The following is a 50993-nucleotide window of genomic DNA, read 5'->3' on the forward strand; positions in this document are numbered from 1 at the left end:
CTGGAGCAGCCTGTGCCAGCGGTTCTCCCCCGCCCGGTTTGAGTTCCGCTTTGCTCTGCGTCTGGCGGTGGTTATGACCATCAGCACCACCGTCAGCTTCCTGTGGGAGTTTGAGCACACCTACTGGTTCCCTCTCCATGCCTTCCTGCTCCTCCAGCCCAGCTATGAGGAGAGCGCCCACCGGATGGTCACCCGCCCCGTGGGCACAGCCATCGGCTGTGTCATTGTCCATCTGGTGTATCCCTGGCTGCCCGGCCTACCAGGTATCTTTGTGTTCTCCCTCATTATGATCTCCCTGATGTACTGCTGTACCCCAGGCACCTGGGTCCATCCCATTTTCTCCACCTCCTTTGCTCTCACCATGGCCACTTTAACGGTACAGGAGACCGAAGCCATCGGCCTGCGGCTCATGTATCTGGGTATGGCAGTGGCGCTGGTGCTGGTGGTCAACACCTTCCTGCTGCCCAACCGGAAGGAACCCCAGTTCCGCCGGAACTTCCAGGAGCTCTACCGGCTCCAGGCCTACTACTGGGAGGTCATCCGCCGCAGCCTCCGCCAACCGGTGGACCCCGCCCTGTTCAGCGAGCTGCTCTCCCAGTTCCATATGGTCTATCATGAAGCTGCCCAGTACACCGACCATCAGGCCCCCGAGGAGGCCGAATACCACCGGAAACGGCTGGTGATCCTGTGGAATATGTTCTCCGAGCTGGAGCAGACAGAAGGCCTCATCCAGTCAGGGGCCGTCACTCCGGAGGAGCAGACCGCCCTGGACAGCGTAGCCGCCGCCCTTGGAGCCCGGATCTGTCCCCTCACCGATCTGAACGGCGTCCCGGTGGAGACGCTGCCCCAAGGGGAACTGTGCTATGTGGTCCGCCGTTATATGGAAAACGCCCAGACCCTGGCAAACGCATAACAACAGCCGCGCCGCAGAAACAATTTGCGGCGCGGCTGATTTTTTCGCACCACGCAATGAAAAGGGCCCGCCAAATACTCTAATAGGCAGAAAGGGGGGCGCCACCCTTGACCGAACAGGAATTTGCGACCCGTACCGAGGCACTTAAGGCCAGACTGTACCGCACCGCCTATCTCTATCTGGGCAGCGAGGCCTATGCCCTGGACGCGGTAGACGAGGCCATCTATCTGGGGCTGCTGCATCATAAGCGGCTGCGCCAGCCGGAACACTTCAATACCTGGCTCACCCGCATTCTCATCAACGCCTGCAACGCCGAGCTCCGACGCCGCAAGCGGGAGCTGGCGGTGGAGGAGCTGCCCGAGACCGCAGCGGAGACCTATGACAATCTGCCGCTAAAGGAGGCCATCCGCCGCCTGCCCCGGGATCTGCGGGCAGTCATCATCCTGCGCTACTTCCAGGGTCTCACCCTGGCGGAGACAGCGGAGGCCCTGGAGATCCCAATCGGCACCGTCTCCACTCGGCAGCGCAAAGCCCTGTCCCTGCTGAAACTGGAATTAAGCGAGGAGGCTTGAACCATGGACCGTATGGAAGAATACCGCCTGCTCCTGGATGAGCTGGAGCAGACGCCCCCCAATCTGGAATCCGCCCTGCCCCGGGCCAGGGCCAGACGTCGGCGCCGTCGGCTGAGCCGATGGGTGGCCGCCCCCGCCGGCAGCGTGGCCGCCATGTTTGCCGTCTTTGTGCTGCTGGTCAACCTGGTGACTCCCTTCGCCCTGGCCTGCTCCAACATCCCCATCCTGAAGGAGCTTACCGCCGCCGTGGCCTTTTCTCCCAGCCTGAAGGCCGCCATTGAGCACGAATATGTCCAGCGGGTGGTGCAGAGCCAGACCGACGGCGACGTGACCATGAAGGTGGAATATCTCATTGTGGACCAAAAGCAGGTCAACGTCTTTTTCTCCCTGAGCAGTGACCGCTATTCCCAGCTGGACGGCTCCGGGGATATCCGAATGGCCGACGGCCAGCAAGCCCATGCCAGCCTCTCCTTCCCCCAGACCCCCAGCGATCCGAAGGAGCTGCGACGGATCTCCATCGACTTTCAGGAGGAGGACGTACCCGATACCCTGATCCTGGACTATAAGGTGTGGGCGGCGGACGACACCGAAGCCTCTGTTCCGTCGGAAGATTCCGGCCTGTGGAACGATCCGCCCGCTGATCCCGATGCGGTGGCCAACTTCTCCTTCACCCTACAGTTCGACCCCAACTTTACCAGCCAGGGCAGTCAGATCACCCTGGACCAACCCTTTACCCTGGACGGCCAGCAGCTGAAAGTAGTGGGGCTGGAGATCTACCCCACCCACGTCCGGGTGGACCTCCAGGAGGACGAGGCCAACACCGTTCAAATCAACAGCCTGACCTGCTGGCTGGAGGACGACAAGGGCGTGCGCTATGACCGGCCTCAGGGGCTGATCGCCCACGGCGATGGCGGCACCCCCCGGGTCACCTCCTACCGCTTTGAGAGCAGCTATTTTGAGGATGCCCAGCACCTGACCCTTCACATCGAAGGAGCCATCTGGCAGGACAAGGAGGAACACTGGGTCACGGTAGATCTGACCACTGGCCGGACTGATCCTCTGCCCGACGGCATCACTCTGGCTCGAATTGAGGAAACAGACGGCATTCCAACCCTCACCTTCCGGGCCCCCACCCTGGCAGACGGCATGGTGTTCCGCCAGGTGGTAGGCCCCATCTACCGCGCTCCCGACGGAAGCGAGCACCACTTCAGTATGGCATCCCACACCATCGTCATGGATGAGAACGGGAGGGAGCTGGAGGGAGTCTTTGAGGAGTCCGTTCCCCTGAAAGATTATCCCTTCGACCAGGTGGATCTGGAGATCCTGGATTACCACACCTCCACTTTGGACACTCCCATCACGCTCACTCTGAACTGAACCGCAAAAAGGGGCCCGGCCTGTTTGACAGGCCGGGCCCCTTTTTCACGCTTACTTCCGCTCCAGCTGCTCCTCCAGCAGTTCCACCGCCTCATACACCATCCGGTCGCAGTGGCACTTGCGCTCTTCGCCCCGCTCTGCAGCCAGCTGTAGCAGAGTAGTACAGTCCAGAGCCTGATTGTGCTCCCGGAACCGGCGCATCAGGTCCAGGGCGGCGTTGTTGTCGGCCCCCGCCATACCCAGGGCCATCAGGGCCCCGGTCACCGCGCCGCAGGTGGCGCCGTGCTTCATGCCCGCCCCGAAGTGGGCTCCCAGTTGGTAGGCTGCCTCCTTGCTCAGTCCGCACTGGTCGGCAAAGGGCACCAGCACCGACTGGCAGCAGTTGAAGTGGATATCGGTTCGGGCCCGCAGGCCCTCGGTCTCTTCCATACGGTCCATAGAATCTTTTCTGTCCTTTTCTTGTTAATTAAATACGTCCCCCTGCTCGGCAAAAAGACGTTTCACCCGTCCCAGCAGTCCGGTGTGCTCCGGCAGAGTCAGGCCGGGGTCGGAGCGGAGCAGCTCCTCGGCGGCAGTCTGTGCCTCCTTCAGCACCCGCATATCCCCCGCCAGATCGGCAATGCCCAACTGAGGCAGGCCGTGCTGCCGGGAGCCGAAAAAGTCGCCGGGGCCCCGAAGGCGCAGATCCTCCTCCGCGATTTTAAACCCATCGTTGGTTTTTGACAAGACCCGCAGCCGCTCCCGGCTGTCCTGGCTGCGGGTGGAGGTCACCAGCACGCAGTAGGACTGGTGCTTGCCACGGCCCACCCGGCCCCGCAGCTGATGAAGCTGGGAAAGGCCGAAGCGGTCGGCGTTCTCCACGATCATCAGGGCAGCGTTGGGCACGTCCACCCCCACCTCGATGACGGTGGTGGATACCAGCACATCCAGTTCCCCGGCGGCAAAGGCGGTCATGACCGCGTCCTTCTCCTTGCTCTTCATCTTGCCGTGGACCAGCCCCACCCGCAGGTTGGGAAAGACCTGGGTCTGGAGGGTCTGGGCATAGGTAACGGCGGCCTTCAGGTCAGCCGCCGGGCCGCCGGGACCCGGTTCCTCTCCGTCAGCCTCCCCCTCTTCCACAGCGGGACAGACCATATAGACCTGACGCCCCTCTCCCACCAGCTTGCGGACAAAATTGTACATCCGCTGCCGCTTATCTTCCCCCACCACATAGGTCTCCACCGGGGAGCGGCCAGGGGGCAGTTCATCCACCACCGACACATCCAGATCTCCGTAAATGATGAGGGCCAGGGTACGGGGAATAGGTGTGGCCGACATGACCAGCACGTGGGGTGTGCCGTTGGCCTTGGCCGCCAGGGCCGCCCGCTGGCCCACGCCAAAGCGGTGCTGCTCGTCGGTGACCACCAGCCCCAGCTTTGCAAAGGTCACTCCCTCACTCAAAAGGGCGTGGGTGCCGATAGCCAGATCCAGCTCGCCGCTCTCCAGGGCGGCATACACCGTCTTGCGGGCCTTGCCCTTCACCGCACCGGTGAGCAGCCCCACCCGCAGTCCCGCCTGCTCCAGCAGAGGGGCCAGGGAGCGATAGTGCTGCTCGGCCAACAGCTCGGTGGGGGCCATCAGGGCGCACTGGTACCCGTTTTTGGCCGCCAGCCAAGCCCCGTAGGCCGCCAGCATGGTCTTACCCGAGCCCACGTCGCCCTGGACCAGCCGGTTCATGGGAGCGCCGGAGGTGAGATCCGCAGTCATCTCCCCAATCACCCGCCGCTGTGCCCCGGTGAGAGAGAAGGGGAGCAGATTTAGAAAATCCTCCTCTGGGAACTGTTCAAAGGGCAGCCCTGCCGCCTTGTCCCGGCGGGTACGCAGCAGAGCCATGCCGCAGGTGAGATAGAACAGCTCCTCGAAAATGAGCCGCCGTCGGGCCACCGCCAGGGCATCCTCATCGGCAGGGAAGTGGACATTGCGGACGGCAAACTCGGCCTCGGCCAGCTGGTGGGCCTGCCGCAGATTGTGGGGCAGACTCTCCTCCACCTGGGCGGCACACTCCTCCACACACCGGAGGGTGAGCCCCGCCAGCAGGTTGTTGGACACCCCGTGGGTCAGGGAATATACCGGCAAAATGCGGCCGGTGAAGCGCACCCGATCCACCCGCTCGCACACCGGGTTGGTCATCTGCCGCCGGGCGCCCTCACCTTCCACCTTGCCGAAACAGACGTAAGTTTCCCCCGTCCGCAGGGCATCCTTCAAATAGGCCTGGTTAAAAAAGGTGGCAGTGAGGCTGCCGGTGTCGTCCACCAGGCGCACCTTCACCAGCTCCAGTCCCTTTCGGATACGGGAGAGCCGAGGCGGCTCGGCCACCATCAGAGTGAGGCATACCGGCACATCCGCCGGCGCCGAGGCAATGGAGGCGCTCTTCCGCCGGTCCTCATAGTCCCGGGGATAGTAGCCCAGCAAATCACCCACGGTAGTCAGCCCCAGACGGGCCAGAGCTTTGACCCGGGCTGGTCCCACCCCAGGCAGGGCCTCCACGCCGGTCTTTAATGTCAGCGACATGATCTCACCTCTTTTGCATTATTCTATACCATTTTTGCATAAAAAGTTTCCAGGCTTCCATTTTCGGAAGGAAAGATAGTGTGAAAGGAAACCATCAGGGTGTCCTTTCGCGTCCAGTCAAAACTTTTTAAAACTTCTCAGAAGTTTTAAAAAGGCACTCAGTTTGTCGAAACCGCTTTTCGACAAACTGAGTGTAGCATATTTCCTATTTCCCGGCAAGCGGCCGGGAAGATTCCTGTAGTTCCCGCCAAGATTTGCAATTTTAAAGAAAAATGATTGCAAATACTTTAGCGTATAAGATATAATGTCACTACTGGTATAATATCATAGGGAATATGCCCGGAAAGGACCGGGCCCTCAGCCCCGGGCACGAAGGAGTGACCGGGGATTGCTTGCACAGTAAGAGATTTTTGTTAGAAAGGACGGACAGCATGGCGGAATGTAAGTTCAACAAGGTCCTGGTGGCAAACCGGGGCGAAATCGCCATCCGGGTATTCCGGGCCTGCTACGATCTGGGCCTGCACACGGTGGCCATGTATTCCAACGAGGACACCTTCGCCCTCTTCCGCACCAAGGCGGACGAGGCCTATCTCATCGGCGAAAACAAGTCCCCCCTGGGGGCCTATCTGGACATCCCCTCCATCATTGACCTGGCCAAGCGCCGCAACGTGGACGCCATCCACCCCGGCTACGGCTTCCTGAGTGAGAATGCCGACTTTGCCAAGGCCTGCGAGGATGCCGGCATCACCTTCATCGGCCCCTCCTCCAAGATTCTGGCTCAGATGGGCGACAAGCTGACGGCCAAGGCCATCGCCAAGGCCTGCAACGTGCCCACCATCCCCGGCTCCTCTGAACCCCTGAAAAGCGGAGAAGAGGCCCTGGAGAAGGCCATCTCCTACGGTTTCCCCATCATTCTGAAGGCAGCCGGCGGCGGTGGCGGCCGCGGTATGCGCCGCTGCGACAAGCCGGAGGAGGTCATCCCTGCCTTCAATCTGGTGAAGAGCGAGGCCAAGAAGGCCTTCGGCAACGAGGACATTTTCATTGAGAAGTACCTGGTGGAGCCCAAGCACATCGAGGTACAGATCCTGGGCGACAAGCACGGCAATGTGGTACACCTGGGTGAGCGCGACTGCTCCCTCCAGCGCCGCTATCAGAAGGTGGTGGAGTTCGCCCCCGCCTTCAGCGTGCCCGAAGCTACCCGCCAGAAGCTGTATGAGGATGCCGTCAAGGTGGCCAAGCACGTGGGCTATGTCTCCGCCGGCACCGTGGAGTTCCTGGTGGATAAGGAGGGCAACCACTACTTCATTGAGATGAACCCCCGTATCCAGGTGGAGCACACCGTCACCGAGATGGTCACCGGCGTAGACCTGGTGCGGGCCCAGATCCTCATTGCCGAGGGTCACCCCCTGTCCACCCCGGAGATCGGCATCCCCTCTCAGGATGCCGTCCATATGAACGGCTATGCCCTTCAGTGCCGGGTGACCACCGAGGACCCGGCCAACAACTTCGCCCCCGACACCGGCAAGATCACCGCCTACCGCTCCGGCGGCGGCTTCGGCGTCCGTCTGGACGGCGGCAACGCCTACACCGGCGCTGAGATCTCTCCCTACTATGACTCTCTGCTGGTAAAGGTCACCTCCTGGGACAACACCTTCGAGGGCGTGTGCCGCAAGGCCATGCGTGCCATCAGCGAGGAGCACGTCCGCGGCGTCAAAACCAACATCCCCTTCGTCACCAACATTCTGGCCCACCCCACCTTCCAGGCCGGCCAGTGCCACACCAAGTTTATCGACGAGACCCCCGAGCTCTTCGACATCGACACCGGACGGGACCGCGCCACCAAGATCCTCAAATATATCGCCCAGATCCAGGTGGACTCCCCCTCTGCCGAGCGTCCTCAGCATGACATTCCCCGTTTCCCGCCCTACGAGAACACCCCGCCCAAGTGTACCGGCCTGAAGCAGCTGCTGGACAGCAAGGGCCCCGAGGCGGTGCGGGACTGGGTGCTGGACCAGAAGAAGCTGCTCATCACCGACACCACCATGCGGGACGCCCATCAGTCCCTGCTGTCCACCCGGGTGCGTACCCGGGATATGCTGAAGGCCTCCGAGGGCACCGCCGAAATCCTCAACGATTGCTTCTCCCTGGAGATGTGGGGCGGCGCCACCTTCGACGTGGCCTACCGGTTCCTTCACGAGTCTCCCTGGGAGCGTCTGCGGCTGCTGCGGGAGAAGATCCCCAACATCCCCTTCCAGATGCTGCTGCGGGGCGCCAACGCCGTTGGCTACACCAACTACCCCGATAACCTGATCCGCGCCTTTATCAAGGAGGCCTGCATCGGCGGTATCGATGTATTCCGTATCTTCGACTCCCTGAACTGGATCCCCGGCATGGAAGTGGCCATGGACGAGGTGCTCAAGCAGGGCAAGCTGTGCGAGGCCACCATCTGCTACACCGGCGACATCCTGGATCCCAAGCGGGATAAGTACACCCTGCAATACTATGTGAATATGGCCAAGGAGCTGGAGAAGCGTGGCGCTCACCTGCTGTGCATCAAGGATATGTCCGGCCTGCTGAAGCCCTACGCCGCCAAGAAGCTGGTGTCCACCCTGAAGCAGGAGATCGGCCTGCCCATCCACCTGCACACCCACGACACCTCGGGCAACCAGGTGGCCGCCTATCTGATGGCCGCCGAGGCCGGCGTGGACATTGTGGACTGCGCCATCGACTCCATGTCCTCCATGACCAGCCAGCCCTCCATGAACGCGGTGGTGGCCGCCCTCCACGGCCAGGAGCGGGACACCGGCCTGGACGGCGACAAGCTGCAGAAGCTGTCCGACTACTGGGCCGACGTGCGCCTGCGCTACAGCAAGTTTGAGGCGGGTATCAAGAACCCCTCCACCGACATCTACCGCTACGAGATGCCTGGCGGCCAGTACACCAACCTGAAGAGCCAGGTGGAGAGCATTGGTCTGGGCCACCAGTTCGAGGCGGTCAAGGAGATGTACAAGACCGTCAACCATATGCTGGGCGACATCGTGAAGGTGACCCCCTCCTCCAAGATGGTGGGCGACCTGGCCATCTTTATGGTGCAGAACGACCTGACTCCCGAGAATATCGTGGAGCGGGGCGAGGCCCTCACCTTCCCCGACTCCGTGGTCAGCTACTTCAAGGGCATGATGGGTCAGCCCGCCTGGGGCTTCCCCGAGGATCTGCAGAAGGTGGTCCTCAAGGGCGAGAAGCCCATCACCTGCCGCCCCGGCGAGCTGCTGGAGCCCATCGACTTTGAGAAGGCCCGGGAAGAGGTCCGCAAGTTCTATCCCGACGCTTCCGACCACAACGTCATCTCCTGGTGCCTCTATCCCAAGGTGGTGGAGGACTTCTACCGTCACCGTCAGGAGTACGGTTATATCATGCGCATGGGCAGCCATGTGTTCTTCAACGGCATGGCCCTGGGCGAGACCAACAAGATCAACATCGAGGACGGCAAGACCCTGGTCATCAAGTATATGGGACTGGGCGATCTGAACGAGGACGGCACCCGCAACGTTCAGTTCGAGCTCAATGGTATGCGCCGCGAGGTGGCCGTGCCCGACAAGAGCGCTACCGCGCAGGCCCGCAAGGTCAATCTGGCCGATCCCTCCGACAAGAGCCAGGTGGGCGCCTCTATCCCCGGCATGGTGTCCAAGGTAAACGTCAAGCCCGGCGACAAGGTGGAGGAGAACCAGGTCCTGGCCGTCATCGAGGCCATGAAGATGGAGACCTCCGTGGTGGCCCGCATGGCGGGTACCGTGGACGAGGTACTCATCAAGGAAGGCGGCTCTGTCAAGGCCGGCGAGCTGCTCATCACTATTAAATAATACAGCGGGGGCCGGTCGTGAGACCGGCCCCCCTTTTTACATCATCTATACCTGGAGGCTTCATCTATGGAAACCATTCTCCACCTGCTCCCCCTCACCCCGGAAGAGCAGGACCGCTTCCGTACCGCCGCTCCCAGCGAGGAGCACCTCTTTCTCCCCACCAGCGACCGCCGAGGTGCTGCCGCCATCCCCCAGGACTGGCGGGAACGCACCACCATCCTCATGGGTTTCGTTCCCCCGGCAGATCTCAAAACCTTCCCCCGGCTGAAATGGGTCCAGAGCTGGAACGCTGGTGTGGACCCCTATCTGGCCCCGGGTGTGCTGCCCGAAGGGGTGCTCCTCACCTGCGCCGCCGGAGCCTACGGCCCCGCCGTCTCCGAGCATCTGCTGGCCATGCTGCTGGCTATCTACAAGCGGCTGCCCGCCTACCGGGACCAGCAAAACGACCACATCTGGGCCGATTTAGGCCATGTCCGCTCCCCGCGGGGGCAGACCGTTCTGGTGGGGGGTACCGGCGACATCGGCCGCCACTTCGCCCACCTGTGCCGGGCGCTGGGGGCCAAAACCGTCATGGGCCTCCACCGCTCCGACGCTCCCGTGGAGGACTTCGACCAGACTTTCCCCCTGTCCGCCATCGACAGCCTGCTCCCCCAGGCCGATGTGGTGGCCCTGGTCCTCCCCCATAACAGGGATACCGCCGGACTCATGGACCGTCGCCGTCTGCTGCTGATGAAGTCCGATGCCGTGCTTCTCAACGCCGGCCGGGGCTCTGCCATCGACTGTGCCGCCCTGGCGGAAGTCCTGTCCCAGGGGCATCTGCTGGGAGCCGGGCTGGACGTCACCGCCCCGGAACCCCTCCCTCCGGATCACCCTCTCTGGAGCGCTCCCCGGGCCTTCATCACCCCCCACACCGCCGGAGGCTACAACCATATGCAGGTCACCCTGGATCAGCTTCAGGCCCTGTTTCTGGACAATCTGGACCGCTTTTTGTCTGGCCGGCCCCTTCGCAGCCGTATGAAATAAAACCACTGTTGACATACCTCGGGTTTCTAGGTATAATATACCTAGAAACCCGAGGTATTGTTTTTGATCTGAAAGGAGGTTTCCCATGAAAGCGGATAAATCCCTGCTGTCTGGCAGCACCACCCTGCTGGTGCTCTCTCTCCTGTCCGGAGAGGACAAGTACGGCTACCAGATGATCGCCGAGCTGGAGGCCAAGAGCGACCACACCTTCTCCATGAAGGAGGGCACCCTCTACCCCATTCTCCACACCCTGGAGAAGGATGGAGCGGTGCAGTCCTACGAGAAGGAGGCCCCCACCGGCCGCACCCGCAAGTATTACCACATTACAAAAAAGGGCTTTCGGCTGCTGGATGAGAAGAAGAAGGAGTGGACCACCTTCTCCCAGGCGGTGAACGCGGTGCTGGCCGGGTCCGCCCCGGCCATGGCCTGATGGACGCCCCCGGCGGTCCCCGGCTCACCATAGACCAATTCTGCGGTCAGGTATGTTCCTTCGTCCGGTTCTCTCCCGACCACGACGCCATTTCCGCAGAGCTGACCGGCCACATGGAGGAGCACCGGGACACCCTGCTGGAGGCCTATCCCAACATGACCCTGTGGGACGCCGAGTCCAGAGCCGTCCGGGCCATGGGAGACCCGGAAGAACTGGGCCGCTGGCTGGATCAGATCCATCATCCCCTGTTGGGCTGGTTTCAGATCTGGTTCCGCCGGGTGGTGTGGACTCTGGCCATCCTCATCCTGCTCTTCGCCCTACCCCAGGCAAAAGAGACGGTCACTAACCTGATCGCGCCCCCCAGTTACGACGGTGTGGGGATGGGCTATCTTCTGGAGCATTATGACGAGCACGACGTGGTGGCCGATTTCACCCCTGGGGCTGTTTGGCAGTATGAGGGCTACACCTTCTCCATCCAGCGGGCGGTTGTCACACACTCGGAGACCAGCGTATACCGTGACGAGGCCCTGCATCTGAGCTATCTGCTGAAGGTGACCCACTCCAACCCCTGGCAGCGGGGGCCGGAATTCCGGGAGTGGCTGTGGGCGGAGGACGATCTGGGCAACCGCTACCCCTCCAGAGGTGAGCAGGTGCTGTACCAGCTGCCCACCTCCGCCGGGGATTCCTCCGGCAATCCCACCGCCGTCTATCCCTTCGCCTCCTACTACGATCTGTGGGTAGGCGGTATCCATCCGGAGGCAACCTCCATCACCCTCCACTTTGACCGGTTCGGGGAGAACGCCATCTCTCTGACCCTGCCGCTGAAAGGAGGGGACTGACATGGCCAGATCCTTTGTCACCCCCGCCCAGCGGAAGCGCCGCATCCTCCGGGACGCACTGCTGCTGGCAGTAGTCCTGGTGGTGCTGATACTCCGGCTGGACTTTCCCATCCTCACCGCCGAACAGGCCCTGGAGGCCACCCAGGACCGCTATTTCTTTGGCCCCGGGGAGGTCATCACTACCCTGGACTATTCCCGGGAGGCCAACAAAGTCAAGATCGGCCAGTACGACCGCTATTACATTCTCCGCCACGGGGACTGGTACGCCTGGTGCGGCGTCAACCACTACGGCCTGTTCTGGCAGACCGGCGGCCTGGACGCTGTGGAGAACAATCCGGACCTGCCTCTGGTACCTCTGGTGGTCAGCGACTGGAACAGCGGAGCTGTGCTGGTGATCTCCAACGACCCAGAGATCACCCAGGTGGAGATCACGTTCCCCATTTCTGCTGAAACAAAACAGGGCTACACCCTGCTCTCCGCCAGCCAGACCGAGAGTACAGAGAACTGCTTCCTGATTCCCTATACGTCAGGCCCCGGCTTTGTCTTTCCGGAGGATCTCCAGGTCAAGGGCTACGACGCCGCCGGAGCCTTGCGCTACCAATCCCCTATACCGGAATCCTGGGCCACCCGTTATGAATTGAGGTGAGTGTATGGCCTCCAATCGCTGCGAGACATTTTGCAGGCAGGTGTGCGCCTTTGTCCGCTTCTCTCCCGACCACGACGCCATCACCGCCGAACTCACCGCCCACCTGGAGGACCACCGGGACGCCCTGCTGGAACTTCACCCCGACCTACTCCCGGAGGAGGCCGAAGAGGCAGCTGTTCTGGCTATGGGAGACCCGGAAGAACTGGGCCGGGCCCTGAATGAGAGCCACAGTCTCCTGCTGGGGTGGTTCCAGATCTGGTTTCAAGCGGTGGTGTGGTTCTTGTCAGCCATCATTATAATATTTTCCCTGTTCCACCTGCCCGGCACCTTGGAGAACCTGACCGGAAAGCCCGATTCTGTCAGCAGCGATCCCGCCCTCTACTTTGAGCGTCATGTCCACCCGGACAATCTGGTGGCTCAGTATGAGACCAATGCTGTCTATCAGGACCCGCCCTATACCTACACCATAAAACAGGTCGGCATTGAGAACTACTCCGGCGCCCGCTATGTGGACTGTATCCTCCAGGTAACGCAATCCAATCCCTGGCTGCGCTGTCCCGCCTTTGGCTATGACTTGTGGGCGGAGGACGATGTGGGCAACCGCTATCCCTCTCCCCGGGAGTGGCAGGCTCTGGACGAAACCGTCTTTTCCAGAGTGCAGGTCAGCACCCCCATGGGTGATTTCCCCTTTGCCACTCACTACTGCCTCACCGTCACCAATGTGGACCCGGCAGCCTCCCAGTTGACCTTCCGCTTCGACCGCTATGGAGAAGTCCGCCTCTCCCTCACCGTTCCGCTGAAGGGAGGCGAAGCAGATGGCTGAACGTTCCATCTCCCGGCGAGGCCGCAAATGGCGCATCCTGCGGGACGCCGTAGTCCTGCTGCTTACTCTGGTTTTCCTGGCCGTCACCCTGGATTTCCCCATGCTTACCGCTGAACAGGCCCTGCGGGCCACCCAGACCCGGTATTACTGGGAGGACGGCCAGGTGGTGGCGGATCTGGGGTCCGGCCCTCTCTATGACCGCCAGTACCTGCTGCGCATGGGAAACTGGTACGCCTGGTGTGGTCTGTCCCGGGAAGGGCTGCTCTGGGATTCCGGCACGCTTGTGTCCCTTTACCGGGACCCGGAACAACCGCTGAGTGCCGTCACACCCTACAGTTGGGGGGCTGTTCTGGTGCTGGCCGGTGACCCGGACATTGTCCAGGTGGAGGTGGAGTACCCGGTGTTGGTCTCTGAGTCGGACGCCGGCAGAGTCTATGGCCTGAATACCCTCCGCCAGGGCCCGGTGGCAGACGGCTGCTTCTGGTTTCAGCTCACCGGGAACCTGCTCCCCGCCTATTATATGGACCGTATCCGCCTCCGTGGCTACGATGCCGACGGAAGGCTGATCTACCAGTCCCCTGAACCGGAATCCTGGACGACTCGTTATGAACTGAGGTGAGTGTATGTCCTCCAAAACCTTTGATAGTTTCTGCGATCAGGTGTGTGCATCTATCCGCTGGCCCCCCGCCCAGCGTCTGGCCCGTGAGGAACTGACCGCCCACCTGGAGGACCACGCCGCCGCGCTGGAGGAGAAAGGGATCTCTGCTGAGGAGGCCGCAGTCCAGGCCGTGGAAGCCATGGGAGATCCGGAAGAGATCGGACGCCAGCTGGACCGCTGTCACAGTCCTCTGCTCCCCCGGCTGTCCAAAATCTTTGCCCTGTGCGCCTGCGCCCTCTTTCTCATCGGCTTCTGCGCCAGCGTTCTGCATCAGACTGGTTTCTTCCGCTATGAAACGGTGCTGCTGCCCGCCCCCACCCTGCCCGGCTGGGACGATGGAGACCTGCTCTGCGAGGGAGAAGCCCGGGGCAGCGGCCATGTGGGGGGCTATACCATCCAGGCCAAAGACGCCGCTCTGGTCCACCGCCCCAGCACCAAATTCCGCCCCTCCATGCTGGAAATCCAGGCCGCTGTCACCGTCTCCCACTGGCAGCCCTGGCTGGACCACCTGACCCCCTCCATCCCCGCCGTCTGGACCGACTCCGACGGCGCCTCCGGTACGGTCTCCTGTTGCCCCATGGCCTCCACCCTTCTGGCTCAAAACTGGTATCTGGTTCTGGAGGACCCCACCCCCGGCTGCAGCTGGTTCTCCGTCACTCTGGGCAGGCCCGGCGATCAATGCACCCTGGAAATCACTCTGGATGAGGAGGTGCCTCCGGCATGAAACACTTTCGCTATTACATCCTGCCCCGCCTCCTGCTGGTTCTGAGTATCATAGCCGCTCTGTTCTGTCTCTTCTTCCTGTGGCTTTCACTGGATGCCCCGCTCCCCTCCCCGGCCGCCATCTGCGCCCGGATAGATCGGGAAAACTACAGCTCCGGCGGCGAGATCGTGGCCTCCGGTCCCATCGATATGACGGAGGAAGGGATCATCATCAAAAGTGATTATACCGACCGGGACTGCTGGTGGTTCATACGCCGCAGCGGCGATCGCTTTCAGCTCCAGGTGCTGGAGCGGCTGGCCGGGTTCCTGTGGCGCCCATTGGACCGCGCTACCCGTGGCCGTTCCTATCAGCTCTCCCTCCAGGATCAGCCCATCGGATGTACCTTTGATGTCTTTCAGCTGACCTCCCTGGATGGCTTCTCTGGTATGGATGCCTCAAAGGTCATTCCCATCCTCCTCTGCGTGGACCCCGCCGTGGTGCGGGTGGAGGCCCAACTGGTTGCCCTGTCAGAGGAGGACTGGGCCAATCCCCAGGCCGCTATCGCCCAGCGCGGGGTCTCCCCCACCTTTACCAAGGCGGGAGACGGAGTATGGGTAGGTCCCTCCCCCTATGTCCTGATCCCCTGGGCATCTCCTGATGGCAGCGGCTATCTCGTGGCCTTCTGCCAGGGCTATGACGCCGACGGCAATCTGGTCTGCTCCTATGATCCCACCAAAGACAGGGAATGAGGTGAATCCGCCTTGTGCCAGCCATTTGAACAATTCTGCGACCAGGTGTGTTCTGTCATCCGACTGCCGCTGGCAAAACGTCTGGCCCGGGAAGAGCTGACCGCTCACCTGGAGGATCACGCCGCCGCACTGGAGGAACAGGGCATCGAACCTGAGGTAGCCGCCCGCCAGGCGGTGGAGGCCATGGGAGATCCCTATCAGATCGGCCATGAGCTGGACCGCTGCCACAGCCCCCTGTTTCCCGGCCTGACCGCCCTGTTCACCGTGCTGGGCATCATGCTCATTCTGGTCAGCACCGTGGCCAGCGGCCTGCATCAGACCGGTCTCTTTGCCCACAACTCTCTGCTTCCACCCTCCTGTACCCTTCCCTCCCAGCCGGACGAAACTCTGGTGGTCTCCGGCTCCGCCTCCGGCAGCGGAACGGTGGGAGGCTATACTGTCACCGCCCACGACGCCGCCCTGATCCGCACGCCGGATTACCCCGACCATCCTCAGCTGGAACTCCAGGTTTCCCTCTCGGTCTCCCACTGGCAGCTGTGGCTGGATAACCTGGAACTGTACCAGGTGCCCTGTACCTGGATCGACTCCACCGGTGCCACCGGGGAGGCCTATTGCTCCACCTGGTCCACCTCGCCCTTGGCCGCCAGCGGGTATCTCACCATCACCGATCCCACCCCCGGCGCCCAATGGTTCACCATCACCCTGGGCAAACCCGGCGACCAGATCATACTCCGCATTGAGCTGGAGGAGGAGGTGCTGTTTTCATGACCCATTTCCGCTATTACACCCTGCCCCGCATCCGCTGGGCCTTGAGCATCCTGCTGCTGTGTCTGGGACTGCTCGCCGTCTGGCTGGCACTGGATACCCCCCTCCCATCCTCCGCCGCCGTGTGTGAGCGCCTGAACCGGGAACACTATGTGACAGACAACACTATTTTGGCCTCCGGCCCCATCCAATACCAGGAGCTCCGGGGTGACTATGTACCAAAAAACACCTGGTGGTTTGTGGGCCGCCAGGGGGACACCGTGCAGTTTTACACCCTGGACCGGCTGGCCGTTTTCCTGTGGCGGCCTGCGGACACCCTTCCCTTTTGGCAGCTGGATCTCACCCAGCAGGAAGATCCCATTTACTGCAATCTGTTCGGCTCTCAACCCAATATTGGCCTTGCCTTTGAGGCCACCCCCGTGGTGATCTGCACCGATCCCAGGGTGGTGCGGGTAGAGGCCCAGCTGATTTCTCTGGGTGCCAGTGAACGGGCCGATCCCCAGGCCGCCATCGACAGCCACGGCGTCTCTCCCACCTTTACCCAGGTGGCTGACGGCGTGTGGGCCGCTCCCTCCACCCTGGCACCCGGCCCATCCGATGACAGCGTTGCCATCTGGCTGGCCTGGTGCCAGGGCTATGACGCCGACGGTAATTTGATCTGCCAGGATTCCCCTACTTCCTGACCTGCTGGCAACTCTTCCAATGATTTACTTGCAGCCCTGTTGATGCTAACATTGCCTTGGGTGACCGGACCCTCTGTCCGGCCACACCGGGCAATATGGAACAGGAGGTCGGTCATTGTGAAGAAAAGCCAGTGGATGGGCCACGGGATGGCCCTGGTCTGCGTTGTGGTCTGGGGCTCCACTTTTATGGTGAGTAAGGGCCTGATGACCTTCCTCCAGCCCGTCCAGCTGATGCTGCTCCGCTTCATTCTGGCCTACCTGCTGCTGTGGGTCCTCCATCCCAAGTGGTATTTCCGCTGGCGGGAGGAGTGGCGTTTCCTCCTGTTGGCCCTGTTTTCCAACACCCTCTACTGTCTGGCGGAAACCAACGCCATCACCCTGACCCAGACCTCCAATGTGAGTATCCTGGTCTCCACCTCCCCCATCATGATGGCCCTGCTCCTGGCGGTCATCCGGAAGGAGGAGCACCTGAAACGGGGGCAGATCACCGGCTATGCCGTGGCCTTTGTGGGGGTGGTGCTGGTGGTGCTCAACGGCATGACCGCCCTCCACCTGCGGCCTCTGGGGGACCTGCTGGCCCTGTCCGCCGCCGCCTCCTGGTCGGTCTACAGCCTGCTGCTGCGCCGGTGGTCCCCGCTGTATGACGGCCTGCTCATCACCAGAAAGCTGATGTTCTACGGCATCCTGACGGTGCTCCCTCTGGTCCTGCTGGACGGTCATCCCATCCCCTTTGAATCGGTGTTCACCTGGGAAAATGGGCTGAAGCTGATGTATCTGGGCTTTGTGGGCAGCGCTCTATGCTACCTGTTCTGGAATAAGGCCACTCAGAAGATCAGCGTGCTGAAAGCCAGCCTGTACATCTACATGGTCCCCCTGGTTACCCTGGTGGTCAGCGCCGTGGCCCTCCATGAAACCATCACCGTCACCGGCGTGATCGGCATTTTCCTGGTGATTGCCGGCATGGTCCTGGGCACGCTTTAAACTACATAACCAACAAGAAGCACAGACGGTCAAACAGGCCGGTCTGTGCTTCTTCTGTTTGTTCTCCCCACCGGCTGTTACTCCACCATCTTCTCCAGTTCCTCCCAGGTGGGTCCCATAGCCTCGATCTCGCCCCAAGTGGAAAACTTCTGTTCCATCAGTGCCCAGGTGATATACCAGTACACATATTCTACACCCAAATGGGCGGGCAGAATGCTCTCAATGATCTCCCGCAATTCTTCAAACCCATCGGGAATTCCGGGCACATCAGGGAAGTAAACCTCCACCGTCCCCGCCTTTCCGGTCTCTCTGGCCTGGGCATTGATGCCGCAACCTTTCAGATTGTCATTGATGGCCGCCAGAGTGAAGCTGTCTCCACCGATGCGGAGCAGGGCGGCCAAGGCCGCCCGCCGCATTTCCAGATCGGCGGTCACCGGCCGCCGGGTCAGCAGGCTCTCCACAGCCTCCAGCCCCCGGTCCTCCGCCGTGGAGAGCAGCATCTCCCGCTGGATCTCCTCCAGACCAGCTTCCACACCGTCCAGCGCCTGACCCTGGGCCTCCAGCTCCCCGCCGTTGGCAGTGCCCTCCAGTTCGTAGACCCGCATGGGCCGCAGCAGGTCCTTCAAATATTCCGCGTAGCCGCTCATGCCGTTCCCTCCGTCCGGGTAACCGAGACACTATTCAGCTGGGGCAGCACATCGTGCTCCACCGTCACATCGGCGGCTGGAGCGGTGAGGGTATAATTCTCCACCCCGTCCACCTCATAAATCAGCTGGCCCAGCTTAGCCCGCAGGATGTTCTGGCCCAGTCGCTGTCCATTAAACCAGCTCCGAATGGCCTGCTCCACATTCTGCCGCACCGTCTCCCCGTCCCGGTTGGCCGCTGTCTGGATCTGAGCGGTCACATCCACATTCTGTACTTCCGGGGCACGCACCTGCACATCCACGGCGATCTCCCGCCGCTCCTCAAAATAGGCCTGCAATTCCTCCAGCAGTTCCTCATCGGGCACTCCGGCGGAGGTAGCCACCACCACGTCCACCGAGCCCACCCCTCTGGGCCGGGACACCACCGCCGCAGCCGCCACCTGAGGAAAGGACATGGCGCTCTGCTCATAGTAGGCGGCGTTGGCGCCGTTGGGCATCCGCTGGAAGGTCTCCAGCACTCTGGCCCGCAGGGTCTCGTCGTCCTCCGCATCCAGGCCGCCGGAGAATCCCTCCGGATTGGTACACCGGCTGACCCCCACCGGGGCCACCGCCATGGCCCGGATGGCGCCTGCCGCCACATTGCCCGCCGTCCCCGTCTCCAGGGCTACCGCCGGGGCATCCACCTGGGTTTCACCGGCCTGGAGGATGACCTCCTGGGTGGTCTCAAAACGGATCAGCCCCGCCGTCATACACACCGTCCCCGCCGGGATGGTCAGATCAGCCTGGGCGGCACTGTCCGTCTGGAAACGAATTGTCCCCTCCGCCGCCACAGCCTCACGGCGTTCCAGGCCCCGCAGCTGGGCGTGCTTGTCCAGATATTCCCCCTCCGCACTCTGGGGAAAGCACTGGCGGTTTACCCAGTCGGCCTGAATGTACAGGGCGTAGATCTGGGCAGCCACGGCGTACAGCCGCACCGCCATATCTCCGTCTCCGGCCAGAGCAATCCCCGTCTCTTTCTCAAAGATGGCCGTCATCTCTCCATAGATCTCGTCAATGGATCTCACCAAATCCCTCCCGTCACAACCGTCAGCTTCAGCTCCTCCCCCTGCCACTCCAGCACCACCTCCATGGTGCCGTTCTCCTCCAGGCTCACGGCAGTCACCGTCAGGTCAGGCTCGTCCTCCAGGGCCTGGGCCACATACTGCTGGGCCAGATTCTGCCGCTGGGCGGGCTTACAGCGACCCAACTGGTAGAGCTGGCTGCCCAGGTTGGGCAGAAAGGGGAAGCTGCCCCGCGGGATGGACAGCTTCCACAGCACCCGCTGGAGCAGCTCCTGGCTGCCCTCCGCTCTCCGGTAGCCGCCCCCCTCGTCGGGCACATAGTCGCCGTCCCTTACCATCAGTTCCATCTGCTCACTCCCTTGTCATGACCTCCTTGCCGTTGACCAGCAGTTTGCCGGTCACGGACACCGTGCCGTCCATGCCCAGGCGAATGGAGGTGCCGCCGCTGTAGAGCAGCACCTCACCCTCCGCCACGCCGTACTCCTCGGCACACCGTGCCCCCGCTACGCAGGGGGCCTCACCGTCGGCGCCGGTCTTGAGGACCAGCACCTGGTCACCCCGGGCTGGCCGCCATACATAGCCGCCGGGGGCAAATACCGGCAGGTCACGCCGCTCGCCGTCCAGGCATACCCCTGCCGGGTCGCCCCCCAGGGTAACGGTGCCCACCTGAGAACCTCCATCTTTTCTTCTACGCCGCTGCTGCTGTGCCAGCCACATCTTGTCTCCCTCCTACTTCAATGCCGCCGGGTCCCCCAGCACCAGCCGGGTGTAGGTTCCCTTTTCGTCCATTCCGCTCACCATTTCCGCTACCCGCCAGGTGCCCCGGCCTACCGGCTTGTTCAGGTGGACTTCCACCAGCTCCCCCGGCCAGGCCACAAAGGCCCCGGGCAATTCCAGCTCCAGCTGCCGCAGTTCCTCCGCCGACCGCTCCAGCTGGTAGCTGCCGGAATAGCGCATGGTCTGATAGCTGCTCTTTCCCGGCATGGTGAGTACCCTCCGGCACCGGCCGCCCCGCCGGGCGAAGTCCTGGTTCTCCACTGTCTGCACCGCTCCGGTGGTTCTGTCCCGCACCAGGATCTGAGACAGCACACCGTACCGCTGATCCCGCAGGGTAAGTGCGGTCACCCCCGTGTCCTCGGACAGCACCAGCTTCTCCCCTGTCTCCCAAGGGGTGACCACCAGCCGCCCCAGCCGGTCAAACCGGGGGGTAATCCCGCCGTAATATCGGCAGAACTCATAGACCACCTGCCACTCGCTGCTTCCCACCGCCACGGAAAAGCCGGGCACGGCGGTGAGTTTGGCCCCCGGCGCCGCCTCCAGCCCGTAGGGCGTCACATGGTCCCGCAGGATGTCCTGCCAGGTGGCCACCTGGTAGTCCATACCCAGAGCCTCGTTGTCCAGCAGCCGGGCCGCCATACCTCGACCAGATATGGTCAAAAAACCGCCCTGTTCATCCCAACCCCGCTCGCACTCGTCCACCAGGCCGGTGAATACCCTCTGCCCCCCCTCGTCGGCGGTAAAGCTGACTGCCTCCGCCAGCAGATCCTCCTCCGGCTCCCACAGGCAGCGCACCTCGAAGCTGTCGCAGGGGGTGCCCAGCCCATACTGAAACTTCCATTCCGTTACCTGGGGCAGAGCAATCTGACTTCCGTCCCAGCAATGCAGTACGGCCTCCATCACGCCACCCGCACTTTCTGCCCCGGGTAGATCAGGTTGGGATTTTTGATCTGGGGATTGAGGGCAATCAGATTACTCAGATCTACCCCATACCGCCGGGCGATCCCCCACATGGTGTCCCCCCGTACCACGGTGTACCACTGCTCTCCGGTGGAACCAGTCTGGGCCGTCCCTCCCGTTGTTCCGCCAGAGGTGGTGGTCACTCGGGTACCTGTGCTGTGCCCACCAAACTCCTCCCAGAAGGTGAAGGTATACTTCACATAGTCGGCTCTGGGCTCCTGACTGAGGGAGAGCTCCACAAAGTAGGCGTTGGCCGTCTGCCATACCGGGTGGACCAGGATACCCGGCCCCTCGTTATAAAAGACGGTAGCCAGCTTTTTGAATTCGTCGTAGGCCCCCTCCCCCACAAACTCTCCTTCTCCTCGCATGATGCGGTAAGAGGGTCCCAGATCCTGCAGGGCATAGTGGCCGAAGGGCACCTCCCTGGCCCCCACCTTCCGCTTGAAGGAGATGGAATACACCCTGGGATTGTGGGGCCATACATAGTTTTTATAGCGCATTGCCGCCAGTCTCACAGCAGTTGAAACCCCCCGTCAAATCTTCGTGCGTCCCGCCGCACCAGCCGGTCCAGCCGCCGCAGCCCATCCTGACCGCCGTTCTGTTCTCTGCCCGGCGGCTCCAATGTCACCACTTGGGTCTGCCGCTCCGCCACCGGAAGGCCCGCCAGGCTGATCCGTACCGCCTGATCCAGCTCCCGGACAGCCTCCGTCCAGGCCCGGTCAGTCTCCGGCCCGCCATTCGTCCGGCGCTCCCCGGCCTGACCCAGTACGTCTAACCCCGCCGCCCACCGGCGGATATCTCCGCCGGTGACAGTTCCGGAACCGCCCGCCGTCAGAGCCAAACCGGCCCCGTCCCTGCCCTCCAGACTGGACAAGACAGCTTCTTCCGTGTTCTCTCCGCTCTGTCCGGCCTCTTCTTCTCCCACAGCAGGGAGGGGGACCCGCACCGGGCCGGTCTCCCAGGTCTCATCCCTTTCCTCCCGCTCCAGCTGCTGTTCCAGCAGCTGTCCAATATAGTCGATCATGCCCTCTCCCCCCGCATCAGCCGTTCAAACCGCTCCTGATCGAAGGAGGCGTTCTGTCCCCCCACGGTGGCCCCCGCCTGCTGTCCGCATACCGGGCAGCAGGACTCCTCCGCCTTCTGCCGGCAGGAGGGACACAGCTGCTCCAGCACTTCCTCCCGGTCCAGCATCAGGTTGAGGGCGCACCACAGGTAGTCTCTGGCCTTCATTTTTTGAGCCCGCTCCTCCGTGGGAAGGGCCCCAAACGTCTTGAGCACACGCCAGCGAAGGCGCTCATAAGGCGTATGCTCCAGGCTTTTTTTAGGGCCCGGGCCTCCTCCCCATCCTCGGGGGAGGGATTTTCCGCCCGGTCCAGCTTATCCCACAGTCGGGCCAACTGGGCTACCTCCCGGGCGCTGAGGTGCTCCAGCACCGCCCGACCTGAGGAGAACAGGGGCTTGCCGTTCTCCTCCAGGGCCCGGGCCAGCAGGCAGGCGTTGGCGCACAGGGCCCGCTCTCCTTCGCCCTGGGCCAGTTCCTCCCCCTCCCGGCGTGCCTCCAGCACCTCCAGGGCGGAGAGCAGCCGCAGCTGGGTGCCGTCCTCCAGGGTCAGCCTGTCCCTCCGGCTCAGCAGCGATTCCATCCCTGTTTCACTCCTCATACCGCCGTCTCGATCCGCTTGGCCGCCACCACCGTAATCTTTTCCACCACCATGGCCCCCAGGGCTCCGGTCTCGCCGATGGTACTCCACTGACAGCCGGAGTAAATGATCTTCCGGTCCGGCTTGCAGATCACCAGGCTGAAATCCTCCAGGTCGTGGAAGTTGATGCCGTCCCGGATGGCCTCATCGGTGGCGTACAGCCGGGTCAGCTCCAGCACATGGGTGCGCGGACCGGGAATGGTAGCCACCGGCTCTTCCTCGCCGAAGGCCTCCACGCTCTGGCTGGAGCGGGTGGTCTTAGCGGTGTAGCTCTGGACCACCGCCACCTTCTTCCCGTCGATCTCCAGATAGATGTCGCTGCTGGTGGGAAAACCTGAAATCTTCATGCTCTTCCCTCCTTATACCGTGATGTGGGCGGTGAGCCAGATCTGGTTGAGGCCGTGGGCCACCGTAAAGGTGAAGTCCACCAGACAGACGGTGGGATTTTCCGTGTCCGCCTCCACCGTCACCTGATCGTAGCCGGTGATGATCTCCCTGGCCAGCTTGTTCTCCAGTTCCAGCACCACCTGGGAGCGGATAGCCCCCCGTGTCTGCTCGGTGTTCTTGGTCCTGCGGAACTTGGCCCGCAGGGAGTTGCGGATGGTGGGAATCACGTCGTCCACAATGCGGATGGTAGTCAGTTCCCGCCAGGTGGCGTCCTCCGCCTCTCCAGTCTTGGTGCGGGTGGTGACACCCCGCACCACACTGACCACGCCGCTCACGTTCTCCAGTGGAGTGACGCCGCCCCGCACCAGGGTGTCGATCTCGGTGTCAGCGTACCGGGCCTCCATCCCCTCCAGGCCCTTCAATTCCGCGCCGCCCAGAGGGATGGCGGGGTCGCTCTCTCCGGCAATGGCCCCTGCCACGGCAGCGGCGGCCAGGCCGGTGTCATCGCCGGGGGCCGCCAGCACCACCCGCTCGCTGTTGAGCCCTTCCGCCCGCTGGACCAGGGCCTCCACATTCTCGCTCTGAGCGCCGCCCACCACGGCGATGCGCTCCCGTCTGGCCTGGGACGCGTCGCAGACGCTCTGCCGCAAAGCCTGCTGGACGGTCAGTTCCGTGCTGTCGCACACTACCACAGAGATATCCTCCTCTACCGCCAGCAGGTCGAAGGCTCCCTGATAGTTTTCCTGGCCGCTCACCGGGACCGCCACCACCTTGGCCGCGCCGTTGCGGAACAACACCTGCACCAGTTTGGTCAGGTTCTCCTCCTGACCAAACTGGGTGACCGCGTCCTCATAGCGGTTAAGGGTATACAACTTGCCGCTCTCCCCCTCGGTAACCAGTCCCACCAGGCCCACCGTACGGCCGCCGCCGCTGCCGCTGATCACAGTGGATGCGTCGTAGCTGGAGTATACTCCAGGCCGTTCATGGATCGTCATACTCAAATCCGGCTCTCTCCTCTCACAATAAAGTCCAGGAAGGTGCCGCCCTCCTGGGCCACCGCATACAGGTAGCCCCGGCATACCGCCTCCACCGTCCGGTGGTAGAGGCCGGCCCCCTGGTCAAATTCCGTCTCTCCGCAGGAGAGCTCCTGGATGGTAAGGCCGGGGGGCCCCTCCCGCTGCAAGGCCTCAGCCATCCGGTCAAAGGTCTCCTGAATACCCGCCGCGCCGCAGCCCTGGGGAGCGTACAGGTCCAGCCCGAAGGTGAGGACGATCTTCCTCCCGTATAGCTCCTGCCACTGGCCGCTCTCCTGGTCATACCGTTCTCCCAGGTAGTCCCGGAACCCCTCCGGTCCCCCCTGGCAGGCCCGGAGGGAGACGGCTGCCACCACTCCATCTCTCCGGGCTCGTCTCATCTCCGGGTAGGCGCATTGGGCCTCGATGCCCTGCCCCTGCAGATAGTCCGCCATCCGCTTCCGGATCGTTCCAAACTCCATCCTTCTCCCCCCGCTTCCCACAGTCTTTCCACCCGTCAAAACACTCCAGGTCACGCTCAATCTCTTACCGCCAGCAGTCCCCACCAGTACACCAATTCCTCCCCCAGGTATACCGGCTGGGCACTGCGTACCGTAAAAGTCTGGCCTCCCCAGGCAAGGTACCCGTCGCCCAGCTCATCCAGAGCCATGTCCGGGCCGCCCAGGCAGATCCATCGGTCCTGCCGTACCAGCCCCAGAGGGGTAGGCTGCCGCTGGAAGAAATCCGCCCCCTTCTCCTGAACGGGCTGGAGGAAGGCCCGGCACGCCGTGCCCTCCTCCTGCCCCTGCCGGTAGAGGGTGACGGTCTGACCATATCTGGATAAAATCTGTCTCCAGCGGTCGGTCATCCCTCCACCCCCCGAAACAGAAATCCCCGGTCCTTCAGATAGGGCCCCAGCACCGTCTCGCCCTGGAGCCGGAGGGCGGCGGAGCGCTCCCGATCCTGAACGCAGTCCGCCTCCCGGATGGTAACGCTTCCGGCAGTAAACTCGGTCCCGCCGCCGTACTGGCCTCCGGCCAGCCCTGCCAACGCCACCCAGGCGCACCCCAGCACGAAGGCCGGGCCGCAGTCCTCCGGACTCACCCCGTCCCGGAGCCGTCCGGTCATCTCAGTCTCCGCCGCCCGGCACAGGGCCTCCAGGGCCGCCTGCTGGCCGTCGTCTACATGACCCAGACTCTGGGCCATTGCCATGATCTCCTCAATCATTTCAGCTTCAGCACCTTGGCGGCATCGGTGAACAACTTGGCAAAGCCGGAGATGCTGGTGATAGCGGCCCGCTCCAGCTGGCGATCAATGAGCTTGTCATACTCCACCATCACGTCGGAGCCCTGTACCATCTCCAGAGCGTAGTTCTTGTCCAGGCCGATGAGCTTACCGCTCTCCAGAGCGGAGGTGCGCAGCAGGGTGGCCCCCAGGGGGGTGGACAGCTTGCCGGTACCCTGGAAGTTGAGGCCGGTAAGGGGATTCTGGAACTCGTCCATCTTAAGCAGCTGGCGCATCATGTCGCCGGACACCAGCAGGGTGTTCATCTCGTAGGGGTCAAACTGGGCCCAGAAGTCCACCAGATCGTCGTAGGTCAGGGTACCGGAGGAGCCGCCAATGGGGTCGGAGCCCACGGTATACTCCTTGGCGGGGTTCTCGTTGCCGTCGCCGTGGAGAAGCACATCAATGGCATCCTCCAGGTGCATCCGGTTGATGTGGGCGCCGATCTGCCGCAGGGTGACGGAGAACAGGTCCAGCTTCTGATAGCGGATGGCTTCGTAGGAGGCCACCAGCATCCGGCCCCGCTTGTGGAGCTTGACCAGGTTCTCCTGGGTCTTGACCTGGGTCTGGGGGATGGTGGCGCCCTCCTCCACATGGCGCAGGGCCTTCTGGTCATCCTCGGGCACAGAGGCAATGGAGCGGTAGTCCATGCCATCGAAGCGGGTGACGGCTGCGGTGATGTGGGGCAGCAGGTCGGCCTCCTCCATACCCTGGCGCACCGACCGGGCGATGTACTCGGGGAAGAGGACGGCGGACTGGCTGGTGGAGAAGAACTTTTCCACCACGTCACTGCCCGCGCCCTTCACCTTGATGTCAAAGCGCTTGAGCTGACGCTGATAGGCGTCCAGGCCTTCCAGAGGAGTGCCCTTGTACTGCTCCGAGGGATCCTCCCGCTCCAGCACCTGGGTAAAGGTGCGGCCCGCCTCGTTGTACATACCCTTTTCCAGTCTCAGATTGTCAAACCGATAGCTCATATTCCCATCCTCCCTTTCTTACAGACGCACCACAGCGCCGTCGGTCTCCACACGCACCACCAGGTACTCCACACCGGCGGAATCGTTCTTCTTTACCCCGCCGGCGCTGTCAGCGGACAGCTTGACCCAGCCCGCCTGGATATCCTCGCCGGTGGCGGCCACCTTTACCAGGCCGCCCAGCTGAACGGCGGCATAGCCGTCCTCCGCGGACAGGGCCACGCCGCAGAACTTCTCGCCGTCGGTACAGGGGCCCACCGTGCCGTCCTCCGTCACCTTGACCACCTGACCGGCGATCACACCCTCGCCGCAGGCAAAGGTAGCCACCACTTCGCCGATGCCCTCAAAGGAAATCTTGCTGCTCATGTTTCTACTCCTTTCTTTTTGTCGGGGCCAATCCCCGTCATTGCGCGCCAGTGCGCACACTGGCGCAGCAATCCGTTATCGTCGGTTTCAGATCAAAAATGCCCCGTCCCGTCCCTCCGCCGGGACCTGCCGCTCCCAGGCGGGCAGCTGGGTCTCCACGCCCCAGGCCTTGTCCACCTGGACCTCAAAGGCCTTCTTCAGCGCGTCCAGTTCCGGCTCCTCCAGCTTCCGGACAATGCTCTTCAGCGTCTCCTGCTCCAGAGCCAGCCCGGCCACGCCGCCCAGGCGCACCACCTCGTCCTTGAGCTGCTGGAGGTACTTGCGCCCCAGGGCGGCCTCCCGCTCCAGCTGTTCCATATCCTGTCTCATGCTCTTCATCACCCCCGCGTTTTTCTGGGCCGGCACCGCCACAAAGGACCACTCGTAGGCGTCGGTGGCGTGGACCAGATCGGCCCAGCACAGCTTGCCGCCGTACTCCCTGCCCTTCTCATGGGCGCACCGGCTTCGGTCATGGATGTTCTCTCCGCAGATGGAGCATCTGGCCTCCTCCACCGCGCAGCCCACGCTCACCTCCTTCTTGATGCCGCCCTCGATCTCAGCAATCAGGTCCTTGTTGCTCTCGGTCCGCAGCATATAGGCGTAGCCCTTCAGGTAACACAGAGCGTCCCCCGCCGCCGTGAGGACGCTCTCATCCCGCACCAGTTCGGTGCGGTAGATGCGGGCGGTCTGTCCGGCGGCGCTCCACTGGTGGTCGAAAATACCGCTCTTGCCCACAAAGAGGGGGGCCAGCTCCTCCAGAGTCTCCGCCGGGAACCGCTCCCCGTCCCGATCCACCTCGTTGTCGCACAGCCGTACGGCGAAGGTGTATACCTCCTCCTCCGTCAGTTTTTTGCGGCTGATGGCGTTGATCAGCCCCAGCTCGTTCTGATCCAGGGCGGTACCCTGATCCACCCCCGCCTGCTTGTTGATGTTCATACCGTCTCTCCCTTCTCTCTGGCCTCGTTGTCCATCTCCACCGTCCGGGCCTGCTGGCGGTAAAGCTCCGCCCGAGCCTCCTCCACCAGGTCCTGGAGGTTGATATCCTTCCACTCCACCGTCACCTTGGGATCATACCCGTGGAGCCTGAGCCACAACTCGCAGATCCGCTCCACCACCGGCTCCAGTCCCCGGCGGATGGCGGTGATCTCGCTGGTCATCATATCAGCCTGCTGGGTACTCATCCGCTCGGTGGAGGACCAGGACAATCCCAGCAGGAAGGGCGGGATGCCGGTGCGGGATACCAGCTGTTCCAGGATCTGCCGTACCGGCACCTCGCTGTCCAGCACCTGGTTGTCCGCGCCGATCACTTTGATGTCCACATCGCCTACCGCCACAAAGTCCCGGACATTGCCGTGCTTGCCCGCCTGCATGGCGGCGGACCACTCCCGGGCGATCTGGCGGCTGCGCTCCTGCACCATGCTATGATCCAGGGGATTGTCCCCCGGCTTGTACACCACCGCAAAACGGACATTGCCCATCCGCTCCCAGTTCATGCCCATGGCCTGATAAATTTTGAGCAAAATTTCAGTCAGGAAGGGCATGGACCGCAGCAGACTCACCCCATAGGGGCTGTCCGTCTCAGGCTGAAAGGGGGTGAAGAGGAGCAGCTCCTGCCGGGGCAGTTCCCGCATGGTACCGTCGGTCCCCCGGCCCCAGATGGCAAACTCCATCGGGGTGTCCCCTTCTTTAATCTCGATGTCGGCCACGTTTCCGCACAGCAGGGCGGCGATGTCCCGCCGTCTCCGGTCAGGGACGATCTCCCCCACCGCCCGGCCGCAGGTGAGCATAGAGTCCAGATAGCAGTCCAGGAAGGACTGGATGCCCCGCTGGCCCCGTCCGGTATCTACGTGCTGTAAAAACCACTCCAGCTCCTCCTGGGCCCGTTTGTCTCCGCACTGCACAATCACCCCGCCTGCCAGCCGGATCAGTTTCCAGATGGCGGCATCCACAATGGGCACCGCCTCCCGGATGCTGCGATAGAGGGCGATCTCCCCCTGCCGCAGGGGCACATAGCCGTCCAGCACACCGAAGGGATGCCTGCCTCCCTCCCGGATCTGGACCGCCAGTCCGCCGCTCTCCGGCCCACTTTTCTTATGGAACAGTCCCATAACCACACTCCTTTTTCTCAAAACCGCTCCCGCTCCACGCACAGCCCTCCGAAAAATCCGCCCTCGCCTCCCGCCGCCACCGTGGCGGCGAAATACCGGATGTCGTCCATGGCGTGGTCGTGTATCTTCTGTACCCGGTCCCCCACTGCCTTCTCATCCCAGCAATAGAGGGAAAATTCCCGGATGGCGTCGGCGCAGGGCGCGCAGATTACCAGCTTGCGCTGCCGTAACAGATCGGCGGTCACGCGGATACCGGCCAGCACGTCGTTATTGGCCTTTTCTACCCGCCAGCCCTGCCGCCGCAGCAGCTCGATAAAACTGGCGGCGGAGGGGTCGATCACCACCCGCCGGATGGTCCTTCCCCCTGCCAGCTGCTCCAGATCCCGGGCGTACTCTCCGTCGGTTTTCTGCCTGCCCTCCCGCCGGGAGTCGTAGTAAAACTCCTTGACCCGGTACCACACTCCATCCCGCAGACCCCACAGGCCGAAGGAAGAGGGATTCACCGTCCCGTAGTCGCAGGAGATGCACCACTGTTCCATCTCCCCCTGGGGCACAGGCTTCACATAGCTCTCATCAAAAAAGTCGTATACCCGCCCCTCTGCCGCCGCCCACTCTCCCAGCACGAACCGCCGGTAGAAGGTCCCGCTGAAGTTGCGAGTATACCGCCGGATGACTCTGGGGGAGAGGGCTGGGTTGTCCTGCATGGTAAAGTGGAGGTAGAGGGCATTGTGTTCCTCCTTCTTCTGGATCCACTCCTTGTAGAACCAGTGCTCCGGCCCCTCCGGGTTGCAGGAAAACCACATCCGGCTCCCCTCTACCGAGCACCGGGCGCAGGCTTGCTCCACAAAGGACCGGGGCATGAGGGCCACCTCGTCCAACAGCACCCCCGCCAGGGTGATGCCCTGGATGAGGGCGGCACTTCCCTCGTCCTTTCCGCCGAAGAGGTAGAAGGTATTCTCCCGCCCGCCGAAGCGGACGGTAATCAGATTTTTGGACACCTTCTCCTCCCACTGAAAGCCCAGCTCCCTGAGTACCGGTAGCAGCCCACCCAGCAGATTGCGCCGCAGACCAGTGACCGTCTTGCCGCACAGGCCGAAGGCCTGACCATGGAAGGTCCGCATGGCCCAACAGAAGAAGGACAGACCCATACACATGGTCTTGCCGCTGCGTACCGCCCCGTCGCAAATTAATGCTTCCCTGTCCCGCACTTCCGGGTCGCACCACCAGGTGAGCACCTGCTTCTGCTTGGGGGAAAACGTCCGAAATTTCATCTATCCTCCTCAGCCTTCCGTTCCCATGCCTGAAAGAACTCCGCCTGCTTGTCCTCCTGTCCGTCAGAAAGCTCCACCAGCAGTTTGAGTACCGTCAGCCGATCCACCAATTGAATTTCCACAGCTCCTTTGTCGGTACGTTTGAATCCAGTGAGCGCCGTCAAATCCAGGCTGTCGATTTCCTCCACTTCTCCTTCTTCCAAAAAGGCCAGCTTGACCGCATCGTTGGCCTTGCACTTGGCCAGTTTCTCCATCAGTTCCAACAGCCTGCCCCTCTCACTGTCCACCGCACTCACTCCTCACCCTTGGCGTCCCAGGGCCAAAAGTTGGATGTTTGCGTACACCGAAGGAGAAAAAAAGTCAAAAAAAATTTGGAACCGCTCCGGTCATCCCGGAGCAGCCCCAAATTTTGGTTTATTTACTTGTCTGTGTTACCGGATCAGTCGTCCCGGTCGGCATCCCAGTCGATGATTACACCGGTAACCGCGTTGATGTTGCAGTCGTACTCCATGTTGCCGTTGCGCATCTCCACTTCGTACACATACCGGCCGTCGTCCCGGTCCAGTTCGCACTTGACCACGGTGGTGCCGGCAGGAGCCTTGGCCAGGGCGATCTCCTTGGCCTTGGCCTCAGTGATGAGGTCGTCCTGGGTGGCGGTGCTGCTGCCGCTGCCCTTCAGGGAAAAGTCATCCCACTCCCGGTCATAGGAGAGCACCGCGCCGCTGGTGGCGTCGATATCGTAGTCGTACTCCGTGTTGCCGGCGTAGAACTCCACCTCATAGTGTACCCGACCGTCATCCCAATCCAGCCCGGCCTTCACAAAGATGGCGTCGCCGGCCTTCACGCCCGCATGATTGAGGGCCGCATTCTTGGCCTGTTCCACGGTAATATAGTTGGAGGCGCCGGGAGTGGATGCAATATACTGGTCCTGCGTGGTAAGCACAGCAGTATAGGTGGCGGAATCGTAATCCACCTTCAGACCGGCGGCCTCGCAGATGGCCCGAACGGGGGCGTAGGTAGTACCGTTATAGGAGAAGAGGGGTACCTCATTTCCATCGGCGTCCTTGGGCTGGAACCGTGCGCCGTTCAGGGTCACCTGAATATCGTCCTCAACCTTGATGGTTCTGGTAGCCGCCATGGCGGTAACTCCCAATCCCACTGCCAGAGACACAACCAACATACCGGACACAAAACCTTTTCCAAAACCTCTTTTCATCTGAAAAACTCCTTTACAATGAAATTTATGATTTACTTCATGGGCCTCACCGGCCCTTCTGCCTATACAATGGTGCAGCCCGCCCAAATATTGCACAGAATCTGAAAGTTTTTTATTTTTTATTTTCCCGCGAAAAAATCTTGACTTTTTCCAAATATCTTATATAATAATAGGGCTTGTTCGTGACAAGCCATCCTTGCTCCCGCAAAGGGCGGGGGCCATATGTCCATAAGGAGGTGCAAAGAAAATGGCAAAACTCAGCGGTAACTACGAGGTGGTCTACATCCTCAATCCCAACCTGGGTGAGGAGGCCACTGCTGCCATGGTGGAGAAGTTCAAGACTCTGGTGGAGCAGAACGGCACCCTGGCTGAGGTCGACGAGTGGGGCAAGCGCCACCTGGCCTATCCCATCAATGACCTGACTGAGGGCTACTACGTGCTGATGACTTTCGAGTCCAAGCCCGAGTTCCCCCGCGAGCTGGATCGTATCCTGCGGATCACTGACGGCGTGATGCGCTCCCTGATCGTCTGCAAGGACGAGTAAGAGAGGAGAGGCTTCATGCTGAACCGTATTATTCTCATGGGTCGTCTGACCCGTGACCCTGAACTCCGGCACACTCAGACCGGGACGGCTGTGGCCTCCTTCTCTCTGGCTGTGGACCGGGACTTTAAGGACAAGACCACCGGCGAAAAGGCCACCGATTTCATTGATATCGTGGCTTGGCGTCAGACGGCGGAATTTGTCTCCCGTTTTCTCACCAAGGGCCGTATGGCCGTGGTAGAGGGCCGGCTCCAGCTGCGTGACTGGACCGACCGGGACGGCAACAAGCGCCGCACTGCCGAGGTGGTGGCCGACAACGTGTATTTTGGCGACTCCAAGCGGGACGCCGAGGGCGGCGGATACAGCGCACCCTCCGGCGGCTACGGCACGCCCGGCGGCTATGCGCCCCCCGCGGCCCCTGTTGGCGGCGGCTATTCCGCCCCTGCCGGCGGCGACCAGTTTGCCGAACTCACTGAGGATGACGGCGAATTGCCCTTCTAAACCGAACACAGCGGCGGATGCCGCATCATAAAACAAGCCGGACTATAGGCCCGGAACAAGGGAGGTTTTCCAGTTATGGCTATGGATAGAGAGCGCCCCCGCGGCCGCAAGCGCCGCAAGGTCTGCACCTTCTGTGTGGACAAGGTGGAGCACATCGACTATAAGGACGCCGTGAAGCTGCGTCGGTTCCTGTCCGAGCGGAGCAAGATCCTGCCCCGCCGCACCACCGGCACCTGCGCCATGCATCAGCGTCAGCTCACTGAGGCCATCAAGCGTGCTCGTCAGATCGCGCTGCTGCCCTTCGTGACCGACTAATAGCGTCATTGAACAGCCGGGCCAATGGCCCGGCTGTTTCTTTTTGCTCTGACCATCCTCCAGTACCTCTGTAGGGGCCGATGCCCACATCGGCCCGTCTCTTCCCTCCCGAAACACCTTGACAGCCCGTCCCGGTTGTCATAGAATATTCCCGATGCAAACATCCCGGTGTTTTGTCAAAACCGGAGGTATTACATACAAATCAGACGAAGGAGAACAGACCTGTGATCGAACTGAAACACTTATCCAAGGTCTTTCCCACGGCGGACGGGGACTTTGAGGCCCTGTCGGATATCAACCTGACCATTGGGGACGGGGATATCTTTGGTATCGTCGGCATGAGCGGCGCGGGTAAATCCACCCTGGTGCGCTGCATCAACCTGCTGGAGCGACCCACCCAGGGAGAGGTCCTCATCGACGGAGAGAACCTGATGGAACTCTCCCCTGCCCGTCTGCGCCAGACCCGCCGGTCCATCAGCATGATCTTCCAGCAGTTTAACCTGCTGATGCAGCGGACCTGCCTGAAGAACATCTGCTTCCCCATGGAGATCGCCGGCGTCCCGGCGGCGGAGGCCAAAAAGCGGGCCCTGGAGTACCTGGACATCGTGGGCCTGCCCGACAAGGCCAATGCCTACCCCGCCCAGCTCTCCGGCGGCCAGAAGCAGCGCATTGCCATCGCCCGTGCTCTGGCTTCCAACCCCAAGATGCTGCTGTGCGATGAGGCCACCTCCGCTCTGGACCCCACCACCACCCGCTCCATCCTGAAGCTGATCCAGGACATCAATAAGCGCCTTGGCATCACTGTGGTGGTCATCACCCACGAAATGGCGGTGGTGGAGGAGATCTGCACCCATGTGGCCATTCTGGACCACGGCCATATGGTGGAGACCGGCACCGTGGAGGAGGTTTTCTCCAACCCCAAGACCGAGGCCGGCCGCAAGCTGGTGTTCCCCGAGGGCGCTCATATCGACCAGTTCCCCGTGGCCAGCGTGGTGCGGGTGGTGTTCAACGGCGGCTCCTCCTATGAGCCTCTCATCGCCTCTCTGGCCATCGACTGTGGGGTCAAGGTCAACATTCTGGGTGCCGATACCCGCAACGTGAACGGCAAGGCCTTCGGCTCCATGCTGCTTGGCCTGCCTGAGGACAAAACCGAGGCCGCTAAGGCCATGAACTATCTGCGCGCCCAGAAGGACGTGACTGTGGAGGAGGTGCCTGATTACCATGGCTGATCTGCTGCAAAATGAAGAGGTCCTCCGTCTGCTGGAGCTGAGCAAAAACGGCCTGCTCTTTGCCATCTGGGAGACCCTGTATGTAACGGTGATCTCCACCTTCTTTGCCTATGTCATCGGTCTGCCCCTGGGTGTCATCGCCGTGGTGGGTGAGCCCAATGGCGTACTGCCTCTGCCCCGTCCGGTGATGGCGGTGCTGAATTTTGTGATCAACATTCTGCGTTCGGTGCCCTTCCTCATCCTGATGGTGGTGGTTATTCCCCTGTCCCGGCTGATCCTGGGCACCTCTATCGGCACGGTGGCCACCATTGTACCTCTGATCGTGGCTGCCTTCCCCTTTGTGGCACGTCTGGTGGAGGCCTCTCTCCGTGAGGTGGACAGCGGCGTGGTGGAGGCCGCCCAGTCCATGGGCTGCTCTCCCTTCCAGATCATCACCAAGGTGATCCTGCCTGAGAGCCGCCCCTCCCTGATCTCCGGCTTCACCACCGCCTTCATCACCATCCTCAGCTACGGCGCCATGGCGGGCGCCATCGGCGGCGGCGGCCTGGGCTCCATGGCCCTCAATCTGGGCTATCAGCGCCGGATGAATATCATCCTGTGGGTGTCTGTGGTGGTGCTGGTTATCCTGGTCCAGATCTTCCAGTCCATCGGTACCCGGGCCTCGGTCCGTCTGGATAAGCGGATTCGCAGCACAGACCGGAAGAAGAAGCTCAAGACCAACCGGGCAGAAAAGTCCGGAATCCATTAATCATCTGTTTGGACGGGGTGCGCAAACTTTTTGGTATGCGCACCCCGTTCTTTTGTCTAAACTGTCTACTTGACGAATGAGTGAGGGAGGCATATACTAAATGCAACCCAAAGGGAACTGAATAACGCCCCTCAAACGCAATGAAGAGAAGAGTAACCAGAAAGATACGGCACAGAGAGCCCGGTATGGTGGGAACGGGTACGGAAGGTTTTGGTGAAGATGGTCTTGGAGCGGCGCACCGACTACCGTTTGGTATAGGCTGCGACGGGTGCGCCCGTCAGCGCGCAGGAGTATGACTGTACTCCATAAGGCCCCTGTCGTGAGGCAGAGGTGAAACAAGGTGGTACCACGAAGCGGAAAGCTCTCGTCCTTGAACTTTATTCAAGGGCGTTTTTTTGTACTCTGATTTGGGTAACACCTGTGAACATGAAAAGGAGAAATGTACCATGAAGAAGCTTGTCTCTCTGCTCCTGACCGGCGCTCTGTCTTTCGGCCTGCTGGCCGGCTGCGGCGGCGGTAACTCCGGCTCCGCCAACACCCCCGCCGGTAATTCCGAGACCCCCTCCGGCAACTCCGAGACCCCCGCTGTGGAGAACACCGCCTCTCTGGAGGGCACCACCATCAAGGTCGGCGCCACTCCCGCCCCCCACGCTGAGATTCTGGAGGTAGCCAAGGGCATCCTGGCTGAGCAGGGCATCACCCTGGAGATCGTGGAGTTCAACGACTACATCCAGCCCAACCTGGCAGTGGAGAGCGGTGAGCTGGACGCCAACTACTTCCAGCACATCACCTACATGAACGAGTTCAACGTCAGCGACGGCACCCACCTGGTCAGCGCCGCTGAGATTCACTACGAGCCCTTCGGCCTGTATGCCGGCAAGACCGCCAGCATCGACGAGCTGGCTGACGGCGCTCAGATCGCCGTGCCCAACGACACCACCAACGAGGCCCGCGCTCTGCTCCTGCTCCAGCAGGAGAACCTGATCACCCTGAAGGAGGGCGCCGGCATCACCGCCACCAAGGCCGATATCGCTGATAACCCCAGGAACCTGGACATCGTTGAGCTGGAAGCCAGCCAGCTGCCCGTCCGTCTGGGCGATGTGGACATGGCCGTTATCAACGGCAACTACGCCATCGACGCCGGCCTGAAGGTTTCTGACGCTCTGGCCGTTGAGTCCGCCGACGGCGAGGCCGCCCAGGCTTACGTCAACGTGCTGGCCGTTAAGGAGGGCCGCGAGAACGATCCCGCCATCCAGGCTCTGGTGGAGGCCCTCAAGAGCGACGAGGTCAAGACCTTTATGGATGAGACCTACGAGGGCGCCGTTGTCCCCATGTTCTAATCTTTCCAGCATCTAAGCAAGGCCCGCCGGATGGCGGGCCTTGTTTGTTGCCCAAAATTCCTATTGAATTTGTGGGATTTATGTGGTATGCTGATACCAACCTGAGAAACATACTGGGAGGCTGCACACTATGAAGATCGCCCATTCCATTCCCGAACTGATTGGCAACACCCCCCTGCTCCGCCTGGAGCGCTTTGCCCCCGGCGGCGGCATCCTGGGCAAACTGGAGAGCTTCAATCCCCTGTCCTCCGCCAAGGACCGTGCGGGACTGTATATGATCCGGGCCGCTGAGGAAGCCGGCCTGCTCAAGCCGGGCGCCACCATCGTGGAGCCCACCAGCGGCAATACCGGCGTGGCCCTGGCCTATATCGGCCGCCAGCGGGGCTATCGTGTGGTGCTTACCATGCCTGAGACCATGAGCCAGGAGCGTCGCTCCCTGCTGTCCGCTCTGGGGGCGGAGCTGGTACTCACGGAGGGTGCTAAGGGCATGAGCGGTGCCATTGCCAAGGCCAAGGAGCTGCTGGAGGCCGACCCCTCCGCCTGGATGCCCGACCAGTTTAACAACCCCGCCAACGCCAAGGCCCATTATGAGACCACCGGCCCTGAGATCTGGCGGGATACCGATGGCACGGTGGACGTGTTGGTGGCCGGCGTAGGTTCCGGCGGCACCATCACCGGCGCGGGCCGTTTCCTGAAGGAGCAGAATCCCAACATTAAGGTCGTGGCGGTGGAACCCGCCGAGTCCGCCGTTCTGTCCGGCGGCCAGCCCGGCCCCCACAAGATTCAGGGCATCGGCGCCGGCTTCGTCCCTGGTACCCTGGACATGGGGGTAGTGGACGAGGTCCTTACCGTCCCCGGCGCAGAGGCCATTGCCTCCGCCAAGGAACTTGCCCGGGCCGAGGGTATTCTGGTGGGCATCTCCTCCGGTGCTGCCGCCTGGGCGGCCCGGGAGCTGTCCAAGCGGCCCGACTTCCAGGGCAAGACCATCGTAGCCGTTCTGCCCGACACCGGCGAGCGCTACCTCTCCACCGGCATCTACGCATAAAAAAGAAAGGACGCTGCTCACGCAGCGTCCTTTTTTCTTTCCTCAGCGTTTTGGAACCCCCAGCAGCCACAGGGCTGCGCCAGGGATGGCGCATATCTGAGGGCGGAGCACAAGGAATACCAACTGGCGATTCATGAGCCATATATACGCCGGGATCTGAGGAACTTCTACCAGCGCATCATAGGGCACGCCCAATGCGGTCTGGATCACCTGGATCAGTCCCACCACCAGCGGCGGAAGCAGCAACACCACACATACCGCCAGCAGAAGCAACACACCCCGCCGGGCCCAGGCCATCCACGTCCGCTCTTCCGGCGGCCGGATCACCCGCAGCAGCCACAGCCCCTGAAGGGCGCACCAGCCCAATATCAGCCATAAGGCGGGCCTCAGCAAACCGTTGGTAAGGGCGGTCACCAGCACCGCCCCTACATTGCCACGCTTTAGCATCTCATTCAGCCACGGTGCAGGAAGCGTCAGCAGCAGAAAAATCGCCGCCAGGGTCAGACAGCCCACTGCCAGCCGCTTGGCCTCCCGCTGCTTGTCCTGCTCCACAGGCAGGCCGTACAGCACCTGATTTACATCAGTCTCCAGCGCCTGGGCGATCCTGACCAGCATCTCAATGTCCGGCCTGCTCCTGCCCGTCTCGTAGTTAGACACCGTCTGTCGGGTAACAAATAGAGCTTGCGCCAGTTCCTCCTGGGTCATGCCCTTTTTCTCCCGCAGCGTCCTGATGTTCTTTCCAATATCCCGCATATCCGCTCACCTCGTCTACAGGATAAGCCGGACCTTCGGATTTGTCACGCAAAGAACCTTTTACATAGGAACTCAGTCGGCGTTTTCGCAACTCTCCGGACACTTCTCCTGATGCCGGCGGACCAGATCGGCCAGGGTCACATGATCCACCACCCCGGACACCGCAGCCTGGATCTCCCTCCAAATCTCCACGGTAACGCACCTGTCTGCCCGTCCGCACCGGCACACATCGTCGGCATCGGCACAACTCACCGGAGCCAGATTACCCTCCAGCACCCGCAGGATCTCGCCTACCGTGTATTCCTCCGGCTCCCGGGTCAACAGGTAGCCGCCGCCGGCGCCCCGCACCGAGCGCACCAGACCAGCCCGAGAGAGCTGGGTCACAATCTGCTCCAAATATTTGTCGGAAATATCCTGCCGCTGGGCCACATCCCGCAGAGGTACCGCAGTACCGTGGCTATGGAGCGCCACGTCCAGCATCAGCCGCAGGGCATATCGTCCCTTGGTAGAAATTTTCATACGATCCCTCCTGACTTTTCAAATATAATACCATAATACTGGTAGGATTTCAAGCAAAATTTCCCCTTGACTTTCGCACCAAAAAGTGCTAAAGTCTCTTTCAAAGGAAGGAGCGTGCCCGTCATGCTGAAGCGTACCGGTTATGGATACGGCTATTACCGCTGCTATTTTGCCAGCGGTGTTTCTGCCTGCCCATAACCGGCTGACCGGGTTTCGTTCTGATAACGGACGGAAAAGATCCGCAGCTGCCTTTGGGCGGCTGCGGATCTTTTGTATTTGGAAAGGAGAACACATATGGTCGTTATTATGAAGCGGGGCTTTACCCCTGAGGAACTGGAAAAAGCCATCCTCACCATGGAGGAGGGCGGCGTCAAGGTCATGGTGTCCAAGGGCGCTGAGACCACCATTTTGGGTGCCGAAGGCAATGCCGACGGCATTGACCAGGAGAAGCTGTCCCTGCTGCCCGGCGTGGACCGGGTGATGCGGGTCACCGAGCCCTATAAGAAGGCCAACCGGAAGTACCATCCGGAGGATACGATCATCGACCTGGGGGGCGGCGCTCTGGTGGGCGGCGAGAAGCTGGCCGTCATTGCCGGTCCCTGCTCGGTGGAGAGTGAGGAGCAGATCGTGGGCGTGGCCCAGGCCGTCCAGGCCGCCGGAGCCGCCGCCCTGCGTGGAGGCGCCTTCAAGCCCCGTACCTCCCCCTACTCCTTCCAGGGCATGGGCAATGACGGCATCCGGCTGCTTCAGGAGGCCCGCGCAGTCACCGGCCTGCCCATTGTCACTGAGATCATGTCCACCGACAATGTGGAGATGTTCGAGATGTGTGTGGACGTGATCCAGGTGGGGGCCCGCAATATGCAGAACTTCGACCTTTTGAAGCAGCTGGGCAAGACCACCAAGCCCATCCTGCTCAAGCGGGGACTCAGCTCCACCATTGAGGAGTGGCTCATGTCCGCCGAATACATCATGGCCGGCGGCAACGAAAAGGTCATCCTGTGTGAGCGGGGCATCCGCACCTTCGAGACCTTCACCCGCAATACTCTGGATCTGTCGGCAGTGCTGGCGGTGAAGCAGCTGTCCCACCTGCCGGTGGTGGTGGACCCCTCCCACGCCTGCGGCAAGGCCTGGATGGTGGAGCGGATGAGCATGGCGGCCCTGGCTGCCGGGGCCGACGGCCTCATTGTGGAGGTCCATAACGATCCTCCCCATGCCCTCTGTGACGGGGCCCAGTCCATCACCCCCGCCCAGTTTGACGCTCTGATGGACAAGCTGCGTACCCTGGCCCCCTGCGTGGGCCGTACCCTGTAAAAAGGAGAGTCCCGGTATGAAAAAAACACTTGTTATCGTGGGTCTTGGTTTAATCGGCGGCTCCATGGCTCTGGCCCTAAAGGGCTTTGAGGACTATGAGATCGTAGGCGTGGACGTGTCCCAGCCCACCCTGCGCTACGCCAGCGAACACGGCGTGGGCGACCGGGTCACCGAGTACGCCGCCGATGTGATCCCCCAGGCCGACGTGGTGGCTCTGGCCCTTCATCCCCAGGGCATCCTGGACTTTCTGCACACCTACAAAGACCAGTTCAAGCCCGGCGCACTGGTGTGGGACGTGTGCGGCGTTAAGTCGGCCATTCTGGAGGGAGCAAACTGTCTGCCCGACACGGTGGACTTCATTGGCTGCCATCCTATGGCTGGTACTGAGTTCTCCGGCGTGGAACACGCCTTTGCCGAGCTGTTTCAGGGCTCTCACTTCCTGCTGATCCCCCGGGAAACCAGCCAGCCGGAGCACCTGGCCCTGTTGGAACGTCTGGCCGCCTATATGGGCTGCAAGGATGTCCACCGCACCACCGCCCAGGCTCACGACGCCCTCATCGCCTATACCAGCCAGGTGATGCACATTATCGCCGTGGCGGTGTGTGATGACCCCACCCTCTTTGACTGCAAGGGCTACGAAGGCTCCTCCTTCCGTGGCTGCACCCGGGTGGCCGCTCTGGATGTGGGACTGTGGACCCAGCTTTTCTCCCTCAACCAGCCCGCTCTGCTGGAGGTGCTGGACCGGCTCATCGGCAATCTTCAGTCCTACCGGGAGGTGCTGGCCACCGGCGACCGGAAGGCCCTGGCGGACAAGCTGGCCTTCTCCGCCGCCCGCAAACGGCAGATGGACCTGCCCGGCCCCGATCTGCTGGAGTAAATCAAAAGGACGTGCCTTTGAAGCACGTCCTTTTTGATTATTGGTATTGGAAGATATTCATATCCTCCAGAGTCAGATCCTGGTCGTAGGGATTGATGAGCTGGTTGACGGTCTCCAGGGTCTCCTCCGGGTAGAGCTGATAGCAGTATTGGCCCCAGCCGGGATAGTAGGTGTTTCCGTCTCCAGTGAGGGTAGCACTGGTCATGCCGTTCTCAAAGTCAAAGCCCAGAGCAGGCTCCGCAAACCATAGCATCTCACCAAACTCCAGGTTGGTGTTCACATACTCCAGGAAGATCTCGATATAGCGGTTAATCTTCTGGGGGTTAGACAGCGCTTTTTTCAGAATGGTGCCGATCAGCTGCTGCTGGGTCCTGGTACGCCCAATGTCGTTGTCCGGATAGGCGGAGTAGATGTTGTTGGGATAGGTGCCAGGACCATCGGAGTTTTTCCGGCACCGGGCCACGTTAAGCACGTCCTGCCCGTCCAGATGCTGGAGGCCCGGCTCATAGTGGATGTGCAGATCCTGGGTGGGATCGTCGTAGGCCATGTGGACGGGCACGTTGAACTCAATACCCCCCAACTCATCCACCAGCTCCTTGAATCCATCCATGTTGACTCCCACATAGAAGTCAATGGGGATACCCAGCATATCCGATATGGTGTCCCGCAGGGCCTCGATCCCCTGCTGGTAGACTGCGTTCAGCTTGCCGCTCTCCACCAGAGTATCTCTGGGGATGGATACCATGCCCACCGTCTGCGCCACCGTATCATAGGTGCAGACAATCATGGTATCGGCATTGCTGCCCACCTGATCCTTGGCCACCAGCAGAAAGGTATAGGTATAAGGTTTCCTCTGCCGGCCTGTGGTGGGCTCAGCACTGGTCCCCGGCTGAGCAGGTTCCGGCGTGGGCTCCGCCGCCATTTCCGGCTCCTTGGCCAGCAGCTTGTAGACGCAGAACAGCGTCACGATCAAAGCTGAGATGACCACAAGGATTCCATAAAAAATCTTCGCCGCCCGCCGTGCCGGGGAAGTCCGGCGGCGACGTTTCTTTCGGTGTGTCTGGGCCACTGAGGCGCGCCCCTTTCTCCAATCACGTTATGTCAACAAACAGTATCAGTATAGAGGAGAATGGCCCATCTGGCAAGTGTTTGCCGCAAATTTTTATCAAGTTGTCAGATTCTCCCCTCCCAGAGGAAAGACGGTACCGGCCGTGAGCAGCTTTTCCCGCAGATCCGCCCGGTAGTCGGGCTGCTCCGGGTCCAGGCTGTTGATCACCACTCTGTCGCTGCCCGCTCGGGCAGTGGAGTGGATGTACCTTCCCTCCCCCAGATAGAGGGCGATGTGCCCCGGAAAATAGAGCAGATCGGCAGGCCGGCAGGCCTCCAGAGGAATGGGCCGGACCGGGTACCCCGGCACAATGCGAGCATCCCGGTAGAGGAGCACTCCACTGAAAAACCAGGACATAAAAGTAAGCCCCGAACAGTCGATTCCCATGGGGGACTTTCCGCCCCAGCGGTACTGGGTGCCCAGATAGCTCCTGGCCCGCTCCACCACCCTGGCCCGGAGCTGTTCCTCCGGCAAATCACAGGGTTTAGCGCAATATTCCTCCAGGAAACTACCTTTTGTATAGCCTTTCCGTCCATCTGGCAGTTCGATCAGCCGCCAGCCCTCCGGAACAGCTTCCTCTATGGCAGCGACCAGACTGCCCCGGGGCAGGGTAGTCAGCACCGGCCGCTCCACCTCCGGCCCGGCCAGTATATCGGCAAAGGGAGCGGTCACCACCATTTTCCCCTGAAGGGGCCATTCCCCCGCCGGGGCCAGCTGCTCCCGCCGCACCCAGCCGGAATAGCCGTAGTGGGTACGGACCCGCCACCAATCCCCCTGGGCTTCCTCCGGTCCATAGACCGGCCAACCCATCAGGATCTCGTCCACCCGTTCTTTCTCCCCACCCGGTCCCGCATGAAGGGGGCAGAGGGGAACTGCTGCAACATATATCATAGGCCCTCGCAATCTCCACCCATTTGTGGTATGCTGAATGTACGGTTTATGGGACAGTAAATGTGATAGTCTAACTGGTAACACGGCAATAAAGGGGGTCGCTTCCATGCCGAAAAGCGCCAATCAAAAGTTGAAACTGCTCTGTCTGTGCAAGCTGTTGTGGGAGAGCACCGACGAGGAGCACACCCTTACCGTCCCTGAAATCATCTCCCGTCTGGAGGAGTGGGACATCAAGGCCGAACGGAAGAGCATCTACTCCGATATGGAAGCCCTGCGCCAGTTTGGGCTGGATGTGCAGTGCCGGAAGGGCCGCTCGCCGGGCTGGTTTTTGGGGGAGCGCCCCTTCCAGCTGGCGGAGCTGAAGCTGCTGGTGGACGCGGTCCAATCCTCCCGCTTCATCACCCAGCGGAAGAGCAGCCAGCTGATCCACAAACTGGAGTCCCAGGCCAGCATCCACCAGGCCCGTCAGCTCCAGCGCCAGGTCTATGTGGACCGGCGGGTGAAAACCATGAACGAGAGCATCTACTACACCATTGACAAGCTCCATACCGCCATTGCAAACCGGAAAACTGTGACTTTTCTCTACTTTGAGTATAACGTCCGCAAGGAAAAGGTGTTCCGCCATGATGGCCGCCGGTACACCGTCTCCCCCGCCGGTCTGATCTGGGACAATGAGAATTACTATCTGGCCGGCTATGACCACCGCTCCAAGGAGCTGCGCCACTACCGGGTAGACAAAATGGCCGATCTGGCCGTCACCTGCCTGCCCTTCACCGGGGTGCCGGAACACTTTGATATGGCAGCCTATGCGGGAAAACACTTCGGTATGTTCTCCGGCCGGGAGGGACAGGTCACCCTGCGCTGCCGCTCCAGTCTGGTGGGCGTGGTGCTGGACCGCTTCGGCCTGGATGCCATTCTGGTGCCTGACGGAGAGGATCATTTTACCGTTACCGTCTCTGCTGTGGTCAGCCCCCAGTTTTTAGGCTGGCTCTTCGGCCTGGGGGATGGGGTGCAGCTGCTCCGGCCCCAGTGGGCGGTGGAGGCCCTTCAGCAGCAGCTTTCTGCGGTAACCGGGCTGTACCAGAGCTGACTCAGCTCCAGCTCTCCCATACCTCCGGGCAGTAGCCCACGGTGGCCTGCCTGCCGTTGCGGACGATGGGGGTCTTGAGCAGCTTGGGATTGTCCAGCAGCTTCTCCAGCTTGTCAGAGTCATAGGCCAGGTAGTTGAGCAGGGCGGCGTCCGGATGCTTCTGATCAATGAGGTTATTCAGTCCCACCGCATTGACCACGCTTTTGAGCTCCCCGGCGCTCATACCGTACTTGCCCAGATCCACCGCCTGGAACTTGATGCGTCGCTCCTTGAACCAGCGCTCCGCTTTTTTCGTGTCAAAGCATTTGTTCTTTCCAAAAATCTGAATGTTCATGGCTTACTCTCCTATATAGGTGAACCGGGGGCCCTGATAGCCGTCCCGCTCCACAATCTCATTCCACATGGCCGCCGGCCGCACCCAGATGCCCCGCTCCCCGTAGAGGGCCTGATAGACCACCATGGGCTCCAGAGTCTCCGAATGGCGGGCCACATAGAGCAGCCGGTATTCGTTGCCCTTGAAGTGCCGGTAGCGGCCGGGCCGGGGCAGGTCATGATCCATAGGGAGTCCCTCCTTTTGTTATCCTGCTGGAGATATTCTACCATAACGTTCTGTGATGGACAACCGCCCTCCGTCCCCGCTCTGTCCATGCGTGCGCCGCCGCCAGATCCCATTACGCTTCGGATGGCTGTTTAGGGAAAACCCTTCCAATCCTGGGACCGCTGTGCTATAATTTCGGTAGTTACCGCTGCTCCAGGCCCATGTTCCTGTCAGCGGCTGATGTAACCGGAACCAGGCGAATCTGCTGTCCAGCCGTAGTCTCTCCGCCTGTTCCCGGTCCACCCTGCGGAATAACAAGAATGTGAGGTGCAAAGCAAAAATGAAACGAACTTGTATGTCCCTTCTGACAGCTCTATGTCTGATGCTGACTATCCTTCCTATAACGGCACTAGCAGACAGCCCAGACGATGGCACTGCCCGGACCACCATGACTCTAGCGGAATTTGTGAAAGCGGTCGAGGACGCCAACTACACCTACGACGGCGAGGGCATCACCGTCCAGTGGAGCCCTTCGTCCGCTTGCACGGACAACCAGGCAAACCATGAGTGCCTCTTTGAGGACGGAAGTGAAAAACATCCGGCCGACGGCAACAATGCCCAGCGCATCCAGGCGCCCAATGCCCAGTACCAGATCTTCGGCGGACAGACCGACGTGTCCATCTCCAACGTTCACTTCGTCTTTGTGCCCGCCGACTACACCCTGTGCATGAACAGCACATGGGGCGGCACCGCCACGGCGGACAAGACCCCCAACGCCGAGCTACAGATGCAGAACACCGGCGACGTGACCTTCACCGGTTGCACCTTCGACAAAGTCATCGCCAGCCCCTTCGGCAGCACTACCAGTACGGTCTTTGAGAAGTGCGAATTCTCCAACGTGTACAACGCCTACGCCATCAAGGACATCCACTCCGCCGACACCCTGGTGACTGGCTGCACCTTCACCAACTGTAGCGGCGGTATCTATCTGGAGGGTTCCACCCCCAAGGATGAGATCACCATCACCAACAACACCTTCATCAATATGGACACTTACGCGGAGGCGGGCAAGAAGTTTACCCGCGGCCTGATCCAGTTCTCCGCCGCAGGCGACTACAGCAATGCCGCCGTTACCATCAGCGGCAACCAGTCCGACAACGAGGCCGCCGTGCTGCGGCAGCTGAATCCCACGGTTACCGCCGCCGTGGTGGATGAGCAATCGCTGAAAGAGGATAACCAATTTGCTGACAGTGCAGCAATGTTGGTCGGTGATACGACAATTACAGCGAACAAGACCATCTATATAAACGCAGATACCGGCAATGACAGCAATGCCGGCAGTACGGATGCACCCGTCAAAACCTTTGCCAAAGCTCTGACCCTGGCCAATGCGGGGGATACCATTGAGATTACCGGCGATCTGAATCATAGCATCCAGGGAATTACTAAGCCATTGACCATTCAGGGCGCAGGAGAGGACCGCGTGGCCGTCAGCGGCGGCGTGGGGCTGCCCGTGGCCAACGGCACGGTTACCTTCCGCAATCTGAGTTTCAATGGTAGTTCTACCTTTGGAAACTATAGTCAGGGCTCCGAGTACAGCGGTCTGGATCTCGTGATCGACGACTGCGCCTTCACTCAGGCCGGCGGCAACTGCGTGTACATCATACCTGAGATCGACAGCCTCACCGTCACCAACTGCGACTTTAACAGTGCTGTGACCAGCTATCAGAAGCAGTACATGATCTGGCCCTATGCCGCCAAGACCATCACCATTACGGACAACACGTTTAACGGCCAGGGCCTTACCCGCGCTCCAATCCACCTGGGCGACGGCCATCCCGACGGCACCACTGCCACCGTCAGCGGGAATACCATCAGCGGCTTTGAGCGGGGTGTGCAGCTGGCGCTGATCAATGATGCGGAAAACACCGTGACCATCAGCGGCAACACCTTTAAGGATGTAACGCTTTCCACAGGCACTTCGGCAGAATCTTATGAGACCGCCACCGTCTTTATCCACGAGACACAGAAGAATAATACCCAGATTTCTTACACCAACAACAAGCTGACCGGCAACAGTGAGCGTGCCGTCTATACGGAGAACGCCGTCGTGGATACCGCCAAGCTGTTTACCAACTTCAGCGGCAACACCCTGGGCGACGGGGAGAACGCCCCCGACCTGGGCACGCTGGAGGAGAACGTCTTTGACCCGTTCGTGGCTCAGATCGGCCAGAACAAGTACAAGAGCCTCGACGCTGCCATTACAGCTGCCGGAAGTATGTCCGGTGACGTGATCATCACCCTGATTGCCGACGCGGATTACTCCAACGTATGCAGCAATGCGAATAACGCTTCCAATACCATTTCGTTTGACCTGTCGTCCGCAACCAAGCTGTCGAGTCTGAAAATTCAGGGCGCCAGCCAGGATGTGCAGATCATCAGCGGTGTGAATGGCAACGGCATCGACGGTGGAACTGATGTCGAGCCCCACCCCTATTGTCCCAAAATCAGTGTCAAGCTGCCGGAAGGTGTTTCCTTCACCGTGGAAAATCTGACCTTCCCCAACGACCTGCAGTTTGATTCTGATGACGGCACGGTGGTGGTGCGGAACTGTATGTTCAACGGCTCCATTTCCGGCTATCCCCAGGCCAAGAGCATCTCCTACCTGAACAACACCTTTGATTTTAAGGGCACAGCCGACAATTTCTATTCCGGAAACGCCTATCCTGTGTGGTACAAGGTGACCGACGGCAATAAGCTTGACCTGATTTTCACCGGGAACACAGTCATTGGTTGCCGCGGCGTTCATGTGGAGTGCAGAGGCGGCCAGGCCAATATCCGGGTGGACAACAACCGCTTTGATCTGTCCGACAGCAATAATCTGCTTAAAGTTGTTGCGCTCCAACTGGTGAACCAGCTCAACGGCAATATCTCCTTCCAAAACAACTATGTGGACGCTTACATGGCAATTTGCTTCTATAAAGATCTGGAAGTGGTTGACGGAGCTGCGCTCGCCGCGGAGAATAACTACCTCGTGGGCGATTGCAAGCTCTATGGCTCCAGTGAGTGGAACCAGGACATGACCGCTTCGGACGCCTTTGCCCAGAGCATTATTGATAAGCTCACCGGCACTGGCAGCACCGTGACCCCCGGTCACACGGATCACAACTATGTGGACGGCGTGTGCACCATTTGCGGCCAGTCGGAGCCCACTTCCTCCACCTCCTATGCCATCACTGTGGAGAGTAGCGACAACGGTACCGTTACCGCCAGCCGGACCCGTGCCAACAAGGGCCTCACCATCACCCTGACTGTGAAGGCCGACGAGGGCTATGCTCTGGACACCCTCACCGTTACCGATAAGAACGGCAATGAGATCAAGCTCACCGACAAGGGTGACGGCAAGTATACCTTCACTATGCCTTCCTCCGCTGTCACCGTGAAGGCCTCCTTTGCCAAGGACGACACCTCCGTGGAGACCGGCCTGCCCTTTACCGACGTGAAGGCTGACGACTGGTTCTATGAGGCCGTCAAGTACGCCTACGACAACAAGCTGATGGACGGCACTTCCTCCACCACCTTCGCCCCCCTTATGACCACCAACCGTGCCATGATCGTCACCATCCTGTGGCGGCTGGAGGGCAGCCCTGTGGTCAACTACGCCATGAACTTCAGCGATGTGGAGAGCGGCGTGTGGTACACCGAGGCGGTGCGCTGGGCGGCTGCCGAGGGCATCGTCAAGGGCTACAGCGACACCGTGTTCGCTCCCAACGACACCGTGACCCGCGAGCAGCTGGCCACCATCCTGTACCGCTATGCCGAGTACAAGGAGTACGACGTGTCCGCTAAGGGCGACCTGACCACCTTCGCCGACGGCAGCACCGTGTCCACCTGGGCAGCCGACGGCATGACCTGGGCGGTTGGCTCTGAGCTCATCACCGGCAAGGACGGCGGCAAGCTGGATCCCACCGGCACCGCCACCCGCGCTGAGGTTGCCACCATCCTCATGCGCTTCTGCGAGAATGTGGCAAAGTAATAACTGATACCATCCGGCCCGACGCGGGAAAGTTTTCCCGCGTCGGGCTTTTTATGTATCCGTACCTGCCCCTATAGCTAAGCCTCCTCCTGCAAACCGGCGGATACCCTGTCGCAAAATAATGGTATACTTTCCCCGGTTTGCGTGGTATAATACAGATGCTAATTGTGGCTTTATGCGCAACATTGCGCTTTGAATAAGGCAAGGACACAGCATGGATAGAGGCGCCAAGCGGTGCATGGCCGTTCCCTTTTTCCGGCGAGGCAGGGCCGGAAAGAGCGGAATACCACCGCTTTTCTTTTTGTGTGCTCAGATCCGGACCGTGCCCACTGATAAATACGAAAAACGGATTGATTGTAAAGGAGTGTAGTAAGACTTTTATGGCTGAAAAACTGAAAATCATTTCTCTGGGTGGTCTGAACGAGATCGGCAAGAACCTGACCGTCTATGAATACGGCGGGGATATGATCATCGTGGACGTAGGTATGGGCTTCCCGGATGACGATATGTACGGCATTGACGTGGTCATCCCTGACTTCTCCTACCTGATCAAGAACAAGGACCGCATCCGGGGCATCTTCCTGACCCACGGTCACGAGGACCACATCGGTTCCATCCCCTATCTTCTGCGGGATGTGAACGTCCCCATCTACGCCACCCGGATGACGGCCGGCCTTGTGAAGCTGAAGCTGGAGGAGCACCGTCTGGTGAACAAGACCAAGCTCATCACCTGTGAGGCGGGCGAGACCGTGAAGGCGGGCAAGTTCACCGTGGAGTTCATCCATGTGAACCACTCCATTGCCGACGCCTGCGGTTTTGCCATCAAGTGCGCCGTGGGTACCGTCATCCATACCGGTGACTTCAAGATCGACCCCACCCCCATCCAGGGCGGTATGATCGACCTGGGCCGTCTGGGGCAGTTGGGCAAGGAGGGCGTTCTGGCCCTGTTGGCCGACTCCACCAATGTGGAGCGTCCCGGCTTCACCAAGAGCGAGCGCAGCGTAGGCGACTCCTTCGACGCCCTGTTCCGGGGCTGTGAGCAGCGCATCATTATCACCACCTTCGCCTCCAATGTGGACCGCATCCAGCAGATTATCGATGTGGCCGCCCGGTATGGCCGCAAGGTGGCCGTGACCGGCCGCTCCATGGAGAACGCCATGAAGGTGTCCACCGAGCTGGGCTATATGAAGATCCCCGACGGGGTTCTGGTGGATCTGGCTCATATCAAGAGCCTGCCCAAGAACAAAATCTGCATCATCACCACCGGCAGCCAGGGCGAGACCATGTCGGCCCTCACCCGTATGGCCTTCAACACCCACCGCCAGGTGGATATCCAGGCCGGTGACCGGGTGATCCTCTCCGCCTCCGCCATTCCGGGCAATGAAAATGCCATTGGCAGCGTCATCAACGAGCTCTACCGCAAGGATGCCGAAGTGGTGAACGAGCGTGAGCGTGCCCTCCATGTTTCCGGCCACGCCTGTCAGGAGGAGCTGAAGATCATCCACGCTCTGGTGAAGCCCAAGTTCTTTATCCCCGTTCACGGCGAGCAGCGGATGCTGAAGATCCACGCCAAGCTGGCCCAGCAGATGGGCATGAACCCCAAGAATATCATCATCAGCGACATCGGCAAGGTGATCGAGCTGACTCCCAACTCCGCCAAGATCAACGGCACTGTGCCCGCCGGCCGGGTATTCGTGGACGGCTACGGCGTGGGTGATGTGGGCAGCGTGGTGCTGCGGGACCGCAAGCATCTGGCCGAGGACGGCATGATCGTGGTGGTGGTGTCCATGTCCGGGGAGGACGGCACTGTGGTGTCCGGCCCCGATATCATCACCCGCGGCTTTGTCTATGTGAAGGAGTCGGAGGGGCTGATGGAGGAACTGCGAAAAGTGGCCATTACAGCGCTGGAGAACTGCCAGCGGGACAACCTCACCGACTGGGCCGCCATCAAGTCGGAGATCAAAAACTCCATATCCAACTTCCTGTACAAGAAAACCAAGCGCAACCCCATGATCCTCCCGGTTATCATGGAGGTCTGATGCAAACAATGAAAGCGGCTGCCGCAGATGCGGCAGCCGCTTTTTTATATAAAAAACGGGGCCGCTGCCATTGGCAGCGGCCCCGTTGTGCTTGTCAAAACTTACTTCAGGTTGAAGAAAGCATCCTTGCCCAGGTACTGAGCCACATCGCCCAGCTCCTCCTCGATGCGGAGCAGCTGGTTGTACTTGGCCACACGGTCGGTGCGGCTGGGAGCGCCGGTCTTGATCTGGCCAGCGTTCAGAGCCACAGCGATGTCGGCAATGGTGGCGTCCTCGGTCTCGCCAGAGCGGTGAGACACGATGGCGGTGTAGCCGGCGCGGTTGGCCATCTGGATGGCGTCCAGAGTCTCGGTCAGGGTGCCGATCTGGTTGACCTTGATCAGGATGGAGTTGGCAACCTTCTTCTCAATGCCGGTAGCCAGACGGGTAACGTTGGTGACGAACAGGTCGTCGCCCACCAGCTGCACCTTGTCGCCGATGGCCTTGGTCAGCATAGCCCAGCCTTCCCAGTCGGTCTCGGCCATGCCGTCCTCCAGGGAGATGATGGGGTAGGTCTCCACGAACTTCTTCCACATATTGACCAGCTGCTGCTGAGTCATCTTCTTGCCGGACTTGGGCTGGATATAGCACTTCTCTTCCTCGTTCCACCACTCGGAAGAAGCGGCGTCGATGGCGATCATGAAGTCCTCGCCGGGCTTGAAGCCGGCCTCCTCGATGGCCTTCACGATGACCTTCAGAGCGTC

At 61.1% G+C, this 50993-nt stretch carries 56 protein-coding genes, 1 pseudogene and 1 other annotated feature; of the genes and pseudogenes, 27 read left to right on the forward strand and 30 right to left on the reverse strand.

The window, feature by feature from the left end:
- From IHN22_RS02335 to IHN22_RS02345, 3 genes are all read left to right on the forward strand, one after another.
- A partial coding sequence (locus IHN22_RS02335) for an FUSC family protein (protein WP_191433278.1) occupies window positions 1-913 on the forward strand: 913 nt, incomplete at its 5' end.
- A gap of 107 nt (window positions 914-1020) precedes the next feature.
- Complete coding sequence (locus IHN22_RS02340; protein ID WP_191433279.1) at window positions 1021-1485, forward strand: sigma-70 family RNA polymerase sigma factor; 465 nt, start codon at window positions 1021-1023, stop codon at window positions 1483-1485.
- Between the two features lie 3 nt (window positions 1486-1488).
- Window positions 1489-2862: a DUF4179 domain-containing protein gene (locus IHN22_RS02345; protein WP_191433280.1), complete on the forward strand. Its 1374-nt coding sequence runs from the start codon at window positions 1489-1491 to the stop codon at window positions 2860-2862.
- A gap of 51 nt (window positions 2863-2913) precedes the next feature.
- Here the strand turns inward: IHN22_RS02345 and IHN22_RS02350 are convergent, their stop codons facing one another.
- Both IHN22_RS02350 and recG read right to left on the reverse strand, forming a co-directional pair.
- Window positions 2914-3300: a C-GCAxxG-C-C family protein gene (locus IHN22_RS02350; protein WP_191433281.1), complete on the reverse strand. Its 387-nt coding sequence runs from the start codon at window positions 3298-3300 to the stop codon at window positions 2914-2916.
- Window positions 3301-3324: 24 nt separating this feature from the next.
- On the reverse strand, window positions 3325-5412 hold the full coding sequence (gene recG, locus IHN22_RS02355; RefSeq protein ID WP_191433282.1) for an ATP-dependent DNA helicase RecG: 2088 nt from the start codon (window positions 5410-5412) through the stop codon (window positions 3325-3327).
- A 431-nt stretch (window positions 5413-5843) separates the two neighbouring features.
- On the opposite strand from recG, the gene IHN22_RS02360 reads away from it, so the two are divergent.
- The 12 genes from IHN22_RS02360 to IHN22_RS02415 all read left to right on the forward strand — a co-directional run bounded on the left by IHN22_RS02360 (window position 5844) and on the right by IHN22_RS02415 (window position 17572).
- The gene (locus IHN22_RS02360) at window positions 5844-9272 is read left to right on the forward strand and encodes a pyruvate carboxylase (RefSeq protein WP_191433283.1); all 3429 of its coding nucleotides are present in this window, start codon (window positions 5844-5846) and stop codon (window positions 9270-9272) included.
- Window positions 9273-9338: 66 nt separating this feature from the next.
- Window positions 9339-10295: a D-2-hydroxyacid dehydrogenase gene (locus IHN22_RS02365; protein WP_191433284.1), complete on the forward strand. Its 957-nt coding sequence runs from the start codon at window positions 9339-9341 to the stop codon at window positions 10293-10295.
- 85 nt (window positions 10296-10380) lie between these two features.
- Window positions 10381-10725 (forward strand): PadR family transcriptional regulator, encoded by a 345-nt coding sequence (locus IHN22_RS02370; protein ID WP_191433285.1) that lies wholly within the window; start codon window positions 10381-10383, stop codon window positions 10723-10725.
- A complete protein-coding gene (locus IHN22_RS02375; RefSeq protein WP_300985309.1) occupies window positions 10662-11564 on the forward strand; it encodes a hypothetical protein in 903 nt (300 codons plus the stop codon). The genes IHN22_RS02370 and IHN22_RS02375 overlap by 64 nt, the downstream gene beginning before the upstream one ends.
- 1 nt (window position 11565) lies before the next feature.
- Window positions 11566-12210: a DUF5044 domain-containing protein gene (locus IHN22_RS02380; RefSeq protein ID WP_191433286.1), complete on the forward strand. Its 645-nt coding sequence runs from the start codon at window positions 11566-11568 to the stop codon at window positions 12208-12210.
- A 4-nt stretch (window positions 12211-12214) separates the two neighbouring features.
- Window positions 12215-13033 (forward strand): permease prefix domain 1-containing protein, encoded by an 819-nt coding sequence (locus IHN22_RS02385; RefSeq protein WP_087188083.1) that lies wholly within the window; start codon window positions 12215-12217, stop codon window positions 13031-13033.
- Complete coding sequence (locus tag IHN22_RS02390; RefSeq protein WP_087188082.1) at window positions 13026-13652, forward strand: DUF5044 domain-containing protein; 627 nt, start codon at window positions 13026-13028, stop codon at window positions 13650-13652. The genes IHN22_RS02385 and IHN22_RS02390 overlap by 8 nt, the downstream gene beginning before the upstream one ends.
- Before the next feature lie 4 nt (window positions 13653-13656).
- Window positions 13657-14415, forward strand: a complete 759-nt coding sequence (locus IHN22_RS02395) for a permease prefix domain 1-containing protein (RefSeq protein ID WP_191433287.1) — start codon at window positions 13657-13659, stop codon at window positions 14413-14415.
- Window positions 14412-15143 carry a hypothetical protein gene (locus IHN22_RS02400; RefSeq protein WP_191433288.1) on the forward strand — a complete coding sequence of 244 codons (732 nt, stop codon included), beginning with the start codon at window positions 14412-14414 and terminating at the stop codon, window positions 15141-15143. The genes IHN22_RS02395 and IHN22_RS02400 overlap by 4 nt, the downstream gene beginning before the upstream one ends.
- A 12-nt stretch (window positions 15144-15155) precedes the next feature.
- Window positions 15156-15911, forward strand: coding sequence for a permease prefix domain 1-containing protein (locus tag IHN22_RS02405; protein ID WP_191433289.1), 756 nt, complete (start codon window positions 15156-15158; stop codon window positions 15909-15911).
- Window positions 15908-16591, forward strand: coding sequence for a hypothetical protein (locus tag IHN22_RS02410; protein WP_191433290.1), 684 nt, complete (start codon window positions 15908-15910; stop codon window positions 16589-16591). Before IHN22_RS02405 ends, IHN22_RS02410 begins: the two co-directional genes overlap by 4 nt.
- Window positions 16592-16708: 117 nt before the next feature.
- On the forward strand, window positions 16709-17572 hold the full coding sequence (locus tag IHN22_RS02415) for a DMT family transporter (RefSeq protein WP_191433291.1): 864 nt from the start codon (window positions 16709-16711) through the stop codon (window positions 17570-17572).
- A 77-nt stretch (window positions 17573-17649) separates the two neighbouring features.
- Here IHN22_RS02415 and IHN22_RS02420 read toward each other — a convergent pair whose 3' ends face one another.
- The 21 genes from IHN22_RS02420 to IHN22_RS02520 form a co-directional block, all read right to left on the reverse strand.
- Entirely contained in the window at window positions 17650-18219 is a 570-nt protein-coding gene (locus IHN22_RS02420) for a DUF2313 domain-containing protein (protein ID WP_191433292.1), read from the reverse strand.
- The gene (locus IHN22_RS02425; RefSeq protein WP_300985310.1) at window positions 18216-19280 is read right to left on the reverse strand and encodes a baseplate J/gp47 family protein; all 1065 of its coding nucleotides are present in this window, start codon (window positions 19278-19280) and stop codon (window positions 18216-18218) included. Before IHN22_RS02425 ends, IHN22_RS02420 begins: the two co-directional genes overlap by 4 nt.
- Window positions 19277-19624, reverse strand: a complete 348-nt coding sequence (locus IHN22_RS02430; RefSeq protein ID WP_191433293.1) for a hypothetical protein — start codon at window positions 19622-19624, stop codon at window positions 19277-19279. The genes IHN22_RS02425 and IHN22_RS02430 overlap by 4 nt, the downstream gene beginning before the upstream one ends.
- A 4-nt stretch (window positions 19625-19628) precedes the next feature.
- Window positions 19629-19994 (reverse strand): hypothetical protein, encoded by a 366-nt coding sequence (locus tag IHN22_RS02435; protein ID WP_087188074.1) that lies wholly within the window; start codon window positions 19992-19994, stop codon window positions 19629-19631.
- 12 nt (window positions 19995-20006) lie between these two features.
- Entirely contained in the window at window positions 20007-20954 is a 948-nt protein-coding gene (locus IHN22_RS02440) for a hypothetical protein (protein ID WP_191433294.1), read from the reverse strand.
- Entirely contained in the window at window positions 20954-21529 is a 576-nt protein-coding gene (safA, locus tag IHN22_RS02445; protein ID WP_365813623.1) for a SafA/ExsA family spore coat assembly protein, read from the reverse strand. Before safA ends, IHN22_RS02440 begins: the two co-directional genes overlap by 1 nt.
- A complete protein-coding gene (locus IHN22_RS02450) occupies window positions 21526-22038 on the reverse strand; it encodes a hypothetical protein (RefSeq protein WP_087188071.1) in 513 nt (170 codons plus the stop codon). Before IHN22_RS02450 ends, safA begins: the two co-directional genes overlap by 4 nt.
- Window positions 22035-22244 (reverse strand): molybdopterin oxidoreductase, encoded by a 210-nt coding sequence (locus tag IHN22_RS02455; RefSeq protein ID WP_191433295.1) that lies wholly within the window; start codon window positions 22242-22244, stop codon window positions 22035-22037. The genes IHN22_RS02450 and IHN22_RS02455 overlap by 4 nt, the downstream gene beginning before the upstream one ends.
- Entirely contained in the window at window positions 22241-22657 is a 417-nt protein-coding gene (locus IHN22_RS02460; protein WP_242955357.1) for a hypothetical protein, read from the reverse strand. The genes IHN22_RS02455 and IHN22_RS02460 overlap by 4 nt, the downstream gene beginning before the upstream one ends.
- A gap of 14 nt (window positions 22658-22671) precedes the next feature.
- Window positions 22672-23061, reverse strand: a complete 390-nt coding sequence (locus IHN22_RS02465) for a hypothetical protein (protein WP_191433296.1) — start codon at window positions 23059-23061, stop codon at window positions 22672-22674.
- 12 nt (window positions 23062-23073) lie between these two features.
- Window positions 23074-24096 carry a phage tail sheath C-terminal domain-containing protein gene (locus IHN22_RS02470; RefSeq protein WP_300985320.1) on the reverse strand — a complete coding sequence of 341 codons (1023 nt, stop codon included), beginning with the start codon at window positions 24094-24096 and terminating at the stop codon, window positions 23074-23076.
- Window positions 24097-24098: 2 nt separating this feature from the next.
- Window positions 24099-24596: a hypothetical protein gene (locus IHN22_RS02475; RefSeq protein ID WP_191433298.1), complete on the reverse strand. Its 498-nt coding sequence runs from the start codon at window positions 24594-24596 to the stop codon at window positions 24099-24101.
- Between the two features lie 56 nt (window positions 24597-24652).
- Window positions 24653-24982: a hypothetical protein gene (locus IHN22_RS02480; protein WP_191433299.1), complete on the reverse strand. Its 330-nt coding sequence runs from the start codon at window positions 24980-24982 to the stop codon at window positions 24653-24655.
- On the reverse strand, window positions 24979-25320 hold the full coding sequence (locus tag IHN22_RS02485) for a hypothetical protein (protein WP_300985312.1): 342 nt from the start codon (window positions 25318-25320) through the stop codon (window positions 24979-24981). Before IHN22_RS02485 ends, IHN22_RS02480 begins: the two co-directional genes overlap by 4 nt.
- A 17-nt stretch (window positions 25321-25337) precedes the next feature.
- Window positions 25338-26372, reverse strand: a complete 1035-nt coding sequence (locus tag IHN22_RS02490) for a phage major capsid protein (RefSeq protein WP_191433301.1) — start codon at window positions 26370-26372, stop codon at window positions 25338-25340.
- 18 nt (window positions 26373-26390) lie between these two features.
- Window positions 26391-26735, reverse strand: coding sequence for a hypothetical protein (locus tag IHN22_RS02495; RefSeq protein ID WP_191433302.1), 345 nt, complete (start codon window positions 26733-26735; stop codon window positions 26391-26393).
- Between the two features lie 87 nt (window positions 26736-26822).
- Complete coding sequence (locus IHN22_RS02500; RefSeq protein WP_191433303.1) at window positions 26823-27710, reverse strand: hypothetical protein; 888 nt, start codon at window positions 27708-27710, stop codon at window positions 26823-26825.
- Entirely contained in the window at window positions 27707-28882 is a 1176-nt protein-coding gene (locus IHN22_RS02505) for a phage portal protein (protein WP_191433304.1), read from the reverse strand. The genes IHN22_RS02500 and IHN22_RS02505 overlap by 4 nt, the downstream gene beginning before the upstream one ends.
- A 17-nt stretch (window positions 28883-28899) precedes the next feature.
- Window positions 28900-30153 (reverse strand): PBSX family phage terminase large subunit, encoded by a 1254-nt coding sequence (locus IHN22_RS02510; RefSeq protein WP_191433305.1) that lies wholly within the window; start codon window positions 30151-30153, stop codon window positions 28900-28902.
- Window positions 30150-30407, reverse strand: a complete 258-nt coding sequence (locus IHN22_RS02515; RefSeq protein ID WP_300985322.1) for an XRE family transcriptional regulator — start codon at window positions 30405-30407, stop codon at window positions 30150-30152. Before IHN22_RS02515 ends, IHN22_RS02510 begins: the two co-directional genes overlap by 4 nt.
- Window positions 30408-30592: 185 nt before the next feature.
- The gene (locus tag IHN22_RS02520; protein WP_191433306.1) at window positions 30593-31369 is read right to left on the reverse strand and encodes a PepSY domain-containing protein; all 777 of its coding nucleotides are present in this window, start codon (window positions 31367-31369) and stop codon (window positions 30593-30595) included.
- 247 nt (window positions 31370-31616) lie between these two features.
- Between IHN22_RS02520 and rpsF the strand changes: the two genes are divergently transcribed.
- The 7 genes from rpsF (at window position 31617) to cysK (ending at window position 37088) form a co-directional block, all read left to right on the forward strand.
- The gene (gene rpsF, locus IHN22_RS02525; RefSeq protein ID WP_087189288.1) at window positions 31617-31913 is read left to right on the forward strand and encodes a 30S ribosomal protein S6; all 297 of its coding nucleotides are present in this window, start codon (window positions 31617-31619) and stop codon (window positions 31911-31913) included.
- A gap of 15 nt (window positions 31914-31928) precedes the next feature.
- Window positions 31929-32411 (forward strand): single-stranded DNA-binding protein, encoded by a 483-nt coding sequence (gene ssb / locus IHN22_RS02530; RefSeq protein ID WP_087269348.1) that lies wholly within the window; start codon window positions 31929-31931, stop codon window positions 32409-32411.
- A 75-nt stretch (window positions 32412-32486) separates the two neighbouring features.
- The gene (gene rpsR / locus IHN22_RS02535; RefSeq protein ID WP_007490771.1) at window positions 32487-32726 is read left to right on the forward strand and encodes a 30S ribosomal protein S18; all 240 of its coding nucleotides are present in this window, start codon (window positions 32487-32489) and stop codon (window positions 32724-32726) included.
- A gap of 224 nt (window positions 32727-32950) precedes the next feature.
- Window positions 32951-33955 (forward strand): methionine ABC transporter ATP-binding protein, encoded by a 1005-nt coding sequence (locus tag IHN22_RS02540; RefSeq protein ID WP_087189290.1) that lies wholly within the window; start codon window positions 32951-32953, stop codon window positions 33953-33955.
- The gene (locus tag IHN22_RS02545) at window positions 33948-34703 is read left to right on the forward strand and encodes a methionine ABC transporter permease (protein ID WP_087189291.1); all 756 of its coding nucleotides are present in this window, start codon (window positions 33948-33950) and stop codon (window positions 34701-34703) included. Before IHN22_RS02540 ends, IHN22_RS02545 begins: the two co-directional genes overlap by 8 nt.
- A 131-nt stretch (window positions 34704-34834) precedes the next feature.
- Window positions 34835-35078, forward strand: a binding site (T-box leader).
- 71 nt (window positions 35079-35149) lie between these two features.
- Entirely contained in the window at window positions 35150-36043 is an 894-nt protein-coding gene (locus IHN22_RS02550; protein WP_191433307.1) for a MetQ/NlpA family ABC transporter substrate-binding protein, read from the forward strand.
- A gap of 130 nt (window positions 36044-36173) precedes the next feature.
- On the forward strand, window positions 36174-37088 hold the full coding sequence (gene cysK, locus IHN22_RS02555; protein WP_191433308.1) for a cysteine synthase A: 915 nt from the start codon (window positions 36174-36176) through the stop codon (window positions 37086-37088).
- A gap of 42 nt (window positions 37089-37130) precedes the next feature.
- Here the strand turns inward: cysK and IHN22_RS02560 are convergent, their stop codons facing one another.
- Both IHN22_RS02560 and IHN22_RS02565 read right to left on the reverse strand, forming a co-directional pair.
- Window positions 37131-37841 (reverse strand): helix-turn-helix domain-containing protein, encoded by a 711-nt coding sequence (locus IHN22_RS02560; RefSeq protein WP_191433309.1) that lies wholly within the window; start codon window positions 37839-37841, stop codon window positions 37131-37133.
- Window positions 37842-37913: 72 nt separating this feature from the next.
- Complete coding sequence (locus IHN22_RS02565) at window positions 37914-38360, reverse strand: RrF2 family transcriptional regulator (RefSeq protein ID WP_087189295.1); 447 nt, start codon at window positions 38358-38360, stop codon at window positions 37914-37916.
- Window positions 38361-38654: 294 nt separating this feature from the next.
- Here IHN22_RS02565 and aroF point away from each other — a divergent pair, with 294 nt between their 5' ends.
- Both aroF and IHN22_RS02575 read left to right on the forward strand, forming a co-directional pair.
- Window positions 38655-39671, forward strand: a complete 1017-nt coding sequence (gene aroF / locus IHN22_RS02570; protein WP_087269331.1) for a 3-deoxy-7-phosphoheptulonate synthase — start codon at window positions 38655-38657, stop codon at window positions 39669-39671.
- A 16-nt stretch (window positions 39672-39687) separates the two neighbouring features.
- Window positions 39688-40548, forward strand: a complete 861-nt coding sequence (locus IHN22_RS02575) for a prephenate dehydrogenase (protein ID WP_191433310.1) — start codon at window positions 39688-39690, stop codon at window positions 40546-40548.
- Between the two features lie 37 nt (window positions 40549-40585).
- Here IHN22_RS02575 and IHN22_RS02580 read toward each other — a convergent pair whose 3' ends face one another.
- Both IHN22_RS02580 and IHN22_RS02585 read right to left on the reverse strand, forming a co-directional pair.
- Window positions 40586-41515 (reverse strand): LCP family protein, encoded by a 930-nt coding sequence (locus IHN22_RS02580; RefSeq protein ID WP_300985324.1) that lies wholly within the window; start codon window positions 41513-41515, stop codon window positions 40586-40588.
- Window positions 41516-41713: 198 nt separating this feature from the next.
- Window positions 41714-42481: a C40 family peptidase gene (locus IHN22_RS02585; protein ID WP_300985316.1), complete on the reverse strand. Its 768-nt coding sequence runs from the start codon at window positions 42479-42481 to the stop codon at window positions 41714-41716.
- Between the two features lie 172 nt (window positions 42482-42653).
- Between IHN22_RS02585 and IHN22_RS02590 the strand changes: the two genes are divergently transcribed.
- Window positions 42654-43637 (forward strand): helix-turn-helix transcriptional regulator, encoded by a 984-nt coding sequence (locus IHN22_RS02590; RefSeq protein ID WP_191433313.1) that lies wholly within the window; start codon window positions 42654-42656, stop codon window positions 43635-43637.
- A gap of 1 nt (window position 43638) precedes the next feature.
- Here IHN22_RS02590 and IHN22_RS02595 read toward each other — a convergent pair whose 3' ends face one another.
- Window positions 43639-43971: an arsenate reductase family protein gene (locus IHN22_RS02595; protein ID WP_087269316.1), complete on the reverse strand. Its 333-nt coding sequence runs from the start codon at window positions 43969-43971 to the stop codon at window positions 43639-43641.
- Window positions 43972-43974: 3 nt separating this feature from the next.
- Window positions 43975-44196, reverse strand: a complete 222-nt coding sequence (locus tag IHN22_RS02600) for a DUF1653 domain-containing protein (protein WP_191433314.1) — start codon at window positions 44194-44196, stop codon at window positions 43975-43977.
- 445 nt (window positions 44197-44641) lie between these two features.
- Here IHN22_RS02600 and IHN22_RS02605 point away from each other — a divergent pair, with 445 nt between their 5' ends.
- Together IHN22_RS02605 and IHN22_RS02610 are read left to right on the forward strand one after the other, a co-directional pair.
- Window positions 44642-48211 carry an S-layer homology domain-containing protein gene (locus IHN22_RS02605; protein ID WP_191433315.1) on the forward strand — a complete coding sequence of 1190 codons (3570 nt, stop codon included), beginning with the start codon at window positions 44642-44644 and terminating at the stop codon, window positions 48209-48211.
- A gap of 380 nt (window positions 48212-48591) precedes the next feature.
- Entirely contained in the window at window positions 48592-50250 is a 1659-nt protein-coding gene (locus IHN22_RS02610; RefSeq protein WP_191433316.1) for a ribonuclease J, read from the forward strand.
- A gap of 101 nt (window positions 50251-50351) precedes the next feature.
- On the opposite strand, the pseudogene eno reads toward IHN22_RS02610, so the two are convergent.
- Window positions 50352-50993 (reverse strand): annotated as a pseudogene (eno, locus tag IHN22_RS02615) (phosphopyruvate hydratase); the annotation flags it as partial.

The organism is Flavonifractor sp. An112, assembly GCF_904377885.1.
Classification (GTDB): Bacteria; Bacillota; Clostridia; order Oscillospirales; family Oscillospiraceae; genus Flavonifractor; species Flavonifractor avicola.

What these genes read in the sequence shown, in the direction of transcription:
- IHN22_RS02345 (WP_191433280.1), top strand. Translation starts at nt 1,489, where the DNA reads ATGGACCGTATGGAAGAATACCGCCTGCTCCTGGATGAGCTGGAGCAG.
- IHN22_RS02350 (WP_191433281.1), bottom strand. Translation starts at nt 3,300, where the DNA reads ATGGACCGTATGGAAGAGACCGAGGGCCTGCGGGCCCGAACCGATATC.
- recG (WP_191433282.1), bottom strand. Translation starts at nt 5,412, where the DNA reads ATGTCGCTGACATTAAAGACCGGCGTGGAGGCCCTGCCTGGGGTGGGA.
- IHN22_RS02360 (WP_191433283.1), top strand. Translation starts at nt 5,844, where the DNA reads ATGGCGGAATGTAAGTTCAACAAGGTCCTGGTGGCAAACCGGGGCGAA.
- IHN22_RS02365 (WP_191433284.1), top strand. Translation starts at nt 9,339, where the DNA reads ATGGAAACCATTCTCCACCTGCTCCCCCTCACCCCGGAAGAGCAGGAC.
- IHN22_RS02370 (WP_191433285.1), top strand. Translation starts at nt 10,381, where the DNA reads ATGAAAGCGGATAAATCCCTGCTGTCTGGCAGCACCACCCTGCTGGTG.
- IHN22_RS02380 (WP_191433286.1), top strand. Translation starts at nt 11,566, where the DNA reads ATGGCCAGATCCTTTGTCACCCCCGCCCAGCGGAAGCGCCGCATCCTC.
- IHN22_RS02385 (WP_087188083.1), top strand. Translation starts at nt 12,215, where the DNA reads ATGGCCTCCAATCGCTGCGAGACATTTTGCAGGCAGGTGTGCGCCTTT.
- IHN22_RS02390 (WP_087188082.1), top strand. Translation starts at nt 13,026, where the DNA reads ATGGCTGAACGTTCCATCTCCCGGCGAGGCCGCAAATGGCGCATCCTG.
- IHN22_RS02395 (WP_191433287.1), top strand. Translation starts at nt 13,657, where the DNA reads ATGTCCTCCAAAACCTTTGATAGTTTCTGCGATCAGGTGTGTGCATCT.
- IHN22_RS02400 (WP_191433288.1), top strand. Translation starts at nt 14,412, where the DNA reads ATGAAACACTTTCGCTATTACATCCTGCCCCGCCTCCTGCTGGTTCTG.
- IHN22_RS02410 (WP_191433290.1), top strand. Translation starts at nt 15,908, where the DNA reads ATGACCCATTTCCGCTATTACACCCTGCCCCGCATCCGCTGGGCCTTG.
- IHN22_RS02420 (WP_191433292.1), bottom strand. Translation starts at nt 18,219, where the DNA reads ATGAGCGGCTACGCGGAATATTTGAAGGACCTGCTGCGGCCCATGCGG.
- IHN22_RS02430 (WP_191433293.1), bottom strand. Translation starts at nt 19,624, where the DNA reads ATGGAACTGATGGTAAGGGACGGCGACTATGTGCCCGACGAGGGGGGC.
- IHN22_RS02435 (WP_087188074.1), bottom strand. Translation starts at nt 19,994, where the DNA reads ATGTGGCTGGCACAGCAGCAGCGGCGTAGAAGAAAAGATGGAGGTTCT.
- IHN22_RS02440 (WP_191433294.1), bottom strand. Translation starts at nt 20,954, where the DNA reads ATGGAGGCCGTACTGCATTGCTGGGACGGAAGTCAGATTGCTCTGCCC.
- IHN22_RS02450 (WP_087188071.1), bottom strand. Translation starts at nt 22,038, where the DNA reads ATGATCGACTATATTGGACAGCTGCTGGAACAGCAGCTGGAGCGGGAG.
- IHN22_RS02455 (WP_191433295.1), bottom strand. Translation starts at nt 22,244, where the DNA reads ATGAAGGCCAGAGACTACCTGTGGTGCGCCCTCAACCTGATGCTGGAC.
- IHN22_RS02460 (WP_242955357.1), bottom strand. Translation starts at nt 22,657, where the DNA reads ATGGAATCGCTGCTGAGCCGGAGGGACAGGCTGACCCTGGAGGACGGC.
- IHN22_RS02465 (WP_191433296.1), bottom strand. Translation starts at nt 23,061, where the DNA reads ATGAAGATTTCAGGTTTTCCCACCAGCAGCGACATCTATCTGGAGATC.
- IHN22_RS02470 (WP_300985320.1), bottom strand. Translation starts at nt 24,096, where the DNA reads ATGACGATCCATGAACGGCCTGGAGTATACTCCAGCTACGACGCATCC.
- IHN22_RS02475 (WP_191433298.1), bottom strand. Translation starts at nt 24,596, where the DNA reads ATGGAGTTTGGAACGATCCGGAAGCGGATGGCGGACTATCTGCAGGGG.
- IHN22_RS02480 (WP_191433299.1), bottom strand. Translation starts at nt 24,982, where the DNA reads ATGACCGACCGCTGGAGACAGATTTTATCCAGATATGGTCAGACCGTC.
- IHN22_RS02485 (WP_300985312.1), bottom strand. Translation starts at nt 25,320, where the DNA reads ATGGCCCAGAGTCTGGGTCATGTAGACGACGGCCAGCAGGCGGCCCTG.
- IHN22_RS02490 (WP_191433301.1), bottom strand. Translation starts at nt 26,372, where the DNA reads ATGAGCTATCGGTTTGACAATCTGAGACTGGAAAAGGGTATGTACAAC.
- IHN22_RS02495 (WP_191433302.1), bottom strand. Translation starts at nt 26,735, where the DNA reads ATGAGCAGCAAGATTTCCTTTGAGGGCATCGGCGAAGTGGTGGCTACC.
- IHN22_RS02500 (WP_191433303.1), bottom strand. Translation starts at nt 27,710, where the DNA reads ATGAACATCAACAAGCAGGCGGGGGTGGATCAGGGTACCGCCCTGGAT.
- IHN22_RS02505 (WP_191433304.1), bottom strand. Translation starts at nt 28,882, where the DNA reads ATGGGACTGTTCCATAAGAAAAGTGGGCCGGAGAGCGGCGGACTGGCG.
- IHN22_RS02510 (WP_191433305.1), bottom strand. Translation starts at nt 30,153, where the DNA reads ATGAAATTTCGGACGTTTTCCCCCAAGCAGAAGCAGGTGCTCACCTGG.
- IHN22_RS02515 (WP_300985322.1), bottom strand. Translation starts at nt 30,407, where the DNA reads ATGGAGAAACTGGCCAAGTGCAAGGCCAACGATGCGGTCAAGCTGGCC.
- IHN22_RS02520 (WP_191433306.1), bottom strand. Translation starts at nt 31,369, where the DNA reads ATGAAAAGAGGTTTTGGAAAAGGTTTTGTGTCCGGTATGTTGGTTGTG.
- rpsF (WP_087189288.1), top strand. Translation starts at nt 31,617, where the DNA reads ATGGCAAAACTCAGCGGTAACTACGAGGTGGTCTACATCCTCAATCCC.
- ssb (WP_087269348.1), top strand. Translation starts at nt 31,929, where the DNA reads ATGCTGAACCGTATTATTCTCATGGGTCGTCTGACCCGTGACCCTGAA.
- rpsR (WP_007490771.1), top strand. Translation starts at nt 32,487, where the DNA reads ATGGCTATGGATAGAGAGCGCCCCCGCGGCCGCAAGCGCCGCAAGGTC.
- IHN22_RS02545 (WP_087189291.1), top strand. Translation starts at nt 33,948, where the DNA reads ATGGCTGATCTGCTGCAAAATGAAGAGGTCCTCCGTCTGCTGGAGCTG.
- IHN22_RS02550 (WP_191433307.1), top strand. Translation starts at nt 35,150, where the DNA reads ATGAAGAAGCTTGTCTCTCTGCTCCTGACCGGCGCTCTGTCTTTCGGC.
- cysK (WP_191433308.1), top strand. Translation starts at nt 36,174, where the DNA reads ATGAAGATCGCCCATTCCATTCCCGAACTGATTGGCAACACCCCCCTG.
- IHN22_RS02560 (WP_191433309.1), bottom strand. Translation starts at nt 37,841, where the DNA reads ATGCGGGATATTGGAAAGAACATCAGGACGCTGCGGGAGAAAAAGGGC.
- IHN22_RS02565 (WP_087189295.1), bottom strand. Translation starts at nt 38,360, where the DNA reads ATGAAAATTTCTACCAAGGGACGATATGCCCTGCGGCTGATGCTGGAC.
- aroF (WP_087269331.1), top strand. Translation starts at nt 38,655, where the DNA reads ATGGTCGTTATTATGAAGCGGGGCTTTACCCCTGAGGAACTGGAAAAA.
- IHN22_RS02575 (WP_191433310.1), top strand. Translation starts at nt 39,688, where the DNA reads ATGAAAAAAACACTTGTTATCGTGGGTCTTGGTTTAATCGGCGGCTCC.
- IHN22_RS02590 (WP_191433313.1), top strand. Translation starts at nt 42,654, where the DNA reads ATGCCGAAAAGCGCCAATCAAAAGTTGAAACTGCTCTGTCTGTGCAAG.
- IHN22_RS02595 (WP_087269316.1), bottom strand. Translation starts at nt 43,971, where the DNA reads ATGAACATTCAGATTTTTGGAAAGAACAAATGCTTTGACACGAAAAAA.
- IHN22_RS02600 (WP_191433314.1), bottom strand. Translation starts at nt 44,196, where the DNA reads ATGGATCATGACCTGCCCCGGCCCGGCCGCTACCGGCACTTCAAGGGC.
- IHN22_RS02610 (WP_191433316.1), top strand. Translation starts at nt 48,592, where the DNA reads ATGGCTGAAAAACTGAAAATCATTTCTCTGGGTGGTCTGAACGAGATC.